The following is a 50,952-nucleotide window of genomic DNA, read 5'->3' on the forward strand; positions in this document are numbered from 1 at the left end:
AGGATGGGCGTCCTCAACGCCGGGATCGCGGGGAACCGCATCCTGCATTCCAACGTGGGTCCGAGCGGCCTCGGCCGGTTCTACCGGGACGCGCTCTCCCAGCCGGGCGTGCGGACGGTCGTCATCTACGAGGGCATCAACGACATCTCCCGGGGCTACTACACCTCGGCCAAGCCGCTGATCTACGCGTACCGAAAGATGATCAAGCTGGCGCACTCCAGGAAGCTGCGGGTCATCGGCGGCACACTCACGCCGTTCTACGGCTTCGGCACCTGGACGGAGGAGCGGGAGGAGATCCGCCAGCAGGTCAACAGGTGGATCCGGACGAGCGGAGCCTTCGACGGGGTCGCCGACTTCGACAAGGCCCTCCGCGACCCCGAGATCCCCGAACAGCTCGCCCCGGCGTACGACCACGGAGACCACCTGCACATGAGCGACGCCGGACGCCGGCAGCTGGCCTACGCCATCGATCTCCGGCAGCTCTGAGCCGCACCCGACGGCGGCTTCGGGAGCCCTGAGCCATATCCGACGGCGCTCGGCGGCTTCAGCCGTACCGGACGGCGGTCACGATCGCTACGGTATGACCCATGGTCGCCCCCCTGGACCCGGATGATCCCCGCGCGCTCGGCGAGTTCCGGCTGAGCGGACGGCTCGGCGAGGGTGGCCAGGGAGTCGTCTACCTGGGGCACACCCCCGACGGCGGGCCGGTCGCGGTGAAGATCCTCAAGACCGGGCTCGATCCCGCCGTGCGGGAGCGGCTCACCCGCGAGCTGGACGCGATGCGCAGCGTCGCCCCGTTCTGCACCGCCCGCGTGATCACCGCCGTCGTCGAGGGGCGCGAGCCGTACGTCGTGAGCGAGTTCATCGACGGGCCCTCCCTGCAGCAGCGGGTCTCCACGGGCGGTCCGTTGCGGGGCGGCGAGCTGGACAGGCTCGCGGTCGGTACGGCCACGGCCCTGGCCGCCATCCACGGGGCGGGGATCGTCCACCGCGACTTCAAGCCCGGCAACGTGCTGCTCGGGCCCGACGGCCCGCGCGTGGTGGACTTCGGCATCGCCCGGCAGGGCGAGAGCGACACGATCACGGCGGGGCCGATCGGCACCCCCGCCTACCTCGCTCCCGAGCAGATCGCCGGGCATCCGGCGTCCCCCGCGTCCGACGTGTTCGCGTGGGGCGCCACGATGGTCTTCGCCGCCACGGGACGCCCGGCGTTCGGGGCCGACAGCGTGGCCTCCGTCCTGCACCGGATCATGACGACCCACCCGGACGTGTCCGCCGTGCCGGCGTCCCTCCGCTCGGTGGTGGAGCGCTGCCTGGACAAGGATCCGGCGGCGCGGCCGACCGCCCGCGACCTGCTCCTTGAGCTCGTGGGCTCGGCCCGCGACCCGCTTGGCGCGGGCGCGGCGGCCGCCGTCTCTCCCGGCCCGGCCGGTCATCCGGGCGGCGAGCCCGGCGCACACCGGACGGGGCCGCCCGCGAGTCAGCTGACGGGCCATGGGGTGCTGGCGACCGAGCCGGGGCTGAGGCGGCGCAAATCGCGGGCAGGCGTCATCACCGGGATAGCCGCCGCCACGGCCGCTCTCGCGGTCACCGCCGCGCTGCTCGTGCCGCGCCTGCTGCCCTCGTCCGGTACGGCTGTCGCCAGTTCGCCGGACACGTCGGCCGCGTCCTCCGCCGCGGCGAAGACGTCCGGGGCGACCGGCACGGCGACCGGCACACCGGACGGCACTGCGACTCCGGCGAGCACACCAGGGCCCGGGGACACGACCACCGGAGACACGAGCGGGGACACCGGCGGCAACGGAGACGGAGGGAAGACCGGCGGCGGTGGCGGGAAGGGCGCGACCATTCCGGCGGCGTTCGCCGGCACCTGGCGGGGGCACATCACGCCGACCCCGGCGGGCTTGACCGACGAGTACGACATCGAGATCGTGCTGCGGCGCGGGCAGGACAAGGGAAGGTGGAAGGAGCCGGCCAACTCCTGCGACGGGACGTTGACGCTGATCGGCGCGACCAGCTCGGAGGCGACCTTCCTGCTCCGAAACGCGGGTGGCTGCGTCCCGGGCACGGTGAACCTCACGACGAAGGGCGAGACGCTCGCCTACGAGTGGACCGACGACCTGGGCGTCCTCAAGTACGACGGCCTACTCACCAAGGCCGGCTGACGCTGCCCGCTCGGACCTGCCGTCTGAATGCTGGGGTCCCTGTTGGACAGCGAGACTGGCGCGCGGTGTGAGCCGCCCCGAGCCGGGTAGTGCCGGGGTTCCACCCCGAGGAGGAACCATGGCAACGGACGTCATCAGTCTGATCACGGCCGATCACCGCGATGTCGAATCGCTCTTCGAGCGGCTCCAGAAGATGCCGGAGAACCGCCCGGCACTCCTGGCGGAGCTGGCCGCGAAGTTCATCGCGCACGCGCGGGCGGAGGAGGACAAGGTCTACTCCGCGCTCGCCAAGGCACGGCCGGAGGACAGGCAGGAAGTCCACCACGGCGAGGAGGAGCACCACGAGGCCGAGGAGATCCTCAGCGCCCTTCTCCAGGCGGACCCCGACGGGCCGGAGTTCGACACGCTGCTCCAGGAGATGGTCGAGGCGGTCTCGCACCACGTGCGGGAGGAGGAGACCGAGATTCTCCCCGACCTGGCGAAGGCACTTCCCCCCGAGAAGCTCGCGGAGCTGGGCCGTGCGTTCAGCCGGCGGAAGGCCGAGGAGCTTCAGACTCCGCCCAAGCCCCTGGTGCGGACCAAGGAGCAGCTTCTGGAGAAGGCCGAGGAGCTCGACATCCCCGGGCGCACGCAGATGACCAAGGAGGAGCTCCTTAAGGCCATCAAGGAGAAGAAGCAGCAGCAGTAGTCCCCCCCCCGGCCGGGCCCCGGCTGGTCGGGCTCCTGGGCTGCCGGGGCTGTGGACGCTTGGGTTGTCTGGGGCGCGGTCATAGGCATCCGTACAGCGCGCCGACGATGAGGGTCCATCGAGGGTCGGGGCCGGAGGGGCTGAAGACGAGACGGTTCGGCGTATAGCCGAAGGCGATCTCCGCGTCGGGGTCGGCGAAGCCGAGCGCTCCGCCCGACCCGCTGTGCCCGAACGCGCGTGGGCTGGGAGCGAAGGGACGCATCTCGTTGGGCAGCATGTACCCCAGGCCGAAGCGCGTCCGGCCCAGAAGGACTTCGTCGTCTCCCTCGCTCCACACCTCGGTGGCCCGGTCCAACGCCTCCCTCCCGACGATCTCACCGGACAGGAGCCCGCCGTACAACGTGGCGAGCGCTCTGGCGCTCGCATGGCCGTTGGCCGCCGGGATCTGGGCCGCCCGCCACCGGCTGGTGTTCGGCAGGCCGGGAGTGAGCTGCTCGGCGGGGTTGCAGAACGCCTTGGCGGTGAGCGATTCCGGGTCCCTCATGGCCTCGGCCAGCCGTGAAGGCGGCGGCGCGGCCCCCCGGTGAGGGACGTCAGCGGGCGGGACGTGCAGCACGAAGGCCGCTCGGCCCGCGTCCCGCTCGGGAAGCCCGATCGACAGGCCCGGGATGGCGAGCTCCTCGCGGACGAGGTCCCTGACCTCCCGCCCGCTGACGCGCCGCAGCAGTTCCCCGACCAGCCAGCCGAACGTCACGGCGTGGTAGCCGTGCCGCTCCCCCGGCGTCCACCAGGGGCTTTCGGCCGCGAGGGCGTCCGTCATGGCGACCCAGTCGAAGAGCGCCCCGGGCGGCAGGGCCGGGCGGACCGCGGGCAGGCCGGCGCGGTGCGCGAGCAGGTCGGCGACCGTTCCCGTGGAGGCGAACTCGGGCCAGTACGTGGAGACGGGCGCGCCGAGGTCGATCAGGCCGCGCTCGGCGAAACGATGCGCCAGCGTCGCGACGATCCCCTTCGACACGGAGAAGACGTTGACGACCGTGCCGCCCTCCCATGGCCGCGTGCCGTGCTCGTCGGCGGTGCCGTACCAGACGTCGACGACCGGACGGTTCCCCACCCGGATGGCGAGCGCCGCGCCGCCGCCGGTGCCTTCAACGGTCTCTCTCACAGCCTCCGCGACAGGGCGGAACACCGGATCACAGAACATCGTCGCCTCCTTTATGAAACCATAGTTGCGCAACCATGGTTGAGTATTGGACGATGCGGCGATGGCGTCAAGCGACCTCACACTTCTCCTCACGGCCCTGGCGGCGGCGTGCGACGCCGAGGTGCGCAGGCGGATGGCCGAGGCCGGCCATCCTGAGACGCGGAGTGTGCACGGATACGTCTTCCAGCACCTGCTGGCCGGCCCCGTGCGGGTGACGGACCTCGCGGGGCTGCTGGGAATGACCCCGCAGGGCGCCTCGAAGGTGGCGGCCGAGATGGAGCGAGCCGGCTACGTGGCCCGCCGAGTCGATTCAGACGACCAGCGGGCACGGGTCATCGAGCTGACGGCACGGGGAAGCGCCGCGATCGAGGCGGGGCGGGCGGCGCGAGCCGACGTCAGCGCCGAGTTGCTCGCCGTACTGGACGAGCCCGACGCGTTCCTGGCCTCGCTCAACCGGCTCTCCGACACGACCGGCGCCCTGCGGGAGCTCCTCGCCCGCCGCCTCCGGCCCCAGTAAGCCACGGCACAGTCCTCACCCTCACCCAGCCCTCGCCTCACCCGGCGAGCCCCGCGCAGCGAGCCCCGCGCCACGGTCAGGGCGCCACGGTCAGGGCGCCACGGTCAGGCGAGACGGGCGACGAGGTCGGCGAGGCCGTCCACGACGAGATCCGCCTCGGCGGCGTCGACCCGCTCGGCGTGGAGGAAGCCCCAGGGCCCTCGCCGAAGCAGGGCGGTCCTCATGCCGGCCCTCTTGGCGGGCAGCACGTCGTTGTCGAGCCGGTCGCCCACGTAGAGGATCTCCCCTGTGGCGCACCCGGCCACCGCCGCGACCTTGGCGAAGAACCCGGGGTCGGGCTTCTCCACCTCCCAGGCCGCCGATGTGTGTATGGCGTCCACGGGCAGGTCCATCGCGACGAGGGCGCTGTAGGCCTGCGGCGGCTGGTTGCCAGCGACGATGAGCTGATATCCGGCGTCGCGCAGGGCCTCGAGGCTGTGCCGTACGTCGGGATAGAGGTCTTCCGCGTCGAAGTTCTCGCGGAGGCCCTCCGGGTCCTCCTCCCGCCATGCCGCGATCTCGGCCTCCACGTCGATGCCCGGACGGATGAGCTCGAACGCGTCCCCGTGCGGCCGGTCGAGCGCGGCCATGCCTCCGAGCACGCCCATGAAGGTCAGCCGGGGCACCCCGAGCCGGTCCGCCCAGCGCCCCCAGATCCGCGTCTCGTCGATCAGCGTCTCGCCCACGTCGAACACCAGCGCCCGGACCACGGTGGTTCCTCCGCATTCGTCACTATTTCTCCTCGGGAGCAACTCTAGGGGCGGCCCAAGCGAGGCTTTCACCCCGTCGTAGAGTCGCCATCCATGAGCGAGACTCGGTTTTCCGTGAACGGGATGGTGTGCACCGTCGACCACCTGGCCTCCGCGGCGGGAGTCGCCATGCTGGACAGGGGAGGCAACGCCGTAGACGCCGCGATCGCGGCCAACGCCGTGCTCGCCGTCACCGCTCCGCACATGTGCGGGCTGGGCGGCGACCTGTTCGCCCTGGTCCACGACGGCTCGACGGCCGCGCTCAACGCGTCGGGCCGGTCCGGCTCGGGGGCCGACCCGGAGCGGCTCCGGGCCGAGGGCCGGGACCGGATGCCGCACCTGCAGGACATCCGGTCGGTGCCGGTGCCTGGGTGCGCCGACGGGTGGATCGCCCTGCACAAACGCTACGCGCGGCTGCCGCTCGCAGAGCTTCTCGCCCCGGCCGTACGGCACGCCAGGGGCGGCTTTCCGGCCTCGCCGTTCCTCGCTCCCGGCGGCGAGTTCATCGGCTCGCTCCCCGGAGCCGGGGACTTCGCCGCCGCCAGGCAGCCGGGTGACGTGATCCGCCGTCCCGGCGTCGCGCGGGCGCTGGAGGCGCTCGCCTCCGGCGGGCGGGCGGCCTTCTACGAGGGCGAGTTCGGCGAGGGCCTTCTCGCGCTCGGCGGCGGCGAGTACGTCCCGGAGGACCTGGCCCGGCCGAACGCCGACTGGGTCGAGCCCCTCCAGGTCGAGGCGTTCGGCCACCGGGTGTGGACGATCCCGCCGAACTCCCAGGGCTACCTGCTGCTGCTGTCCCTCGCGATCCTCGCCAAGCTCGACCTCCCGGACGACCCGGCCGACCCGCGCTGGGCGCACCTGCTCGTGGAGTCCGCGCGGGCCGCCGGGCACGACCGCCTCGACGTGCTGCACGAGGGCGCTGTCGCTCCACTCGACTCGGCCGACGATCGGCGGGCGCTCATCGACCCGGAGCGCCGAACGGCGTTCCACGACCACGGTGCGCGCGGCGACACGACGTATCTGTGCGTCGTCGACGGGGACGGCATGGGCGTGTCGCTCATCCAGTCGAACGCGGCCGGCTTCGGCAGCCTCCTCTTCGAGCCCAGCACCGGGATCAACCTGCACAACCGCGGCATCGGCTTCAGCCTCACACCAGGCCACCCCGCCGAGTACGGCCCGCGCAGACGGCCCCCGCACAACCGCGGCATCGGCTTCAGCCTCACACCAGGCCACCCCGCCGAGTACGGCCCGCGCAGACGGCCCCCGCACACCCTGGCACCGGCGCTGATCACCAGGCCCGACGGCTCGCTGCGGTCGGTCGTCGGCACGATGGGCGGCGACGCCCAGCCGCAGGTCCTGCTGCAGCTCGTCACCCGGCTCCTGGGGCACCACGAGAACCCCGGTCAGGTGATCAGCGCTCCGCGCTGGGCGCTCGCCACCGGCGACACGGGGTTCGGCACGTGGCCGGAGGCGGCCGTCGTCGAGGTCGAGGACGGCGCCCCCTGGGCCGGGGGCCTGCGGGAGCGCGGCCACACCGTGGCGGCCGTGCCGTACGGGTCGAACTTCGGGCACGCCCACCTCATCGACGTGCTGCCGTCCGGCGTGCTCGCGGGAGCCGCCGACCCCCGCGCCCTGATCGGCAGCGCGCTGGGACTCTAGCCTTGGCCTTTCCCGATTCACCTCGGCCGCTTAGACAGGCGCCTTGGTCTCCGCGGCGAAGTGGTCGCGAAGAAGCGGATGAATGAAGTGGTAGGAGTCACCTCGACGCTGAAGGAGGAGGATGCCGCTTCCCACGTCGAGGAAGCGGGTGTAGCGCCAGGGAGCGACCCCTTCGATGACCAGGAGCGCGCGAAGCAAGTAGTGCTGCAGGCACGCGCGCCAGCCGAACCGCACGCCGACCGCGATCAGTGCGCTGACGCCGAGCATGACGACCAGAATCGTCCGGGCGGCGGCGCTGGATATACCGCCGGCGTCGAGGACTCGGGCGAGGCTGTCCAGAAGGATCACGCCCTCGTGAGTGATGAGCGCCACGACGACCGCTATGCAGAACAGTGCCGCGCCGAGATATATCCCGTGAAACGCGGCCACAACGCTGGAAGGAAGGACGCCTTTCCATCGCGTGGCGGCGTAGGCGAAAAGCCGGGCTGTGAAGTCCGTGGCGTGTTCGAGCAGGCGGATGATGGTAACCCCCAGAAAGAGACCGATGAGCGCTCCCATCACCGCGTACCCGGCGGCGTCCGCGCCGTCGGAGCCGCTGGGGTAGGGGCCCGCGGCCCTCACTGAGATCGCCGTGACAACGATCATGATCAGACCCGCGGCCCCGCCGAGCACACCGGCCTGTCGCGCGGAGCGACGCAGCGCTTCACCCGGGCGCTGCCGGGTCGGGCCGAGCCCGGTGACCAGGGCGCATTCGAGGACGCAGATGAGCATGCCGGTGGCGCTCGCGCCGATCCCCGCGGCGATCCCGCCGGCAGATCCGGCGAACAGGGTAGTGCCAATCGCGGTGATCATAGCGATGACAAGCCCGGACGTGATCAACCTGGCACTGCTGCGGCGCAGCGCCGCCCACGACCAGTGCACCTGTTCGACGAGTACGATCTGGCCGCCGGTCGCGATCGTACGGATCACACCCGCGATCACTCCGCTGAGTTCTACGACGAAGGCGCCGAGCGCGTAACCCGGGCTGAGCCGTCCCATCGCGCCCAGGCAGGCCAGTATCAGCAGCGCGGCGACAGTTGATATGACGACCTCGGGCAGCACCGCGAGCAGCCGTCGCGAAACAGTCCGGTCGAGCCAGTCCGCCTGGAGCCATTCGACGCTGAAAGAAGCGAGCTGGCGGTCGCGTAACCGCCGGGCCAGCCACGAAAGCCAGGTCCGGGTCTTCTCTCCCGAATAGGGAATCGTCCGCCGGCGCATCATCGCGTCGGTGAACGCCGCGAACAACGCCTCGCGAAACTGCTCGGGGTGTCCTGTCATCGGGGGCACGTTCAACCCGCCGATAGTGGTGAGAGCCACGAGATTGAGGAACAACGGAGATCGGAAGACCGTCGCCACATCGTCGTCGCGTATGCCCGCGAGAAGGACGTCACCGCGGACGGATTCGGGCACTCCCGCCTGGTCGAGAAATTCTCTGGCCTGTTCCGGTGTCGGCGGTAGGAGCTCGACGGCCTCCTCGAGCTCCAGATGGTCGCCGAGGCCGGCGTAGTCGGCGCTCCGGCACGTGACCACCAGCCGGGTCAGCCCGTGCTCCCGGCGATAACCGTTGATCGCGCGGACACACGCTGCCCGCATGGCGGCGGGGACTTCGTCCAGCCCGTCCAGCAGCGGCAGGACCGCCTCGGCCTGCAGCCATATCTGCCCCGTCGCACGCGGCACCCGATAGCCGGTATGCAATTCCTCGACCAGCCACGGGATCAGCTCGGAACCCTTGCGCGCCGACGAAGCCCACGACGCCAGGCTGAACACCACCGGCACGGGTAGATCCGGTTCACTCCGCGCGCGCTCGACCAGCGCCCGGACCAGCTCCAGTATGGCGGTCGTCTTTCCGGAGCCGGGTGCTCCGAGCACCAGCAGACCGCCACCGATTCGATCGAACACGTCGGTGACCGTGGTCTGCGGAGGCAAGGGGGCACCGCGGCCGCCCGCGCGATGAAGCGCTAATCCGCCCAGGCGGCGCACCGCGTCTTGCCTGGCGGCCAGCCCCAGCTGAATTCGCACCACTGCGGCGAGCGAGTGTGACAGCACGTCGTCGATCCAGCCGTGGCTGACGCGCGCCAGCATGATTTCACGCTCCCGAGGCAGCATCGCGCCGACCCGCTCGGATGGTTCCGCTGCGTTGTCAAGACGAATCGTCAGCCATGCCACGCATATGACCAGGGCCGCCGTGAAGATCACAACTATTGGGCGATTGTAGGCGACCCAGGACGGCAACACGTTGCTGAGGACATTGGTCGCGATGCCCAAAAGCGCCGACAGAGTGGTAACCGCGATGATCATGACCCGGGCTCGACGCATGCCCGTCTCCCCATCAATCGAGGTCTAGATTGAATCCAGCCTAACCGTCCGCCTGCCAGTGATGACGAAACCCCGAATGACGGTCGGGCATTAGCCGGCTGGGCAACCGCGGCCCCGAAGAGGTCACGCCCGGACTCGACGACGTTCTTGCCTCTCGTTTGAATTGGGCCCGCCTAATCGCGACAGGGCGAAGATTGAACGCTAGATCGCGTCGATGGCCTTGCGGATGCGCTTCTCCGAGATGGGGGTCGGCGTGCCGAGCTGCTGGGCGAAGAAGCTCACGCGCAATTCCTCGATCATCCATCGGATGTCCTGTACGGCTTTCGCGTCCCGGTCGGCGGGCTTCAGCCGGTCGAGCAGGTCGCGGTAGTCGTCCTCGACGTCGTGGATCCGGTGCATCCACTCGCGGTCGCGGCGGGGGTCGTCGGGCAGCTTCTCCAGACGGCGCTCGACCGCCCGCAGGTAGCGGTGCAGATCGGGCAACCGGGCGTAGCCGGCGGCGGTGACGAAGCCGGGGTAGACGAGCGAGCCGAGCTGCTCCTTGATGTCGGAGCGGATGTCGGCGACGGCGTCCGCGAGGCCGTCGACGCCGTTCTGCGCGGTGTGCCAGGTCGCGAGGATCCGCTCGACCCTGGAGACGACCTCCTCGGTCGTGTCGAACAGCGACGCCCGCACGTGATCGCGGAGCCGCTCGAAGCTGGCCTCGTCCCATACCGGCCCTTCAGCCTCGGCGATCAGCTTGTCGGCGGCGCAGGCCGTGCAGTCGTCGAACAGCGCGGGGGCGCTCCCGTGCGGGCTGCGGCTGAGGGCGAGCTTCTGGGCGGTGGCGAGGCCGCGGAGGATGGCCTTGGCGGGGCTCACCACGTTGAGCAGCACCAGCCGCCGGGTGCCCGCCCACATGGCCCGCCGCTGCTCGGCCTCCGTCTCGAACATCCGTACGGCGACGCTGTCGGTCGTGTCGACCAGAGCCGGATAGGCCCGCATCCTGCCCTGCTCGAAGACCTTGGGCAGCGTGCCGATGGTCCAGCTCCGCAGACCGTCGCGCTCCAGGTCGTCGGCCGCCTTCGACAGGGTGGCGCGCAGTTTGGGGGCGAGGCGGCGCTTGAGGGCCTCCAGGTCCTTGTCCTCGGCGACCGTCCGTTTCCGGTCGTCGACCACCCGGTAGGTGATCCGCAGGTGCTCGGGCACCTGGTCGAGCGCCCATGCCTCGCGCGGCACGGTCACGCCGGTCATCCGGTGCAGTTCCCGCTCCAGCGCGCCGAGGATCGGCTCACCGCCGGGCTCCACGTGTTCCAGTACGGCTTTCGCGTAGTTGGGCGCTGGGACGAAGTTGCGCCGCAGCGGCTTGGGAAGCGACCTGATGAGCGCGGTGACCAGGTCTTCCCGCAGGCCGGGGATCTGCCAGTCGAAGCCCGCGGGGTCGACCTGGTTGAGCACGGCGAGCGGGATGTGCACGGTCACGCCGTCGGCGACGCCCCGCGCTCCCCCGTCAGCCGCCGCGTCGGCGCCTCGGCCGGCCACCCCGTCGGGGGCTCTCCCGGCGGCGCCCGGCTCGAACCGGTAGGTCAGCCGCATGCGGTGCCCGTTCTGCCGCCAGGCGTCGGGGTAGTCGCGGGCGCTGACCCCGGCGCTGGAGTTGACCAGCATCTCCGGGGTGAACGTCAGCAGGCCGGGCGTGGCGGCCGCGGTCTTCTTCCACCAGCTGTCGAAGTGGCGCCCGGAGACGACCTCGGCGGGGATCCGCTCGTCGTAGAAGTCGAAGAGGGTCTCGTCGTCCACGAGGATGTCCCGGCGCCGGGCCTTCTCCTCCAGCTGCTCGACCTCCTGCAGCAGCTTGCGGTTGTCGTGGAAGAACCCGTGGTGGGTCCGCCAGTCGCCGTCGACCAGGGCGTGGCGGATGAACAGCTCGCGGCTCAGCTCCGGGTCGATCCGGCCGTAGTTGACCTCGCGCTCGGTCACGATCGGCACGCCGTACAGGGTGACCTTCTCCAGGGCCATGACGGCGGCCTGGTCCTTCTCCCAGTGCGGCTCGCTGTAGGTGCGCTTCACGAGGTGTTGAGCGAGCGACTCGATCCACTGCGGTTCGATCTTGGCGTTGACCCGGGCCCAGAGCCGCGACGTCTCCACGAGCTCCGCCGACATGACCCACTGGGGCTGGGACCTGGCGAGCGCCGACCCCGGAAAGATCGCGAAGCGGGCGTTCCGGGCGCCGATGTACTCCGTCATGGGCCGCCGCTGGCCGTCCTGCCTGCGCTTGGCCTCGACGTCCTTGACGCCGATGTGCGACAGCAGGCCCGCCAGCAGCGACTGGTGGATCCGCTGGGGATCGGCGTCCACGCTGTTGGGCGTGATGCCGAGGGTCTTGGCGACCTGCCGGATCTGGCTGTCGATGTCCTGCCATTCCCGCACGCGCAGATAGTTGAGGAACTCCGACTTGCACAGCCGGCGGAACGCGCTGGAGGACAGCTCCCGCTGCTGCTCCCGAATGTAATTCCACAGGTTGAGATATGTCAGGAAGTCGGATTCCTTGTCGGCGAAGCGGCGGTGCTTCTCGTCGGCCGCCTGCTGCTTGTCCGCCGGCCGTTCTCGCGGGTCCTGGATCGACAGGGCCGCCGCGATGACCATGACCTCGCGGGCGCAGCCGTTCCTGTCGGCCTCCAGGACCATGCGGGCCAGCCGCGGGTCCACGGGGAGCTGCGCCAGCTTCCGCCCGAGCGGCGTGAGCTGGGCCCCCCTCTGCGCGCCCGCCCGGACATCCCGCTGCGCGGCCGCCTGCCCGTCGCCCGACGACGCGGCCGTCAGCGCGCCCAGCTCGTGCAGCAGGTTGACGCCGTCGCGGATCTGGCGGCTATCCGGCGGTTCGACGAACGGGAAGGCCGCGATGTCGCCCAGGCCCAGGGAGGTCATCTGCAGGATGACGCTCGCCAGGTTCGTACGGAGGATCTCCGGGTCGGTGAACTCCGGCCGGGAGGCGAAGTCCTCCTCCGAGTAGAGCCGGATGCAGATGCCGTCGGAGGTCCGGCCGCAACGGCCCTTCCGCTGGTTGGCCGACGCCTGCGAGATCGGCTCGATCGGGAGCCGCTGCACCTTGAGCCGGTGGCTGTACCGAGAGATCCGCGCCGCGCCGGGGTCGATGACGTACTTGATGCCCGGCACGGTCAGCGAGGTCTCGGCCACGTTGGTCGCCAGCACGATCCGGCGCCCCCGGTGGCTCTGGAAGACGCGGTGCTGCTCGGCCGCCGACAGGCGCGCGTACAGCGGGAGGACCTCCTCCTGGCGGCCCTTCAGCGCGTCGGCCGTGTCGCGGATCTCCCGCTCGCCGCTGAGGAACACCAGGATGTCGCCCGGCCCCTCGGCGCACAGCTCGTCCACCGCGTCGACGATGGCCTGCGTCTGGTCGTCGTCCTCCTCGATCGGCCGGTGTCGCACTTCGACGGGATAGGTCCGGCCGGAGACCTCGACGATCGGCGCGCCCTCCCCCGTGCCGGAGGCCGGGAAATGCCGGGAGAACCGCTCGGGGTCGATGGTCGCCGAGGTGATGATGACCTTGAGGTCGGGCCGCCTCGGCAGAAGCTGCTTGACGTAGCCCAGGATGAAGTCGATGTTGAGGCTGCGCTCGTGTGCCTCGTCGATGATCAGCGTGTCGTACTGCAGCAGGAGCGGGTCGGTCTGCATCTCCGCCAGGAGGATGCCGTCGGTCATCAGCTTGACCAGCGTCTCGTCGCTGGAGTGGTCGGTGAACCTGACCTTGTAGCCGACCGCCTCCCCCAGCGGGATCGACAGCTCCTCGGCGATGCGCTCGGCGACCGTGCGCGCCGCGATCCGGCGGGGCTGGGTGTGCCCGATGAGCCCGTGGACGCCCCGGCCCAGCTCCAGGCAGATCTTCGGAAGCTGGGTCGTCTTGCCCGAGCCGGTCTCGCCCGCCACGATGACGACCTGGTTGTCGCGGATCGCTTCGAGCAGGTCGTCCTTGCGCTGGCTGACCGGCAGGCCGGGCGGGTAGCTGAGGACCGGGACGGCCTCCCGGCGCGCCGCGACGCGCCGCTCGGCGGCCTCGATGTCCCCGGTGATTTCCCGGACGACGGCCTGGCGCGATTTACCGTCACGCACCTTGCGCATGCCGTCGATACGGCGGCGCAGCCTGCGCTCATCGCGCAGCATTAGGCCGGGCAGGCGGCTCTGGAGATCGGCGAGCATGTTCATTCCATGCTCAAGGATAGGCAACCGCCCCCACCGCTCCGCCAACCGTTTTCCAACATCAAGATCGTTTGGTGCGTACAGCCGGTGGGGACGGCCGGGGGCACGCCTCAGCCGCTCCCCCGGGCCCCCGCCCGTCAGTCACCACCCCGGCGGTTATCCGCGCGGCGGCTGGTACTTGTAGCCGACGTTCCGCACCGTCACGATCCGGTCGGCGTGGCGGCCCAGCTTGCGGCGCAGCCGGAGCACGTGGACGTCGACCGTCCGCGCGCCCTCGTCGCCGTACCGGTCCCACACCGCCGCCATGAGCTGGCGGCGATTGAAGACCCGGCCCGGAGCGGACGACAGGTAGTCGAGCAGCTCGAACTCCCTGAAGGTCAGATCGATCTCCTCCCCGTCCGCCCGCACCACGCGCGCCGCGCGGTCGATGACCACGTCCTCCACCGGCCCGGCCGGCCGGGCGTGCCGCAGGTGGACGCCTTGGCCGCGCTCGCCCTGCCGTACGGCCTGGGTGTTCGGAACGCTCCGGGAGGAGGACTCGGTGAACTGGGCGGATTGGGCGATCTGGGCCGCCTGCGAGAGCTGAACGGCGTCGAGCGCCTGCCGTCCGCCCTCCATCGGCACCATGTGCCCGACGATCACGAGCGCGGCGTCGACCCCGGGGATCGGCAGCACGCTGAGCACGGTCCCCTCCTCGATCGGCGGCAACTCGCCGCCCGGGCTGCGGCCCTTCTCGTGACCCTGCTCTCGCTGGCGTGCGGCGAAGTCGATGACATGGGACATTCGCGATTCTCCTTGCCTGATGACGGTCTGCCGGATTGGGGTGGAGCCGGCGATCAACAGGCGGCGCCGCAGACGCGGAGCAGATCGATGTGACGACGCTCGGTCAGTCCTCGCCATGAAGTCATGACGTCATCGTGACACGAATATTCCATGCTGTTCAAGTAGGAAAAAGGGGTTTACTGAAATTGGCCGAGATAAACCGGAGACCTGGTCGTCGACGCACTCGGCGCTGATGCCGTACGGCTGCCGCCGTTTCCTCCGACGGTCCGTTTTCGCGAGAGCTGGGCTCAGCTCGCCGGAGCCGTGTGCCCGGCCACCGCGGCCATGGCGGCGCCGATGATCCCGGCCTCGTTCCGCAGTACGGCCGGCACGACCGGGGTGTCGCCGAGATCGATCAGCGGCAGGAACTTGTCCGCCTTCTTGCTGACGCCGCCTCCGACGATGATGAGGGTGGGCCACAGCAGGTCGCGCATGTGGACGAGGTACTCCTCCACGTGGACGGCCCACTTCTCCCAGCTCAGGTCGTGGGCCTCCCGCGCGTGATCGGACGCCCGGTGCTCGGCCTCCTTGCCGCGGATCTCCACGTGGCCGAACTCGGTGTTGGGCACCAGCCTGCCGCCGGTGAACAGCGCGCTGCCGATGCCGGTGCCGAAGGTCAGCATCAGCACGACCCCCGCATGGCCGCGCCCGGCGCCGAAGGCGACCTCGGCGATGCCGGCCGCGTCGGCGTCGTTGAGCACTGCGACGTCCTCGCCGAACAGTTCGCTCGTCTTGACGCCGATCCAGGAGCGGTCCACGTTGGCGGCCGTCCGGATCACCCCGTCCCGGACCACCCCCGGGTAGGTCACGCCGACGGGACCACTCCACGAGAAGTGCTCGGTGATCAGCTTGACGGTCTCAGCGACGGCCGCGGGAGACGACGGGACGGGGGTGGGGATGCGGATCCGCTCTCGCGTGAGCCGGCCCGCGACGGTGTCCACCGTGGCGCCCTTGATCCCCGAGCCTCCGATGTCGATGCCCAGCGCTTCCATGAACTTCCTCGGCTTCCTCGACTTCTCCAGGGGTCCGGCGATCACGCTACCCCTCCACTCGGGATTATGCGCTTGATCATGCTGCTCCTCGGCGTGTTACGACATGGCCGCCGGGTATCGATAAAAAGGGAGAAATCACCACAAGGGGGACGAAATGATCAGCACCCTTCATCGGATGGGGCTACGCTCCAACATGATGTACATGGCCGGCATGGCCTCGATCGGCCTCTCGGTCGCTTCATGGTTCGTCTCCAAGGAGTACGAGTCGGCCGGGCTGGACCGGGCGGACCGCTGGGCCCTCTTCGTGGGCGAGTGGGCGCCGACGTTCTTCGCCATGGGCGTCGCCCTTCGCATCGAGGAGACCCACGTCGAGAAGGGGCGCGAGACCGCGGAGTGGGAGGAGCAGGCAGCCGAGCACGGCATCCGTCGTCCGTCCCGCGCGGGCGTCTAACGGCATCCCTTCACGTCGGCAGCCCGGGTGGGCGCTGGCCCCGATCCAGGGGCGTCCGGCTTGCGCCCACCCCGGGTGCTCTGTCGCGGTCCCCCTCGCAGCAGAACCGGCCGTCCGGGGCAACCTGGCGCACAGCCGGGGGCAGGCCGGTGATGCGGCGGGCGCGGCCACCGCATACGAAGTCCCCACCGACTGTCCGCGGGCGCTGGGACCTGACCGCCCCAAACCCTGAACACTCGGGGCGACCTGGCGGAAGCGTGCGTCTTGCATAAATGACGTGGTCAACGACGCCGCCAAGGTCGTACACGTCTACTCGATCATGTGGGGCGGGCCGTCCGCCGCCACCTCGGCCACGCTTCTGCCGAGACCACCCAGCCGTACGCGCTGCTGGACGACAAGGTCGCCGACGCCGAGATCCGCGCCGCCCGCCGACGCCGCGACCAAGCGTCCAACTGATTACCAGCTCGGCCGACCGGCCCGCTACTGCGGCACCCCCGTGCTGTTAGGCCGCCCACCGGGCCGCCGCGCCAGCGAGGCCGCCGGGCACCTCGTGTGGATCCGCCGACGCCTGGCCGCCGACCTCGCTCGTATCGACGAGCTGCGCGAAGAGCCCTGATGACTCCTAACTTGCCTAAGCATAGTTGACGCATCACTTAAGTGTCGTGTAATAATTGACACGTCAATTACAGGGCCGCGCCGCCGGGTGCCGCCCTTCCTCCCCCCCAGGAGTGCCACATGTTCTCCAAGAAGTCCCCCAAGGCCGCATTCGCCCCCGTGCCCAAGAGGCGCAGGGTGATCGGCGCCATGACCGGCCTCGCCGTCGCCGCCACCCTCGGCGCTGCCATAGCCATCCCAGCCGAGGCGCAGAGCCAGGGATCGCACGATGCCTCGTCCGGATACTCGTCCCACCACCACCCCAAGTCGCCAAGGCAGGTCGCCGCGGCGTTCTACGCCAGCTACAACGGGGACCTGGCTGCCGGCTTCGAACGCTATATCTCGAAGAAGCTGGTGCTCCACGGGTTTGACGGCCCCAACAGCCGCGATGCCTGGCTCCAGGGTGACCTCGAACTGAAGGCGTCGCTCACCGGTTACAAGCTGGAAGTGCTCGACCAGATCGCGGAAGGCGACAAGGTCGTCACACGCTGGGTCCTCGGGGGTGTCCACACAGGGACGATCTTGGGAATCCCTCCGTCCGGCCGCAAGGTCAGCCTCAGTGGCATCTCCATCGACCGCGTGGTAGGAGGCCAGTCCGTCGAACACTGGTCGGAAGGAAACTTCGGCAGGTTCCTGGACGAGCTCCGCGGTGAGACCCCCAGCGCCAAGTAGCGCTGCGCGGCGGCCCATGCCCCGGTCGGCGATGACCTGGGCATAGGCCGCCGTCCAGGGAGCAGCAACGTCGTATCGTTGTCCACGCCCGTGGCCCCATGATGATCAAGTGCGCCGAGACCGCAATGATCACTCATAGCCACGGGCGCTCTGCATCCAGGGCCGCAGTCAGTCGACCCTCACCCGTACTGCGCTGGCGCCGTGACCTGATCGCCGCACGTCACGCTCACAATTCCCAGCGCGTCGGCCACCCACGGTCCGGTCGATCCGCAGCCTGGCACTCCGCTCGGCGCGGGAGAACAATGGCTGGGGCTACCGGCGCATCCACGGTGAGCTACATGTCCTCGGCGTCAAGGTCGCCGCGTCCACTGTCTGGGAGATCCTCAATGCCGGCATCGACCCGGCGGGACGAATGAAGACGCGTGCGGAGCGTCGCGGCGATCTCGCCTGCCGCGAGGAGTTGGTCTGGTGTAAGCGCGTCGACGAAGAGTTCGCGGACGGCGCGCAGGTGCGGAACTGTGGCACGCCGGAATGTCTCGGCGCCGGTCGGGGTGAGCACGACCTCGGCTCCGCGGTTGTCGGTGGCGCACTCCTCGCGGCGGATGAGCCCGCGCCGCTCCATGCGGGCGAGGTGATGGGACAGGCGGCTGCGTTCCCAGCCGATGTGGGCCGCGAGCTCGGAGGAGCGCATCCGCTGCCCCTGCGACTCGCTGAGGGCGAGTAGTACTGCGTAGTCGCCCGGCGACAGCGAGGACTCGCTCTGCAGCCGCGACGAGAGTTCGGAGCGGAGTGCATCCGCCGTCTCGATGAAGTCCCGCCAGATCCGCCGCTCCTCTGCGCTCGGCAGGTGGCGTCCCCTCTGCCGCCGCGGTGTGTCCTCCGTCATGGGACCCTTTCTGATTGACGCATCAATTATATCTACGTTACGGGATATCGCCACCCATCGCCGGCTGACCGTCTCTCGTAGGTCCGTCTCGGAAACGGTCGTTTCCGGGACGGCTCCACGAGGACTCACGGCTGTTGATTCCGTAGTTGTGTGCACGGGCGACCTGGGGCTATGGGCCGATATGCAGGGCCGCAACCAATCCGGCCATGGACCCATCGACGGGGCAGCGGCTGTGCCCCTGCTCGGTTAGGACACCAGCTTCGCCATCACCGCGGGCGGCAGAGCCGGGTTGGCGGCCGCCGCCTCCATCACTTGCCCGTCGTCATCGGCGAGCAACTCGACGATGACCTGTGACGGCAGAGCCGGATGACCTGCGGCGATGCATCGGGCCTGCCGCTCTGACAAGCAAGCCAGCAGCGCCGGAGCCGTCACGTTGCGGTGCCGGGCGACCTCACGGAACGCCTTTGGCACCAGCGGCCGGTGCCGGGTCAGGTCCTCCAGCAACGCCGGTGAGGCGTCCGGGTTCTTCGCCACCTTGGCCACGACCCGCACCCCGTGCCGGTCCACCATGGCGCGTAGCCGAGCTTCAGACAAGCCCGGGTGCGGCGCGATGGACTTGACCACCTTGGCGTCGGAGTCGGCGGCCAGCACGCGGATCAGGCCGTCACCGATCGCGGGATTCTCGGCGAGAGCGGCACGGACACCGGGTTCCGGGCTGGTGGCGAGGCGTTCGTACATCTCCGGAGGCAGGTCGGTGCGAACGGCCAGCGGCCAGCGCAGCAGCATCGAGGGATGGTCGGCGAAGCCGATGACGGTCGCGGTGGGCGTGGCCGGGTTCCACAGCGCGCTCACGTGCATCTGGTGAACGGTGGACTCGTGGGAGCTGTCACATGAGGCACCGGGCGGCAGGTCACAGTCGAGCCTGGGGCAATGCGGATCGTGGGTGAACGGCGTTTCCGCGCGGTCGCAGACCAGGCACCGCCGCGCCGGGGGCAGCCCTTCGCCAGTGATCAGCGCGGCCAGCACCGCCGGCGGTGTCGCCTCGTTGCCCGCCACCGCACGGCGGACTTCGGCATGCGGATGCTCCGCGAGCCGGGCGGCCATGTCCGGCGTCGTCCACATCGCGAGTTCCACGACGACCGGTATGTCCGCGTCGGCTGCGAGGATCTTCCTCACATCGGAGGGGAGGCCAGCGCAACCGCCTGTGCGCGGGTGAGGTCCTCACGCTCGGTCAGATTCGCGGCGATGTCCTCGTCGGCAGTCGTGATCAGCCGATCGACCAGATCAGACGGCAGGGCCGGATTGCTGGCGAGGCCGCACAGGACATGGTTCACGGGAACATCCTGCCCAGGCCGTGATCACATGGCTCGCGATTATTCCGGCGGTGACGAGTTCCCGGCTGCTGGCCGGCCGCGTACCCTGGCCGGCCTGGCCGCCATCGCTGCGCACGGCCGAAGGGGGGACCGCCGCCCCCGCGGTGACTCCGACGTGTGTACGGCGCCCGGGCCCGCCGCGCCCATGGGAAGCGGGTCAGTACGATCGCCAAGCGCCTCGGCATCGGGTGCTCCACGCTGTACCGAGCCCTGGGAGCCGATAACCCCACCCCATCCACGTTTCGCTGTGACAAGGGAGAGCTCTGGACCCGCGGTTGGACAGCGGGGGAGACCCTACCGCCGAATACGTTTCGATGATGCAAGGCGCTTGCCCAGCCGTTGTGCCGGAGCTTCAACCAAACGCCATGTGAGCGCACTAAGCCCGAGTAGTAACCCCACCACGCAGGTTAGAGCGGTTAGTCGCAGGCTTAGGGGTACAGTCAGCGGCTGTTGCCAGAACCACTCGACGCTTTCCAATAGCAGCGGGTGCAGAAGATAAATGGAGTAGCTGACCAGACCCAGCCAGCGGAGCACCTGCGGCATCCTTCGGTGCCGCAGTGCCAGTCCGACGGCGAAGGTGATCCAAGCGGCGGCCATGGCCGTTTGAGAGCCGAAATCATCCCGTGCCAGCCAGATCCCAGCCAGCGGAATCAGAGCTACCCATCTCGCTTGCTTCCAGGAGATCTCGCGCCGCTCGGCCCGATACAGGGCCGTGCCGGCGAACATCGTGGCCATGATCAGCAAGCCCTGCCATGGGCCCGGATAGCTCTGGTTGACCGCCAGTAGCACCAGCACGGTGATCCCAATGACGATCGCGCCGGCTTGCCGGACCGGGTTTGAGCCTTTTAGCACGGCGGCCAGGCCCAGTGCCACCAGTGCGGTCACCACCAGGGTGACCGTCAGCATCCGGGGGGATCCGCCAGCCGATAACAATGTGACCGGCAGGGTGCCCGCGCCCAGCACCGCCACCGTAGCGAAGGCGAGTGCGCTCGTGGTGCTTCTTCGGTTGATGCCGAGGATGAACATCGCGGTAAGCAGAAGATAGAAGGCCATCTCATAAGACAGCGTCCACAGCACGTTGATCAGGTTCGGCATGTACAGCAGGTTCTGCAGCATGGTCAGGTGGCCAAGGACCAGGGGAACCGGCCGGGAGCTCCACCAGATGTGAGGGTCGACCCAGCCCAGCGTCATCAGCAGTACCATGCCGGCTACGCCCACTCCGAACAGCGGATATAGCCGGAAGAATCGAGAAACCCAAAAGGCCCGCAAGCTACCTCGCCGTTCAAGGGAGGCGGGGACGATGTATCCGCTGACCAAGAAGAACACCATCACCCCATACCAGCCGGGTTCGAAAGCAGCCTTGACAGGAAGTCGAGCCTCGGGCAATAGGGGCTTGAGTGAATGCTCAAAGACTACTGTCAAAGCGGCGATACCGCGCAGGGCGTCAAGCCATCCTAGGCGTTGCCGAATTTGCTGTGGTACTACCTGAGCTGTAAGCACCCGACTCATCCTAGCGATCAATGAACACCTGTGTGATTAACGCGGAATTGATAGCGGTCGAGAGCGCCCTGTGGTATGTGCCCCCTGCTGGGAGCGGCGCGTTCGCGAACACTGACCGGCGACCGTCAAGGACCGGAGTGGGCTCTCGCAGACGAGGGTGTTTTGCGGTTTCCCCCTGCGTGGACGCCATCATGAGATATCTGGAGTACCGATCTTGACTTGGCCGTTAGGTTCCGTTAAGCGGAAAGGTGACCATCCTGGCGCGATTCGTGATGTCCCCAGCTCGAAAGCGATAAGCAATTAGCGCCGCTGTAAATTTAGAAGGCTAAACGTGTGACAACGTTCACACTTTGCGGATCCATTCATGTCTCGTACTCGGGGGCCTTATGAAGACCTTTAAAGCCGTCCGCAATCTGGAAAATATGATCAACCACAAACCCGCCTGGACGGGCCTCGCCTCCCGCCTGCCGGACGCGGGCGGTTCCGTCGTGCAAGCCCCCCGGCCAACTTCGACGACTAACGCCTGCGATCCTCGGCCCCGGCAAGGCCCGCGCTCACCGCTCTGACCTGGTGAAGCTCCGGGCCGGATAGGACCTCGCTGACCGGGGGCCAGGAGCCCCACGGTCCTGGCCCGCCCCGCTGGATAGGGTTTCGTCACGCAATCCGTGACGAAACATGGAGGTGAGTGTGGCGCCCATCGGCTGGGATCTGATCGCGGCCGCGCTGCTACGCAGGATGCGACCGGACGTTCAGGCCGCGTCCTGGAGTCCCCCGAGTGGCAGGCGCTTGATCCCGAGGTGCGCGAGCGCCGACCCCGGCCCCCGAGCTCGACCACGCCCGGACGGTGCTTGCCACGCTCGCCGGGCTGGCCGGCTCCCCTGGACCCGATACGCCGCCGCCGCTGGTACACCGACGACGAACTCGCCGCCGTCCAGGTCGTCAAGAGCGGCGACGTGTACGGCTCCTACTGGGTCATCGCCGCTGGGGAGCTGCTCGGCACCGTCCGGCCGCACCTGCCCGCCCGGGGAACCCCGTTCCGTGACCCCGTCGTGAGCCGAAGTGGGACGTGCCGGTGGTGAGCGCGCGAGCCGCCGAGATCGCGGCGTGGCTCACGAGCCGTCCCGCTCACGCCGGGGACACCCGGATCCTCGCGATAGAGGGACGCTCGGGAGCCGGCAAATCGACCCTCGCCGCGGCCGTCGCCGCCGAGCTGCCCGCGCCGGTGATCCGGATGGACGATCTCTACGACGGTTGGGACGGCCTTCTTCCCGGAGTTAACGCCCTGCTGGAATGGGTGCTCCAGCCGCTCGCGCTGGGCAGGACGGCACGCTGGCGCCGCTACGACTGGGATCGGAGCCGGTACGCCGAATGGCACGAGCTGCCTCACACCGGCGCGCTCGTCATCGAGGGCGTCGGTTCCGGCGCTCGCCGGGCTTCACCGTACCTGAGCGGGCTTGTGTGGCTGGAAGCGGAAGGCGATGTGCGCAAGAAACGGGCGCTGGCGCGTGACGGCGATCTCTTCACGCCCCACTGGTCGCGCTGGGCGGCCCAGGAGGAGCGCTACTACGCCTCGGACGATGTCCGCTCACGCGCCGACCTCACCATCGTCACCGGCTGACCCAGCGGCCGTCGAACCATCTGAAGCTCTTCCCGATATGCTCGTCAGGTGACCGACCTCACGGACTTCGCCCGGCTGGTCCCTGGCGACCATGGCCTCTGCGTCGTCTCGACTTCACGGAGCGACGGAACCATCCGCTCCTCGGTGGTGAACGCGGGCGTGCTCGGCCATCCCACCACCGGGCAGCCGGTGGTCGGCTTCGTCGTACGGGGAACCGCCCGCAAGCTGGCGGACATGCGTGCCCGGCCGTACGCGACCGTCGTGGTGCGAAGCGGCTGGCAGTGGGCCGCCGCCGAAGGCCCGGTCGCCCTGTCCGGCCCCGGCGATCCGCCGCCTGGCGTCGACGCGGAGGGCCTCCGGCTTCTCCTCCGCGACATCTTCAAGGCGGCGGGCGGAACGCACGACGACTGGGACACATACGACCGGGTCATGGCCGAGGAACGCCGCACCGCCGTCCTCCTGACGCCGCGGCGCGTCTACTCCAACCCCGCCTGATTCACCGGACACGCGTTCCTGGCCGAAGTCTCCCCTTTGGTGACTATTCGAGGCTGGAGCGGTACTCCTCGTCCGACACGGGCCCGTGCCAGTGGGTCTTTCCGCTCGCCGTCACGGCGATGTGGACGAGGGTGTCGTCGGCGACGGCGCCGTGCCAGTGCTTCTCACCAGGCTGCACGTGGATCCAGTCCCCGGGGCCCACCTCGGTTCCCTTGCTTTCGCCCCATCGCGTGATGACGCCTCGTCCGGACAGCACGTAGAGCGCCTGCTCCCCGTCGTGGGTATGCCAGCCGGAGCGCGCCTCCGGGTCATAGGAGAAGCGCTGGGCCCGCAGGCCGTCCGGCTGAACCGCCTCGAGAGCGGAGGCCTCCCAGACACCGTCCGTGAACCTGTCCGGCCCTGGCCTGCTGACTTTGATCTCGTTCTCGCGCACGAACCTCATCGCGACCCTCCGCTACGACGAACCATCGGACTCGAACACCGTGGCGACACGATCCCCCGCCAGTCAACCCCTTCCCCATTGGCGAGTCGATAAGGCCCGGGCGCACACGCGGCGGCCGGGAGCCTTCGCACTCCTACCCGAGCTGGCCGGCGATGGACTTGGCCCAGGCCCGGACCTGCTCGGGGTTGCGGAAGTCGCCGGCCATCGTCCGTGCCATGGCGGAGGCGGGGAATCCTCGCGCGTCCGCCGCGAGGCGGCCTCCGAAGGTCATGTGGCCGATGGCGCCCAGACGGGCCATCCACTTGGCCGCCTTCCGCACCGGAGGGATGTCCTTCTCCTCGGCGGAACGGTCGAGGGGACCGCTGCTGAACATCCAGACCGACGACGACTGAAGCGTCTTCTCGTGGCGGCGGGCGAACCGCCGGGCGTCCCTGTGCCAGGAGCCCATGTAGACCGCGCCGCCGAGTATCACGGCGTCATAGCCGCGCGCGTCGACCGCCGCATGCGCCGGGAGCACGTCGGCCTGGTGGCCTTCCTCCCGTAACGCCGCGCCTATCCACTCGGCGATCTCCGCCGTCGAGCCTCTCTTCGAGCCGTACGCCACGAGCACTCGCGCCATGACACTCATCTCCTTCGGCAGGCTGGAGACCGGCTCCCGGAGCCCGCCAGACCGGTCATCGCTCTGTTTGGCCTGGCCGGACGATCGCGACGGGGCAGTGCGCCCGGTAGAGGACGCCGTGGCTGACCGAGCCGAGCAGCGCTCCGCCGAACCCGCCACGCCCCCTCGACCCCACGACGACCAGGTCGGCGGTCCGCGAGGCGTCCGCCAGGGCGGGGATCGGGTGCCCGCAGACGGCCGACTCGACCAGCGGGACGTCGGGATGCTTGTCGCGCCACGGAGCCAGCCGCTGCCCGGCCGCACTCGACTCCCGGTCGAAGATCTCCCCCATCTCCCGCGTGTAGCCGACGGCGAAGGGCGAGAACATGGGGATGTCCCAGGCGTACACAGCGCGCACGCGGGCCTGCCGCAGCCTGGCCTCCTCGAACGCGAAGTCCACGGCCGCCTCGGAATGGGGAGATCCGTCGAAGCCGACGACGACCTCGCCGTACACGGCCTGCTGGGTTCTCCGGACGACGACCAGGGGAGCGACCGCGTGCGTGGCGAGTCCCAGCCCGACGGATCCGAGGACCAGTCCGGCGAAGCCGCCCATGCCCCGGCTGCCGACGACCACGACGCCGGCCCGCGCGGACTCGGTCATGAGCCGTTCGATGACGGCTCCCGTGACGAGGCCCGTGGTCACGTCGAGGCCGGGCGCGTGCTGCCGGGCCCGGTCGGCGGCCAGGGCCAGGACGCCCTCGCAGTGCTCGGTCAGCGACTCGCCGAAGCCCTCGATGCCGTGGAAGGGGTACTCGTTGGCCCACGGCTCCCGCACGTGGACGATCCTGAGCCTGGCGCCTCTCCTGTGGGCGTCGTCGGCGGCCCAGTCGACTGCGGCCAGAGCGGGCCTGGATCCGTCTACGGCGGCCACAATGAGTCCGGCCATGATCGATCTCCTCCGGGTAGGTCTGCGAATTTCATGACATCCCGGCGGAGCGGGCCCGCACAGTGGCCGAACGGCCCTGACACAAGGGACCTCCGACTCCTGTGTCTCATCCCGTATGGCGATGTGATGGAGGCGTAGGTCAAGAGAAGACGGAGGTAGGGCTAATGAGCGTACCGATGCGGCGGGAATCGAGAGGGCTCGTTCCCGAACTCTTCGACTGGCTGGAGGCACCGCTGGCCGCGCTGCGGCCGGTGACAGGGCAGCCGATCCGGTTCGAGGACTACGTCAAGGAGGGCCGGTACGTCCTGCGTGCCGAGCTCCCCGGGATCGACCCCGAGAAGGACCTTGAGATCACTGTGGCCAACGGCGTTCTGACCATCCACGCCGAACGGCGTCACGAGGAGCGGCACGCGTATCGGACCGAGTTCCGGTACGGCGCGTTCACCCGCTCCATCCCGCTGCCGCCCAACGCGGACGAGCGGAACATCAAGGCCACCTATGACCAGGGAATTCTCGAAGTCGTGGTGCAGCTCACCGCCGAGGAAGAAGAGGGCCGGCGGATCCGCGTCGAGAGGCCCGGCGGCCAGGCGCAGCTTGGCGAGCAGCAGGTCCGGCAGCCTGGGGAGATGGCTGAGGAGACGGCCGAGTTCGCCGAGCGGCCGGCGGAGGAGACCGAGTTCGCCGGGGGTCCGGCAGAGGAGTCAGCGGAGCTCGGCGAGGAGCCGGCCGAGGCGTCCGCGGAGTATGGCGAACGGCCCGCCGACCAGTCCGGCAGCCAGCCGGGCATGTCGAGCTGAGCTCCCCCCTTCAAGACGGGCCCGTCCGGCCGGGGCGGGCCCGGCTTGGGCTCCGAGGCGGCCGACCACGCCGACCACGCCGACCACACGGACGAAGACGCGGACGCGGAACGTCACGATCAGGGATGTCAAGCCGTTCGGCGACGGCACTCCCTTCACGAGCCGGGCCTTTACGAGCCGGGACTGCGGGGTCAGGACCGCGCCAGGAGCGTCAGGAGCGGACGACGGCGACCGGGCAGTGGGCGTGGTGCAGGACGGCGCGGCTGACGGATCCGAGCACGACCGACCCCAGGGCGCCGCGGCCATGGGACCCGACCACGAGCAGGTCGGCCTTGCTGGACGCGTCGGTGAGCGCGTCGACCGGGTGCGCGAAGAGGACGTCCTCCGTCACCGGCACGTCGGGGTATTCGCTCCGCCATACGTCGATCTTCTGGGTGGCGGCCCGTTGCTGGGCCTCCCGGACCTCGTCCATGTCATAGGTGATCTCGGTCGCGAAGGCGTGCACGGGGAACTGCCACGCGAAGACCGCGCGAAGCGCGCCGCCGCGGAGCCTGGCCTGCTCGAACGCGTACGCCACGGCGGGCTCGCATTCCTCGGAGTCGTCGATGCCCACGACGACCTCCCCGTGCTTGTCCTCCCATCCGGGGCGTACGACCACGACCGGGCCGTGGGCCTGGCCGGCCACGTGCGTGCTGACCGAGCCGACCACGATTCCGGCGAAGCCCCCCAGCCCCCTGCTGCCAAGGACGACCTCGGTCGCCTCCTTGGCCTTGTCACGCAGGACCTTGGCCGGCAGGCCCTCGATGATCTCCGTACTGACCGTCACACCGGGCTGGCGCCTGCGCGCGGCCTCGTCGGCCTGGGCCAGCGCGCGTTCGGCGTGCGTGGCCAGCGGATCACCTTCGTACGACGGGAACTTCGCGATGCCGTACGCCCACCGGTCGACGACGGAGACGAAGCGCAACGGGCAACCCCGGCGGGCGGCGTCGTCCGCGGCCCACTCGGCGGCGGCCAGCGCGTTGGGCGAGCCGTCCGTGCCCGCGATGATCGGATCGGTCATGGCTTCCTCCTTTTTCTCCATGGGACCTTGCCTGGGGAAAGGCTCCCCAGGGCCGGAGGTCCCGAGCTCCACGGCCGAAAGACGGCTCTTACCTACGGCAGGCCGTACCAGGTCGAAAGTCCCTTCCAGCGGCCCGTTCGCCGGAGGGATGCTGGATGCCGGGAGGTGTTCGTCATGAAGACCAAACGATGGACCGTGGAGATCTTCCTCAACGAGGACGACAACGACGACCTCACCACCGCGACCGCCGTGCTGTACACGGGAGCGGGCAGGAGGCACGAGAGCGTCGGCCACGCCCGCCGGAACCCGTCTGACCGGCCGGTCCCGGAGATCGGCGACGAACTGGCGGCGGGGCGCGCGCTTTCCGATCTGTCGGCCAAGCTGATCGGCGACGGCGCGGAGGACGTCGCCCAGATGGCCGGACCGGCGTACGAAACGCACTGACCACGCACCGACCACTGGGCATTGGGGCCACTGGGCCACTGGGCCACGATCGACGGCGGATGGCCCCGGTCGTGACGCCGGGACCGGTCGTGAGGCGGCGGACAAGTCGGCAGGCCGGGGGTCGTGAGACTCGGCCGTGAGACTCCGAGTGCGGTCGCCGGCCGGATTCGGTTGACCGCTGGGCGAGGCCCGGGAGCCCGCGCACGAGTCACGGGGAGTCACTCCTCACGGGTGACCTCCTCCGGGTCCTTGTCCTCGCGGATTCCCCGCCACGAGGGATGGCGGAGCCGGTGCTCGCCGGTCCACTCGGCGTACTGGACCTCGCCCACGAGGACGGGCTCCACCCAGTGCGCGCCCCTGGCCTCCTCTCGCGGGGGCCCCTCGTCGTAGGGCGGCGTGTCCCGCTCCAGCGGCGCGAGCCGTTCGGCCAGGTCGCGGAGCGTCGCCTGGGTGAATCCCGTCCCGACACTCCCGGCGTAGCGGAAGCGGCCCTGGTCATATACGCCCACGAGCAGCGACCCGATCACGCCGCGGCGACGGCCCTCCCCCGGTTTCCAGCCGCCCACGACGACCTCCTGCGTGCGGAAGTTCTTGACCTTCACCCAGTCCGGAGAGCGCCTGCCGGGCCGGTACGGCGAGGTCAGCCGCTTGGCGACCACTCCCTCGAAGCCCAGCCGGCGCGACTCGGCGAGGGCGTGGGCGCCGCCGTCCCGGTAGTACGGCGGGACGTCCCAGTGCGCTCCCCTCTCCACGAGCTGCTCCAGGAGGCCGCGGCGAGCGGTGTACGGCATGGCGATCGAGGACGCCGCGTTCACGTGCAGCACGTCGAACAGCAGGAAGGTAACCGGCACCGTCGTCATCAACTGAGCGATCTTCACCTCGTGCCGCTGGTGCATCCGCGGCTGCAACGCCTCGAACGACGGCCTGCCCCGCTCGTCGAACGCCACGATCTCCCCGTCGAGCACGAGATCGTGGCCGCCCACGGCTCTGGCGAGCCCGAGCGTCTCCGGGTACGCCGCGGTGATGTCCTTGGCGTTCCTGGAGATCAGCCGGAGCCTGCCGCCCTCGATGTAGGCCAGCGCCCTGACGCCGTCCCACTTCATCTCGTGGGCGTACCACTCGTCGGGCTCCGGCATCGTCCCGGGCTGCGCCAGCATCGGCGAGTACACCGGCAGTCCGCTGCCCATGGCGGACCTTCAGTCGATCAGGTCGGTGCCCTGTTGGTCGGTGAAGAGTCCGGCGGCGCGCATCTCCTCGGCGAGCCAGGCGAGCGGGGCTCCTGGCGGCACACCGTTCCCGGCCACCATGCCGCTCGGCTGCACCACTCCGTTCGGCGGCACCATGCCAATGCCCTGCCCGGCGGCCACGCCGTACCCGGAGACCACGCCCTGCCCGGCAGCCACGCCGTAACCCGAGACCACGCCCTGTCCGGGAACCACGCCGTTCGCCATCATCACGCCGTCGCCCATCACCATGCCGTGCCCGGCCACCACCCCATTTCCCGGAATCATGCCGTCGGGGGGCGCCATGCCGTTCCCGATCAGCATGCCGTTCCCGGCTCCGGCCACGCCGCTCCAGGACACGGGCTCGATCCCCGGAAGGGGCCCGGGAAGGGGCCCGTTTCCCAGCACCGGCCCATTCCCTGAGGCAGGCCCGTGCCCGAAGACAGGGCCAGTCCCAGAGGCGTATCCGTGTCCGGAGACGTAACCGTGTCCGGAGACAGGGCGGTTCCCGGGAACGTATCCGTGTCCGTTGATCGGGCCGTTGCCCGAGGGCGGCCCTCCTCCAGCGGCGGCCTGTCCCTGCGCCGGATGCGCGGCCGGAACGATCAGCCCGGCCCAGAGCATCTCGACGGTGAGCCGGTCGAGCAGAGGCCGCACCTCGCCGGCTTGCGGCGCGACGTGCGCGAGCGCCGGCCCGAGGGCGACCACCGCGTTCGGCAGGCCTGCTCCCGTGCGGTGCGGGTCACCCAGGTCCAGAGCGATGCAGCTCGACTTGATGATCTGGAACAGGCGGTCCACCCGGCGGGCGTCGCGCGCGCTGTAGCCGTTGCTGAAGTCGCCCCTGAAGTCGCCCCTGAAGTCGGCATGGTGCGCCAGCACGAGGGCCGCCAGGCCGGAGACGTGAGGCGCGGCCATGGACGTGCCGTCCAACGCGGCATAGGAGTCCGGCGGAACGGCGGACAACACGGCCACGCCGGGCGCGCAGACGTCGACCTCGGGCCCATGACAGCTGAACCGGGCCGAGAAGTATCCCTCGACGGTCCATTGCCCGAGGATCTCCGCGGCATGGGACGAGCCGACCGGAAACGCGTCGGCCCTGCCGATGGCCGCCACGGTGAGAACGCTCGGCAGGTTGCCGGGGAAGCCGACCGGACCGCCGTCGTTGCCCGCGGCGACGACGCACGCCACGCCCGCGTTGCGGGCCTGGTCGATCTTGGCGGCGACGAGCTGGGAGGGATGCCTGCTTCCCAGGCTCAGGTTCACGATGTCGATCCCCTGCTCGATGCAGTAATCGAGCGCCTCGATGAGATCGCTGAACCGGCCTCCAGGGAAGATCTTGCAGGCGTGGACCTCCGCCTCGACGGCGAAACCGACGATGCCCCGGCCGTTGTCCGCTCCGCTGATGATCCCGGCGCAGGGCGAGCCGTGGGAGGCCGCGTCCACCGTCCAGCCGTCAGGCTCGCGCCCCACCAGATCGACTCCGGCCGTCACCCGGTCGAGCAGATCGGGATGGTCCGTGGCCGTTCCCGAGTCGACGATGGCGATCTTGACTCCGGCGCCGCGGAATGTCGGGGGCAGCCGGTCGAGGCTCATCGCCTGCTGCCCCCAGCCGAACACCTGCCGGCCGGGAAACCCCTCGAACGTGTCCGACAGCTTCGTCAGCTCGATCAGGTTGTCCCTGGTCGTCGACAGGGCCGGCCGGTGGAGCCGGCGGCTCCAGTAGCCCGAGCGCGGTTTGACCACGACACCGGCGATGGAGTCCGGCGTCTCCCCCACCATCGTGATCGTCGCGCGGCCGTCGGCTCCCGTCACGGCCTGCGCCGGCCAGCCGTACCCGGTGACGAACACGGTCGCCGCCGGAACGGGCTTACCCTCGGCATCCCGGACCAGGAAGGTGAAGGTGCTCTCGAGTCCCGCGGGAAGAACGGCCGCCGCGGCCCGCCGCTTCCGGGGCGGCATGGGCACCTCGGTGCAGGTGAGCAGCCGATCACGTTCGATGTGCACCTGGGGCAGCCGTCGCCGCAGGTCGAGCGCGTGCTGGGCGGTCATGTCCACGACCACGACGGCGGGATACCCGTTCCCCGCCCGCGCCGGAATGAGGCGGTGCACGCGCACTTCGGGGTCGTCCTCCAGCAGCTTGTGCACGGCGCCCCCGTCGAGAGCCGGCCCACCCACACCGATGGCCGCGAGGTACGGCTCGGGCAGCGCCGCGACCATGTAGCGCCGAGGACGGGGCTCCACGACCTGCGGCCCCTGCCGCGGCGTCTGCCTCGCCCGGTTCGGGGCGGGCGTGCGGGGCTCCTCGGTTTCGTTCCTGGGCTTCTCGTTGCTGGTCACTACCGTCTCGACTCTCCCCAGCTCACGCTGGTCTCGCTGGCCGTGCCCGCAGGCTCGACGAGGAATCAGGCTCAATCGTCACTGGCGGCCCACAGCATCACCGGCGAGCGGCGGCAAGGGAGCGAGGGCCGAGCCGTCTTCCACTTCCGATCAGTTCCGATCAGTACGGCAGGGGCCCGGACCGGCCATCGACCGGTCCGGGCGCTCTGTGAGCGAGTCACAGTGGCGGGCTGCCGGGCCGCACGGCGGTGACGGCGCCGTTGCCGTCACCGCCGGCGCCCGTCCTGGCGTCGCCGCTCGTGCTGTCGCCGCCGCAGGCGCCGTCGACGATGCTCAAGACGGACTGGATCTGGGCCATGCACGCCTCGTGCCGGCCTATCCGGTACATCTGCACCGCCTGGACGAGCAGTGGGATGACCCCGGCGATCTGCGGCGCCTGCGGGAGCGACGCCTGCAGCCAGCCGTACAGCTGTTGCAGGGTCACCGCGCACTGCGCCTGCAGCGGGCCGAGCGGCCCGGGCTGCTCAGGGACCGGCCCCATTGCCGATCCCATCGCCGCTCCGATCGCCGGGCCGCCCGCCAGGCCAACCGCCGGACCCACCATCAGGCCGACCGCGTGGCCGGCCGCCGGACTCGTCACCGGTCCCATGGCGGGATTCGCTTCCACGCCGGCTCCGTCCGCTATGGCACCGGGTCCCGGTGGCCGCTCACCCGTCGGGTCCACCATGTGCCTCCGCTCAGAGCCCGGCACCGGCCGGCACCGGAGCCTGCTGATAGGCAGCCTGCTGATAAGGGGCCTGCTGGTGGGTCTGGCCGACCTGCTGGTGGGTCATCTGACCCTGGACGGCCGAGAACGGCTGCTGGCCGTGCTGCTGGCCGACCTGTCCGAGCTGGCCGAGCTGACCCAGGTGGTTGAGCTGCGGGCCGTACATCTGGCCGAGCTGGCCGTGCTGCTGGCCGACCTGACCGACCTGGCCAAGCTGGCCGGGGTAGGGCTGGGCAACCTGTGGGCCGTACATCTGGCCGACTTGCCCAAGGTGGCCGAGCTGACCGAGCTGACCGAGCTGGCCGAGCTGGCCGACCTGCTGGCCGTACTGCTGGCCGAGGTGGTTGAGCTGCCCGAGCTGGGCGCCGTGGGCCAGGTGATTGGGCTGCGGGCCATACTGCTGACCGAGCTGGCCGCCGTACTGCGGGATCTGCTGGGCGACCTGCTGCTGGATCTGGTGGACGTACTGGACGTTCTCCAAGATCTGGCGGGCGGCCGCAGCGCCGTACCGGACGCCAAGGCGGGCGATCTTGGCCCAGAACGTCAGCGGGCTCACCAGGTGCTCCTGCGGGAGGATCTGCTCCTCCTGCTGAACGTCGTTCACCGCAGTCGGGAACGCCGGCTGCGCGCCCATCGCCTGCTGACCCACCAACTGCGGAACCTGGATGCCCAACTGCTGCGCGAGGTGCTGCGGCAGCTGCATGGCGTACTGCTGAGCCTGCTGGAGCTGAAGCTGGTGCTGGAACTGGACGTTCTCCAGGATCTGGCGAGCGACCGCAGCGCCGTACCGGACGCCAACGCGGGCGACCTTGTTCCAGAAGCTCAGCGGGCTGAGCAGGTGCTCCTGCGGGAGGATCTGCTCCTCCTGCTGGATCGCCTGCCCGAACGGCGACACCTGGTGCTGACCCGGCACCTGGGAAATCTGCTGACCGGGCTGCTGCTGGCCGTATGACTGAGCGAACGGCTGGGCGTAGAGCGGGGGTTGGAGGGGCTGATGCTGGGGTGAGAACTGCTGGTGAGCGGCGTATCCGAGGGGGGCGGGCATGTAGGTGGGTTGCATGGCTGTGAACGTCATTGTCACTCCTTCGAGCCGGGGTAGGGTCTGGCTCAGTCGCCCTTGTGATTACATAGCGTGACAAGTCAGGCACACAATGCCATGGACGTAATGGTCTCCCCAAGCCGTTCTTGGTCAACTTGATAGGTTGTTGACGATCACCGGAAAACCACGTCAGGGGGAAAGACGCATGAACGACCTGCCCATCTGCGTGACATGCGGGGTCCAGTACGGCGCAAGCCGCGACAACTGCCCGATATGCGAGGATGAGCGGCAGTACGTCGGCTGGGACGGTCAGCGCTGGACGACCCTCAACGAGCTGCGCGAGGCCGGCCACCGAGCCAGGATCGAGGACGAGGGACCGGGAGTCGTCGGCGTCGGCACGGAGCCTCCGACCGCCATCGGCCAGCGGGCGCTGCTGGTGCGCACGCCGTCGGGCAACGTGCTGTGGGACATGGTCACCCACCTCGACGACGAATTGATCCGGCAGGTCAGGGAGCTCGGCGGGATCCAGGCCATCGCGATCAGCCACCCCCACTTCTACGGCAGCATGGTCGACTGGGCGCACGCGTTCGACGCGCCGATCTACATCCACGCCGCCGACCGGCAATGGGTGGCGCGGCATGACGATTCGGTCGTGTTCTGGGAGGGCGACACCCGGGAGATCGCCGACGGTCTCACCCTCATCAACGCCGGGGTGCACTTCGCGGGCGGACAGGTGATGCACTGGCGCGACGGCCGGGAAGGCGCCCTGTTCTCGGGGGATATCTTCCAGGTCGTGAAGGACCGCCGCTGGGTCGGTTTCATGTACAGCTATCCGAATCTCATTCCCGAGCGCCCGAGGACCATCCGGCGCGCCCTCTCGCTGCTGGAGCCGTACGCCTTCGGCCGTGTTTACGGAGCGTGGTGGCAGCACATCGTGGACACCGACGGCGCCGAAGCGGTCCGCCGCTCCGCCGACCGCTACCTGAGCTTCGCCCTGGACGACGCCAAGCCCGACCATCCGGCTGGGTGACGCCACCAGATCTCCATGAACGCCGCCAGACCAGACCTTCTCCGTAAGGGGCTCCGTACCGGATCAAAAGCCCAAACCCTGGTGACGATAGGGTCGGCGATGCAGCACCGTCGGCATCTCACACGGCATCTCACACGGCATCTCACACGGCATCTCACACGGCATCTCACACGGCATCTCACACGGCATCTCACAGGGGGATCTCATGAGCCTGCCCAACGTCGGCGCGCCGCCCGACCAGGCTCTGCAGGCCGTCGTCGCGCCGCTCAGCCGCAACGCGATCTTCATCATCGTGACCGTGAACCCCGGCGAGGACAGCCGCGCGACCGTGCGTGACCTGTGCGCCGACCTTCCCGGGCTCGTCCGGTCGGTGTCCTTCCGCGACATCGAAGCGCGGCTGTCGTGCGTCGTCGGCTTCGGGGCCGACGCCTGGGACCGGCTGTTCGCGCTCCCCCGCCCGGCCGAATTGCACCCGTTCCGGGAGATCCACGGCGTCCACCAAGCCCCGTCCACCCCCGGCGACCTGCTCTTCCACCTGCGCGCCAAGCGGATGGACCTCTGCTTCGAGCTCGCCTCCCAGCTCCTGAACCGGATCTCCGGCGCCGTGTCAGGCGTCGACGAGGTCCACGGCTTCCGCTACTTCGACGACCGCGACCTGCTCGGCTTCGTGGACGGTACGGAGAACCCGACCGGGGCGGACATCCCCGAGGCCGTGCTGATCGGAGGGGAAGATCCGGCGTTCGCGGGAAGCAGCTATGTCATCGTGCAGAAATACCTGCACGACATGACCGCGTGGAACTCCCTTTCCACGGAGGCGCAGGAGCACGTCATCGGACGGACCAAGCTGACCAACATCGAGCTGGACGACACGGTGAAGCCGACCTGGGCGCACAGCGCGCTCACGACGATCACCGAGGACGGCCGCGAGATGCGGATCCTCCGCGACAACATGCCTTTCGGCAACGTCACCCAGGGCGAGTTCGGCACCTACTTCATCGGCTACGCGAAGTCGCCGGCCACGATCGAGAAGATGCTCGACAACATGTTCGTCGGCCGGCCTCCGGGCAACTACGACCGGATCCTCGACTTCTCCCGGCCGGTCACCGGATCGCTGTTCTTCGTGCCCTCCGTCCCGCTGCTGGAGAGCCTCGCCGAGGGCATCTCAGAGGGCATCTCAGAGGGCACGGCCGAGGAGGGTGCGCCCGCGACGGCGGGGCTCGCCGGGAACACCACAAGCACCACTGCGGCGAACGACGGCTCGCTGGGTGTCGGAACTTTGAAGGGAGTCCCGCAGACATGAACAACCTGCACCGCGAACTGGCGCCGGTCTCGGACGCCGCCTGGGCCCAGATCGAGGAGGAGGCGAGCCGCACCTTCAAGCGTCATCTCGCCGGGCGGCGGGTGGTCGACGTCCTCGGCCCCTCGGGCCCGTCCCTGGCCGCCGTCGGGACCGGCCACCTGCGCCCGATCGACGCCCCCGCCGACGGCATCATCGCCCGGCAGCGTGACGCGGCCCACGTCGTCGAGCTGCGCCGCCCGTTCTCCTTGAGCCGCGACGCGATCGACGACGTCGAGCGCGGATCGGGCGACTCCGACTGGCAGCCGGTCAAGGACGCCGCCCGCGCGATGGCCCTCGCCGAGGACCAGGCCATCTTCGAGGGCTATCTCTCCGGCGGCATCGTCGGCATCAGGCAGAGCAGCGGCGACGAGGCCCTGTCCCTGCCCAGCGACATCACGAAGTACCCGGACGCCATCGCCCAGGCCGTCAGCCGGCTCCGGATGGCCGGCGTGGACGGTCCGTACAGCGTGCTGCTGAGCGCCGACGCGTACACCGGGGTCAGCGAGACGAGCGACCACGGCTACCCGGTGCTGGAGCACATCCGGCGGATCGTCAGCGGCGACATCATCTGGGCTCCGGCGATCAGCGGCGCCATCGTGCTGACCACCCGGGGCGGCGACTTCGCGCTCCACCTCGGGCAGGACATCTCCATCGGCTACGACAGCCACACCGAGACGGTCGTGCGGCTCTACCTGCAGGAAAGCTTCACCTTCCTGCCTCTCACAAGCGAGGCCGCCGTGGCGCTCCTCCCCCTCTGAGCGGCCTCTGAACGGAACGCGGGCCCGCGAGCCCTGATCGCGGCCCCGCATGGCGACATTCCGTCCGCTTTCAGCGCCCAACACAGTCGATCGACTGATCCCCGCCGACGCGTTCATGCCTATGGTCGGGTCATGACCTCGCCTGGATGGAGGAGCGATGAGGGATCTCGCACACAACCCCGCCCTGGACCGCGCTGCCGTACCGATGGTCATTCCCCTGGGCGCGCCGGAATCGCTTGACGCCGAGTTCGTCGGTGACGGCGCGGCGCTGCTGTCCAGGGCTCTGCGGCTGGGGCTTCCGGTGGCGTACGGCTTCGTGGTCCCGGCGGCGGCGATCAACGCGGAGGATTCCGGTATGCTCCCGGCGCTACGGCAGGCCTGGGCGCGGACCAAGGGGCCTGTGCGCATCGCCCTGTCGGTGAGCAGCCCATCCGGTGACGGCTTCGGCGCGGGCCCCCACTTCCACGACGGCAGCACCTGGAACGGCCTGCTCGACGGGCTGTGCGACGTTTTGCTGCACAACAACCTCGAGAACCCCTACACCCGGTGGCGGCCGTGGAGCATCGTGGTCCAGCGTGTGCCGGCCGTACACCGCTCGGTGCTGGCGATGAGCGGCCACCCGCTCAGGCGCCAACGCGGCACGAGCATCTGGACGAGCGTCCCGGAGACGGAGGACCCGGCCGAGGGTCTGGGCTGGATGGGGCGCAGGCGGCTCCGCGTGCTCGCGCGCCCGACGGCCCCGCACGCTGGGCCATCCGGTCGACATCGAGGTGGTGTACGACGCCCAGGGCATCGGAAGGATCGTCGACTGCCGCTCTTACGGCACCGCCCCCTGGGAGTAGTGCGGGAGTGGCGCAGGAGATCGCCGGGACCTGGGCGCCGGACTGATCCCCGACCGGCCGGGCCCGGCGACCGGCTCGCGCGCGCTGCTGAGCCCGCTCGGGCTGGCGTGGCGGTTGAACCGCGGCTCGACGCTCGGCTGGGTGATCGGCGGCGCGGCGTTCGGAGTGGGCGTCGGCTCGCTCGGCGACGCGGTGAACGACGCCATGAGCGGCAACACGGGCGCCACCCAGCTGATCGGCCAGCTCGCCGGCACGGCCGCCCCCAACCTGGTGGACGTGTACTTCGCGGCGATGGTGAACGTGTTCGGCGCGCTTGCGGCGGGCTTCGCCGTACAGGCGCGTGCTGCGGCTGCGCTCCGAGGAGGCCGGCGGGCGGGGCGGAGGCCGTGCTGGCCACGGCGGTGGGCCGGGTCCGGTGGGTAGTTTCGCACATGGCCTGCGCGGCCGGCGGCGCGACCTGGCCCCCTGACCTCGCCAGGCGTGACCGGCTCGCCGCGGGCAGCCTCACCTTCCGCGGGGCGATGTAAGAATCTGGCGGCGGGACGGATCCGGCTGGCACCGGAAGACCTGGCCGCGCTCGAAGCTTGAGCATCCGAAGTGGCGCTCTGCTGTCGACCGTCTTGGCTCTACCGCAGCCACTCAAGGACGAAGCCTTGCTCGCCATCGTCCTGGAGCCGAGGCCTCCGCCGGAGGCGGAAGAACCGACGCGTCAGGGCGTACAGGACGACGAGGAGCGCGCCGGTGACGCCGACGCTGAAGACGACCACGCCAACGCCAACGGCTAGAGGCCAGATGACCTCGTAGGCGAGGCCGAAGAGGATGGCCAAGTTATTGAAGGACAAGGCGCCTCCTCATCACGCAAGCGATACGGCGAGGGTACAGCGCTGGGGCGCGCGCGGCGTGCACCGGCGCCAATCCCCGGGTGCAGGCTTGCTGCTGGGCCATTCACGGTTTTGCACGACGCCGGCGATGACCGTGGTCACGACCTTGTGAACGGCTCCAGACTCCGGCGGGGTGCCTTTCCGGTCGGCGAACAGCAGATGCCCGGGCGATCCTTCGCGATCTCATGGAGCGGATGGGACACGACTCCGTACACGCCCCTCTGATCTATCAGCACAGCACCGCCGAGGCCGGCCGCAAGATTGCCAATGCCATGAACGGCAAGATCACACGGGTGATTCCGCGCGAGGCGAGTGGTCACTGACCAAGATCGTCCACGTCGGCTAATGGCACGTTAATGGCACGAGACCCGTTTTCCCAGGTGGGAGACGGGGCTCTCTTTGGCTGGTGGGCGGTACTGGGTTCGAACCAGTGACCCCTCGCTTGTAAGTCAACCCAGGAAGGGGCAGGACCAGCACCGGCACCCGCCCTGACCTGGGCATACAGTCCGGGGTCGTCCACTGCTGTCCGGGCTCGTCCACGGCGATTGTCACCCAGATAGTCACTCAGTACGGGCAGTGCCTGCGATCAGCCGGGCAGCAGAGTGAAGGCCTCGACGTGGCGCGGGCGCACGACTCGGAAGTGCCGGTGGTCGACGGTCGCGACCTCCCTCAACCGCAGACGCTCGGCGATCGCGATGACGGCGGCGTCCACCAGTCCGAGAGGGAGATCGACGTACCTCTCGACGAGTTCCGCCATGCGAGGGAGGTCTTCGTCCTCCAGCTCGGCTACGTGAAACCCACTGCCACCGAACGACTTCAGGAACGTGACTTCCGCGTGTGGGCCGACACGCGACTCCAGAAGATAGCCGACCTCGCCCATCACCGGGGACGGCACGAGCAACGGTCCCTCCGCCTGGCGGAGCAGCTTGAGACATGCCTGGTGGTGCTTGTCCTTGGCATTGCCCGCAGCGAGAAGGACGCCGGTGTCGCACAGGAGCACGTCAGCGGCCCATCTCGGAGCGCAGGATCTCCTCATGGCGTTCAGCGAGGTCCGGCTCAGCCTCAAACGACGCAAAGAAGGGAAGATCACGCTCCACCGGGACGGGCTCGTCCAGCCGCCCGCGGATCAACTCCAGAGCGGGCCGTAGCTCCGACTCCGGCAACTGGTCCACGAGATAGTGCAGTTCCTCGCGCATGGCGCTCATGCCCCTAGTTTAGGTCCGAGGCACGGCCATCAACGGGTGTACCGCGCAGTGCAGACCTGCACGCTTCTCCCCTGCCTGATCTTCCCCGGCTCCCAATCCCCGTGTCCCCACAACGTCGGACACGCAACCACGCAGTTCACCATAGGTGAACTCTCGGTTATCCCTCCTGACGGGACCATCCGTTGTGGATCACCATTCGTCCACGATCGTTAACTCTGATCACGCCGGAGCCCGAGATGCCCCTACCCAGCGATACGCCCGAGACATCATCAAGGGAATTATAGGTAGGCGGCGCACGCTCACGGGCGAAATGCACGACCTCGCAGATTTCGTGCGGCTCGAATACTGAGTTGTGGCACCGCTCGTGTCACTTCTGTTTTGCAGGCATCGTAAAGTGACACGAAATCCCACTTCCGTGCTGTTGTGCCCGGTCATAGCGTTACAGCATGCATTCGGCCATGACGGGATTCCGTCCCATAAGCGCAAGAAGAAAAACGCCCACAACGCCAACACGAGCCGCTGAACAATTGAGCGATGAATTGGCGGCTCTCGGCATACGGACTGATATCCACGAGGGACATGGCCTCGCGCTGCTATCCGTCTGGGTCGAACTGGTCGTCTGGACAGACGGCCGATGCTACCGCCGGTGGTCCGGGCGTAAATCCCCACGGACTCAACGATGGGTCTACGCGTTCGGTCCAGTCGACGACCCAGGGACCACCGCGCGCCGGATCGCTCTCCGTTACAAGGACCTCCGCCAGAATCACCCGCTGTCCGTCCTGCTGACAGCCAGGAATGGTTCCCTCGCGAATTGCGGCACAGCTTCGTCTCTCGCTGCTGTCCGACTCGGGCGTCCCGATCGAGGATACCTCCCGCCTCGTCGGCCACCGGGAACACCGCCGAAAGGCTTGCTCTTGGGAGATAGCGAGATGACAATCCCCTGCATGGTGATCAGGGTTGTCCTCATGGTGGTTAGCGTTCAACAGCTCGTGTTGGGCGTTGGACTGTTCCTGTTGTGGAGTGTGAAGGACGGAACGGGAATTGTGACGCTTCCCGACCCGACGCTTCAGACTGCTTCGACGGTGGTCGGGGCGGGGTGGGTTCTCGGGTCGCTTGGAATGGCGCTCGGCTATATCGGGGTCTTGACGAAGGACGGGAGCGGAGCGGCTGGGACCACTCGTCCGAGCGACCGAGTGTGAGGGCGGCGTGGCGCTTCAGTCGGCTTGGGGCGTTGAGTAGGGCGTGGTGGCGCACGGCGGGGCGGCATCCTGCGGCGGAGCAACTTCCGCCGGGCTCCCAAGTGGGACGAGAACACCAAGAAGATCGGCTTCCCCGGCCTGGACTTTCATGTCTGAGGCACACCGGGAACACGATCGCAGCCAACTCGGGCGCGACCCTTCGCGATCTCATGGAGCGGATGGGACACGACTCCGTGCGCGCCGCACTGATCTATCAGCACAGCACCGCCGAGGCCGGCCGCAAGATTGCCAATGCCATGAACGGCAAGATCACACGGGTGATTCCGCGCGAGGCGAGTGGTCACTGACCAAGATCGTCCACGTCGGCTAATGGCACGTTAATGACACGAGCCCCGTTTTCCCAGGTGGGAGACGGGGCTCTTTTCGCAGGTGGGCGGTACTGGGTTCGAACCAGTGACCCCTCGCTTGTAAGGCGAGTGCTCTACCGCTGAGCTAACCGCCCGGACGGGACTACACCTTACGACACCAGGCCGCCTCTCAGCACATCGAGCGACCAGTCCCGGCCCATGTCGGGCTCTCCGGCGGCCCGCCAGCCGAGGAGGGCGGCCCCGAACATCCCGGCGTGCATTCCCAGCGCGGCCGGTCGCAGCGGAGGCGGCTCCCGGAAGGCCAGGCGGGCGGCCAGCCGTTCCCGGAGAGGGTCGGACAGCGCCCGGCCCGCTTCGGAGAGGCCGCCGCCCAGAACGATCACGCACGGGTCGAGCAGCAGGACGTACGACGCCAGCGAGATCGCGAGAGTCTCCACGGCCTCGTCGAAGACCTCGCCGGCTGCCGGATCGCCTTCCAGCGCGAGCGCCACGACCTCCTTGGCGGTGGCCGTACGGCCCGAGCGGGTCGTGAAGCGGCGGGCGACGGCGGACGCGGAGGCGTAGGTCTCCAGGCAGCCGATCTGGCCGCACGCGCACTGCTCTCCCGACGGCCACACGGGCGTGTGGCCGATCTCCCCTCCCCAGCCGTTGGCTCCGCCGTACGGCTCGCCTCTGATGACCACAGCCCCGGCGATACCGGTCCCTATGGGGAGGAACAGGAAGTCGTCGACGTCACGCCCCGCGCCGAACACGCTCTCCGCCAGGCCGCCGGTCTGCACGTCATGACCGAGCCGCGCCGGCACGCCCGGGGGCACCAAGGCCGTCGCGGGGACGTCCCGCCAGCCGATGTTGGCCGAGTACAGGGCCGTGGTGGACGTCACGATGCCTGGTACGGCGAGGCCGACGCCGGCGGGCTCGGAGCCGAACCGGGACACGCCCAGCTCGACCAGCTCGTCCACGTAGGCGCGGATGGCCAGGACCACGGCCGCCGGGCCGTTCTCCCGGCCGGTGGCACGCCCTTCCAGAGCCGTGACCTCGCCCCGCCGCGTGACCAGGCCGCCCTTCATGGCGGTTCCGCCCACGTCGAGTGCGACCACGTACTCCGAGGCCGCCGTCACGAGCGCCCGAGCACGCGGTTGAGGGCGGCCTCGACCTCCGCCGAAAGGTCCGGCGCCCCGGTGGACCGGCTCGTCTCACTGGACGGCAGGCCGGCCGCCACCAGGTCGTCCGCCGGCCTGGCCTGCCGTACGGAACCGCAGGAGCGGCATTCGACCTCGCCGAGGCGGCAGATCAGTGCGGAGGACCCGCACGAGGCGCACGTTTCGAGATCGAGATCGTGCGCGCGCTGGCAGTCCGGGCAGACCAGGATCTGCGCCTCGTGGCGCACCCCGCGCTTCCACGGGCTCGCGCCGCGGACGGGGTCGGTCTGCCGGGCCCCGCACCGATAGCAGGGCATGTTCGCCTCCAATAAGGCTGTCCGGATAAAACGGGGTAAATCGGGCCGGATAGGGCAGGTCGGGATAGCTCAGATCGGATAGGCCGGAGTGGGATACAGGATCAGAGTTCTTCGAGCACCTTGCGATACTCGGCGACGTCCCGTGGGGAGCCGATCTCATTGACGATCTTCCAGCGGACGACGCCCTCGCCGTCGAGGATGAAGGTGCCCCGGACGGCCTGGCCCTTCACGTCGTCGAACACACCGTACGCCTGCGCCACCCCGCCGTGCGGCCAGAAGTCCGACAGCAGCGGGAATGTGAAACCCTCCGCGTCCGCCCAGATGCGGTGGCTGAACATCGAGTCGACCGAGACGGTCAGCACCCGGACGCCGGCGGGCGCCGACGGGACGAGCTCGTCCCGGATCGCGCCCAGCTCGCCGTGGCACACCGGGCTGAACGCCAAGGGATAGAAGACCAGCACGACCTCGCTGCCCCGCAGGTCGGAAAGCCTGACGGGGACGCCGTGCTGGTCCTGGAGCTCGAAGTCCGGAGCCCTGTCCCCGACCTCTACCGCCATGAGCAGTCCTTCCGGCTGTGATCCGCACGTCATCCTGCCGTACGGCATGTCGGGACCGTACGGCAGGGGATGATCAGCTCAGCGGCGAGCCTTGGGGGCGACGAGCCGCGTCCCCGACCAGTCCCTGGCGGCGCTCACGCTGCTCGTCTGGGACAGTCCCGCGGTTGTCGCGTCCTCGCCGATGTCGCTGGGCTCGACGTGGCCGTCTCGGCCCGCCTTCGGGGTCAGCAGCCAGATCTGGCCTCCGTCGGCGAGTGCGGTCATCGCGTCGCTGAGTGCGTCGAACAGATCACCGTCCCCGTCGCGCCACCACAACAGCACCACGTCGACGACGTCTTCGTACTCCTCGTCGACAATCTCGTTGCCAGTCAGCTCCTCAATGGACTGGCGCAGCGCCTCGTCGCTGTCCTCGTCCCAGCCGACTTCCTGCACCACCTGACCGGCCTTGAGGCCGAGTCGTTCGGCCAGGCCGCGCTCGCCCTGCGCCTGACCCGCGGTCGCGCTCACGTTCATCCCTCCTGCTTGGTGGCCCCGCCTGTATATGCGGTTGTCCGGCTCTCTGAGAGCCATGCTTCGGCACAGTCCACACGCTGTGACCCACCGTCGTCAACGGTCGCCACGTCCGGTGACCCGCACCGTTATCTGCTAATCGGACAAAAATGACAAACGAACACGCCTGTCCGGGTTGTCGACGTTGAGATCGACGAGTGCGACCGACTGCCACGTCCCCAGGGCGAGCCTGCCACCCAGCACGGGAACCGTCGCGTACGGCGGAATGAACGCGGGCATGACATGCGATCTCCCATGCCCCCGAGAACCGTGCGCATGCCTCCAGCGATCGTCCGCCGGAAGCAGATCTCCGAGGGCGGCCAGCAGATCGTCGTCGCTGCCGGAACCGAGCTCGATGATCGCGATACCCGCCGTCGCGTGCGGCACGAAGACGTGCAAAAGTCCGTCTCCTCCGCATTCGCGCGCGAAATCCGCACACTCCCGCGTCATGTCGTGCACCCGCTCTCGCGAGCCGGTGCGCACCTCGATCTCCCGCGATCTCACAGCGAGATACTACGACCCCCGCTGACCTGGGACGACGACGGCGTCCGGACCTGGAAAGATCAGGGCCTCGTGCCCATCCTCGAAGCGCACCAGGAACGGCGGCTCGCCTTCGGGGCCGCGGACCTCGATGATCTCTCCGTGCTTGTCGTGCTCGCCGACGATGCTCCCGTGCACCAGGAGCCGGTCGCCCACCGATGCATGCATATCCATCCCCCCTCTCTCCTGAGCCTGGTACGGCTATCGCCACCTGGAAAGAGGAGAAACCTCTCCCCCCACAGGGGGAGGGACAACTCATACCAAAACGTTACGCTGCCGAGATGGGCTCAGGGGCCGGATAGTCGCCCCCTACGTCATGGTCACGGCCGCCGCCGTGCTGATCGCCGAGGGCGTCCCGCCGCCTGGACGTCAGCGAGCCGTCATAGGTGAGTGCCGTTGACCTGATCACTCTGCGCGACGTCGGTACGGGGCGACCGGGGTGGTGCCGGCGGCCAGGGGCGGCGCGGCGGAGGCGTGGCCGCCGTCGTCCTTCACCGTCGTCCTTCATCCGCGGGGGCGGAGCCGTGCCTCTAGGCTTCCTCCCGGGCCTTTCCCGCACATCGCCCCCGCGCGGGGCGTGCGATCCCCTTTCGGGGGAGAGAAGGCTGGAGGGGAGACCCGCCGGTAAGTGAGTGTGGGCGGTTTGCAAAAATCGTCCTACCATCGGTGGTCTAGGCCATCAGTGACCTGCTGCCAGCCGGGACACCTTGGTTACCGGATAGTAGAGATGCGCTTTCCGAACCAAGGAGCCAGGATGGAAGGCGACCACAGGAGCGGCGATCCACGTAGGAACACCTCGCAGCAGGCAATAGATTCACAAGACCGTAACCAAGTTCATTCTCGGAAGGCGAGACCCAGTGGCTTCCGGACGCCAGCGTTTCTCGATCATCAGCGACGGCCTACCAAGCCAGTTGCCTGATGTCGATCCGAGCGAGACCCAGGAATGGCTCGAATCGCTCGACAACGTCATCAAGACCGAGGGCCGCACTCGTGCCCGCTACCTGATGCTCCGGCTGCTGGAGCGTGCCCGCGAGCATCAGGTCGGCGTGCCCGGCCTGCGCAGCACGGACTACATCAACACGATCCCGCCGGAGCGGGAGCCCTGGTTCCCCGGGGATGAGTACGTCGAGCGTCGCATCCGGGCCTACATCCGGTGGAACGCGGCGGTCATGGTGACCCGGGCCAACGCGCGGACCAATGTCGGCGGCCACATCGCGACGTACGCGTCGGCGGCCTCGCTGTACGAGGTCGGCTTCAACCACTTCTTCCGCGGCAAGGACCACGGGGAGTCGGGCGACCAGATCTTCATCCAGGGCCACGCGGCGCCGGGAATCTACGCCCGCGCCTTCCTGGAGGGCCGCCTGAACGAGTCGCAGCTCGACGCGTTCCGGCAGGAGCTGTCCCAGGGGTTCAAGGGCCTGCCGTCCTACCCGCACCCGCGTCTCATGCCGGACTTCTGGGAGTTCCCCACGGTCTCCATGGGGCTCGGGGCGATCGGCGCGATCTACCAGGCGCGGTTCAACCGCTACCTGCTGAGCCGCCAGATCAAGGACACCAGCCGCAGCCATGTGTGGTGCTTCCTGGGCGACGGCGAGATGGACGAGCCCGAGTCGCTCGGCGCGATCGGCGTCGCCGCCCGCGAGGAGCTCGACAACCTCACCTTCGTGATCAACTGCAACCTGCAGCGGCTCGACGGCCCGGTGCGCGGCAACGGCAAGATCATCCAGGAGCTGGAGTCGTACTTCCGCGGCGCCGGCTGGAACGTCATCAAGGTCGTCTGGGGCCGCGACTGGGACCCGCTGCTCGCGGCCGACGTCGACGGCGTGCTGGTCAACCAGATGAACACCACCCCCGACGGCCAGTTCCAGACCTACTCGGTCGAGTCGGGCGGCTACATCCGCGAGAACTTCTTCGGCGGCGATCCCCGGCTGCGCAAGATGGTCGAGCACATGTCGGACGACGAGATCCGCAAGCTGTCGCGCGGCGGCCACGACTACCGCAAGGTCTACGCCGCGTTCAAGGCGGCCCGTGAGCACGTCGGCCAGCCCACGGTGATCCTCGCCCAGACCATCAAGGGCTGGACGCTGGGCAAGGACTTCGAGGCGCGCAACGCCACGCACCAGATGAAGAAGATGAGCAAGGCCGAGCTCAAGGAGTTCCGCGACCGGCTCTACCTGCCGATCCCGGACAAGGACCTCGAGGGCGACCTCCCGCCGTACTTCCATCCGGGCGAGAACAACGACGAGATCGCCTACATGAACGAGCGCCGCGCCGCCCTCGGGGGCTACCTCCCGAAGCGGGTCATTCGGGCCAAGCCGCTCAAGCTTCCCGGCGACCCCGTCTACGCCGGCATGCGCAAGGGCTCGGGCAAGCAGAACGTCGCCACCACGATGGCCTTCGTCCGCCTGCTGAAGGACCTCATGCGGGACAAGGAGATCGGGGCGAGGTTCGTGCCGGTCATCCCGGACGAGGCGCGCACCTTCGGTGTGGACGCGATGTTCCCGACGGCCAAGATCTATTCGCCGCACGGCCAGACCTACGAGGCGGTCGACCGGGAGCTCCTGCTGTCCTACAAGGAGTCGACCGAGGGCCAGATCCTGCACGAGGGGATCAGCGAGTCCGGCTCGATGGGCTCGGTCATCGCGGCGGGCAGCTCCTACGCCACGCACGGCGAGCACATGATCCCGGTCTACATCTTCTATTCGATGTTCGGGTTCCAGCGCACCGGCGACCAGATGTGGCAGCTCGCCGACCAGATGGGCCGCGGCTTCCTGCTCGGCGCCACGGCGGGCCGCACGACGCTTAACGGCGAGGGCCTCCAGCACGAGGACGGCCACACCCCGCTCATCGCCTCGACCAACCCGGCGGCCGTGTCGTACGACCCGGCGTGGGCGTTCGAGATCGCGCACATCGTCAAGGACGGCCTGCGCAGGATGTACGGGGACGACCCGGAGAACGTCTTCTACTACCTGACCGTCTACAACGAGCCCTACCCGCAGCCCGCGGAGCCGGACGGGGTCGACGTCGAGGGCATCCTCAAGGGGCTCTACCTCTACGCGCCCGCGACCGGGGACGGCCCGAAGGCCAACATCCTGGTCTCCGGCGTCGCCGGGCCGTGGGGCCTGGAGGCCCAGCGGATGCTCGCCGAGGACTGGGGCGTCTCCGCCTCGGTATGGTCGGCGACCTCCTGGTCGGAGCTGCGCAGGGACGCCCTCGCCGCCGAGGAGCACAACCTCCTCAACCCCGACGCCGAGCAGCGCGTGCCTTACGTCACGAGCACGCTGTCCGGGGTCCCCGGGCCGTTCGTCGGCGTGAGCGACTACATGCGGGCGGTCCAGGACCAGATCGCCCGGTGGGTGCCCGGCGAGTGGGCGTCGCTCGGCACCGACGGGTTCGGCCTGTCCGACACCCGTTCGGCGCTGCGCCGCCACTTCCACGTGGACGCGGCCTCGATCACCCTGGCCGTGCTGACCCAGCTCGTGAAGCGCGGCGAGGTCAAGCCGGAGGTGCTGAACGAGGCCATCGCCCGCTACCACCTCAAGAACGGCGTGACCGAGGTCATCAGCCAGCCCACCCCGGAGACCAACGACACCCAGTCCATGGGCGTCTAGTCTTCACGTTTCCGGAAAACGGCCCCGAGACGGCCTCCGCTCCGGCGGGGGCCGTCTTCGTTTCGTACGGCACGGCCCTGACCCCCGCGCAGGAAGCCCCAAGCCACCTACAAGCCACGGACAAGACCATCCGTTCACGATTGCCACCGTGAATGGAAATATCAGCACTTACATTGGCAGATTGAGCAGGGGGCTGGTCGCGGCGGCGGCGGTCGCCCTGGTGGCCGTGGTCGCCGTGGCGCCGTCCGCCTCGGCGGACAGCGGCGACGACGTCCCGGTCGGGACGCGGCTGGCCGCCCGCACGCACCCGGCCGTGCAGCTCACCAGCCTGACCTATTCGGGCGAGGTGGTCGTGCCGACGGGCACCATCAAGCAGGGCCCGTTCAACCAGCTCGTCAACCAGGCCACGGTGGCGGTGCTCGACGGCAAGATCTCCTCGGACGAGCGGAGCATCGCCAAGTATCTCTTCCAGCAGATGGCGGCCGACGTCAACCGCTACCTCAAGCCCACGTCGCCGGAGCGCACGGTCAAGGCCCAGGTCGGCGGGCTGTGCACAGGCTGGTGGGTCACGCCCGACGGCTACATGGTCACCGGCGCGCACTGCGTCGAGATGAGCGACCAGGAGCTGTCCGACGTCTTCGCCGCGCAGGCGCTGGAGAAGTTCAACAAGCAGGACGCCAAGTCCATCCTGAAGGACCTGCGCGGCATCTCGGCCGACGCGGAGATGGTCCAGCTCGCCCAGCAGATCTACGTGACCTTCAACAGCAGCCACCTCAAGATCCGCGGGCTGCGGAAGAGCCTGTCGGTGCTGCAGAGCCTGCCGGGCGGCGGGGTGGACAAGACGGCCAAGGCGGTCCCCGCCGAGCTGGTCTCCGTGGGCGAGAGCTACCCGGGCAAGGATTTCGCGCTGCTCAAGGTGAACGGCCAGCAGAACCTGCCGACCCTGCCTCTGGGTGACGACGGCGACGTCCAGACCGGCAACACGCTCTACATCAGCGGTTTCCCCGGCCTGGTCACCAACACCCCGTTCTTCAGCCTGGAGTCGAAGCTGGAGCCCGCGCTGACCGAGGGTCCGTACAACGCGAAGCGGACCACCCAGGAGGGCGTGCCGTACATCCAGACACAGGCCCCCTCCTACCACGGCAACTCGGGCGGCCCGGTCTTCAGCAAGGACGGCAAGGTGATCGGCATGCTGATCGCCGGGACCGTCAGCGACACGGGCGAGTCCTCGGAGAACGAGAGCTTCGTGCTGCCGGTGTCGATCATCAAGGAGAAGCTCAACGAGAAGAACATCAAGCCCGCCGAGTCGCTGACGACCCGCAGGTACAACGAGGCGCTCGACGACTTCTTCAAGCGCCACTACAAGGACGCGCTGCCCAAGTTCCGAGAGGTGCAGGCGCTCCACCCGATCCACCCGTACGTCGCCAAGTACATCAGCGACTCCCAGCAGGCCATCTCGTCGGGCAAGGACGAGACGCCGCAGCCCATGTGGCTGTGGATCGTGATCGGCGCGGGCGTGCTGCTCGCGATCCTCGGCGGTCTCGCCCTGCTGTCGGTGATCCTGCGCCGCCGGAAGCGCGCTGCCACTCCCGCGCCGTACGGCGGCGGCTACGCGGGCAGCGTGGCGGCTCCGCCCTGGCAGCAGAGCCTGCCGCCAGGGCCCCAGTCTCGTCAGATGGCGCAGCACCAGTCTCGTCAGCAGGTCGAGTACGACGTACAGGCCCACGTCCAAGGCGGCGTCCGGGGCGGTATCAGGGACGATGTCCGGGGGAACGCGCCGCACGACGCTCAGGCGCCCGTTCAGGCCCCCTTTGAGGCACCGGCCGGGACGTACGGCCAGCGGCCCGACGGCCCGACGCAGTACGTGCGGCCCATGCCGTCACCGTACGGCAGGCCGGCTGAGCCGGTGGCAGACCAGCCGAGCGCCGCGCAGGTGGCGGAGCTGGAGCGGGAGCTCGCCGAGCTGCGCCGCCGGCTGGAGCAGCGCCCGCCCGGTGCGTGACCTCCGCGCGGGACCGGGAAGCAGGCCCGGAAAGCAGGCCCGCGGGAAGCGGGTCCGCGGGAAGCGGGTCCGCGGCAGAAGCGGGTCCGCGGCAGAAGCAGGCCCCGTCGAGAAGGGGCCGTCCGATCGCCCTCTCGGCCCGGAGGGGAAGCGCCCGGGGAAGTGCCTCGGGGGAAGCACGGGACCGCGGCGGTCCCGGCGGGCGATCGGACGGCCTGGGGAGGCTCCGGCAGGTCAGGCGCCTGCCTCGGCGAAGATCCCGAAGACGTTGCCGGAGGTGTCGAGGAGGTAGGCGAAGTCGGGGCCGCTGGTATTGCCCAGCACCTTGTGGAGCACCTTGCCGCCGAGTGCCTCGACCTTCTCGCAGGCGACGGCCACGTCCTCCACGAGAACGGTGAAGACGGCGTGGTTGGGGAACTGACCACGCGTGCCGAAGACGCCGCCGCGGGCCTGCTCGTCACCCGGATAGCTGAGGATCCGGTAGTCGATGCCCCCCGCCGCCGACTCCTCGTCCACCCGGAAGCGCCAGCCGAACAGCTCGCCGTAAAAGCGCTGAACACCGTCCGGGTCGTCGCTCGCGACCTCGAACCATGCCACGGTGTTGACGGCCGGGGTGGTCATCACTCGTCTCCCTCGCTATCTGAGAGCGCCGCCCAACATCGTGAGCGGCGCCGGTCATTCGCACGGACCGAGCTTCGCGGCCACCGGCGACAACCCCCTGTCGGAGTTTCCGAGCGGCTTGGGAACGGGCTCCGCGTCCTCAGTCGAGGGCCGGACATCGGGTGATCATGTGCGGCACATCGGAGCCGAAGTCCTCCAGGGGACGGCCCGGCACCGGCTCACCGGTCAGCTCGGCGGCCGCGATCCGGTCCAGCCGGAACAGGCGGACGGCGTCCCTCAGGCGGCACCACGCCACCAGATACCACGAGCCGCTGCGCCCGCCGATGAACATCCCCGGCTCGACCTCCCGAGTGGTCAGGGAGCCGTTGGCGTCGCCGTACCGCATCCGCAGGACGACGCCCTTGAGCAGCGCGTCCTCGATGACACGGCCGATCGATCCGGTGTACCGGCGCTCGGGCGTCCCGGGTTTGTCCATGAGGATCTGCACGCGGGTCGCGAGCTGCCGCGCCCGCTCCGTCTCCTGGCCCGGCATCGCGGCGACGAGCTTGCGCAGGGCGCTGCGGGCGTCGTCCTCGAACGGCTGCTGGTCGGTGCGGCTCAGCGCGATGGCGACCGCCACCGCCTCGGCGGGGGTGAAGTTGAGCGGGGGAAGGGACATGCTCTTTTCGAGGGCGTAGCCGCCCCGGCGGCCGGCCTCGGCATAGATGGGGACTCCAGCCTGCTGCAGCGCCCCGATGTCCCGCTCGATGGTCCGCGAGCTCACCTCGAAACGCTCGGCGAGGGCGCGCGCGGACCGGCAGCGCGGGGCGATCGCCCGCAGGTCCTCAACGATCGCGTAGAGCCGGTCGGTACGGTTCATTCACACGCGAGACGGTAGGACACGCCACCGACATTTACGGCCGGCCCAGACGGCGAACCCGCACCGGGCTGGCGGCCGGTGCGGGTTCCGTGGCGAGACCGGCTATGGCCGGTCCCGCCATCTCATCGCGGCATCACTGCTGGACGTCGATGTAGTCGACGTTGGGGCCGCCGTTGACCGTGGTCCCGGTGGCCTTGATGACGTTGGCCCCGGCGTTCAGGTTGACGTTCACCGTCTTGGTCTGCCAGGTGTCCCACGAGCCCGTACCAGCGAAGGCCAGCCCGCTCGACACGACCGTGCCGTTGACCGCGATGTCCATCGGCCGGTTGGTCGTCGTGCCGTTCGCGAAGCGAAGGTTCACCGTCGCCGGACCCGCCGACGCCGCGTTCACCGTCCACTGCACATAACTACCGGTCACGTTGTCATAGTTCACGTAACCCGTGCCCGAGAACC

Annotated in this window: 53 protein-coding genes and 1 tRNA gene (1 of these 54 cut by a window edge); 23 read left to right on the forward strand and 31 right to left on the reverse strand. The window is 69.2% G+C overall.

From position 1 onward, the window contains the following. The 3 genes from ABH927_RS27400 to ABH927_RS27410 form a co-directional block, all read left to right on the forward strand. Positions 1–486 carry the 3' portion of an SGNH/GDSL hydrolase family protein gene (locus tag ABH927_RS27400; protein WP_370026189.1) on the forward strand. It extends 729 nt beyond the left edge of the window, so only the last 486 of its 1,215 coding nucleotides appear in the window; its start codon lies off the left edge, out of view; its stop codon occupies positions 484–486. A 101-nt stretch (positions 487–587) separates the two neighbouring features. Next, positions 588–2,165: a serine/threonine-protein kinase gene (locus ABH927_RS27405; RefSeq protein ID WP_370026190.1), complete on the forward strand. Its 1,578-nt coding sequence runs from the start codon at positions 588–590 to the stop codon at positions 2,163–2,165. 118 nt (positions 2,166–2,283) lie between these two features. Next, complete coding sequence (locus ABH927_RS27410; protein ID WP_370026192.1) at positions 2,284–2,853, forward strand: hemerythrin domain-containing protein; 570 nt, start codon at positions 2,284–2,286, stop codon at positions 2,851–2,853. Positions 2,854–2,932: 79 nt separating this feature from the next. Here ABH927_RS27410 and ABH927_RS27415 read toward each other — a convergent pair whose 3' ends face one another. Then, positions 2,933–4,054, reverse strand: a complete 1,122-nt coding sequence (locus ABH927_RS27415; RefSeq protein ID WP_370026194.1) for a serine hydrolase domain-containing protein — start codon at positions 4,052–4,054, stop codon at positions 2,933–2,935. Between the two features lie 61 nt (positions 4,055–4,115). Here ABH927_RS27415 and ABH927_RS27420 point away from each other — a divergent pair, with 61 nt between their 5' ends. Beyond that, positions 4,116–4,571: a MarR family winged helix-turn-helix transcriptional regulator gene (locus tag ABH927_RS27420; protein ID WP_370026196.1), complete on the forward strand. Its 456-nt coding sequence runs from the start codon at positions 4,116–4,118 to the stop codon at positions 4,569–4,571. Between the two features lie 104 nt (positions 4,572–4,675). On the opposite strand, the gene ABH927_RS27425 is transcribed toward ABH927_RS27420, so the two are convergent. Further along, a complete protein-coding gene (locus ABH927_RS27425) occupies positions 4,676–5,320 on the reverse strand; it encodes an HAD family hydrolase (protein WP_370026198.1) in 645 nt (214 codons plus the stop codon). Between the two features lie 93 nt (positions 5,321–5,413). Between ABH927_RS27425 and ABH927_RS27430 the strand changes: the two genes are divergently transcribed. Next, positions 5,414–7,015, forward strand: a complete 1,602-nt coding sequence (locus ABH927_RS27430; protein WP_370026200.1) for a gamma-glutamyltransferase family protein — start codon at positions 5,414–5,416, stop codon at positions 7,013–7,015. A 30-nt stretch (positions 7,016–7,045) separates the two neighbouring features. On the opposite strand, the gene ABH927_RS27435 is transcribed toward ABH927_RS27430, so the two are convergent. The 5 genes from ABH927_RS27435 to ppgK form a co-directional block, all read right to left on the reverse strand. After that, positions 7,046–9,352, reverse strand: coding sequence for an NACHT domain-containing protein (locus tag ABH927_RS27435; RefSeq protein WP_370026202.1), 2,307 nt, complete (start codon positions 9,350–9,352; stop codon positions 7,046–7,048). A 219-nt stretch (positions 9,353–9,571) separates the two neighbouring features. Further along, complete coding sequence (gene hrpA / locus ABH927_RS27440) at positions 9,572–13,573, reverse strand: ATP-dependent RNA helicase HrpA (RefSeq protein ID WP_370026204.1); 4,002 nt, start codon at positions 13,571–13,573, stop codon at positions 9,572–9,574. A 150-nt stretch (positions 13,574–13,723) separates the two neighbouring features. Next, complete coding sequence (locus ABH927_RS27445; RefSeq protein ID WP_370026207.1) at positions 13,724–14,350, reverse strand: winged helix-turn-helix domain-containing protein; 627 nt, start codon at positions 14,348–14,350, stop codon at positions 13,724–13,726. Positions 14,351–14,403: 53 nt separating this feature from the next. After that, on the reverse strand, positions 14,404–14,502 hold the full coding sequence (locus ABH927_RS27450; RefSeq protein ID WP_370026209.1) for a putative leader peptide: 99 nt from the start codon (positions 14,500–14,502) through the stop codon (positions 14,404–14,406). A 135-nt stretch (positions 14,503–14,637) separates the two neighbouring features. Then, positions 14,638–15,381, reverse strand: coding sequence for a polyphosphate--glucose phosphotransferase (ppgK, locus tag ABH927_RS27455; RefSeq protein WP_370026285.1), 744 nt, complete (start codon positions 15,379–15,381; stop codon positions 14,638–14,640). A 154-nt stretch (positions 15,382–15,535) separates the two neighbouring features. Here ppgK and ABH927_RS27460 point away from each other — a divergent pair, with 154 nt between their 5' ends. From ABH927_RS27460 to ABH927_RS27470, 3 genes are all read left to right on the forward strand, one after another. Further along, complete coding sequence (locus tag ABH927_RS27460) at positions 15,536–15,832, forward strand: hypothetical protein (RefSeq protein WP_261583971.1); 297 nt, start codon at positions 15,536–15,538, stop codon at positions 15,830–15,832. Between the two features lie 277 nt (positions 15,833–16,109). Next, positions 16,110–16,448: a hypothetical protein gene (locus ABH927_RS27465; RefSeq protein WP_370026211.1), complete on the forward strand. Its 339-nt coding sequence runs from the start codon at positions 16,110–16,112 to the stop codon at positions 16,446–16,448. Positions 16,449–16,567: 119 nt separating this feature from the next. Beyond that, positions 16,568–17,158 (forward strand): ester cyclase, encoded by a 591-nt coding sequence (locus ABH927_RS27470; protein WP_370026213.1) that lies wholly within the window; start codon positions 16,568–16,570, stop codon positions 17,156–17,158. Positions 17,159–17,492: 334 nt separating this feature from the next. Here the strand turns inward: ABH927_RS27470 and ABH927_RS27475 are convergent, their stop codons facing one another. From ABH927_RS27475 to ABH927_RS27490, 4 genes are all read right to left on the reverse strand, one after another. Beyond that, positions 17,493–18,044 (reverse strand): MarR family winged helix-turn-helix transcriptional regulator, encoded by a 552-nt coding sequence (locus ABH927_RS27475; RefSeq protein ID WP_370026215.1) that lies wholly within the window; start codon positions 18,042–18,044, stop codon positions 17,493–17,495. A 246-nt stretch (positions 18,045–18,290) separates the two neighbouring features. Beyond that, positions 18,291–19,220 (reverse strand): hypothetical protein, encoded by a 930-nt coding sequence (locus ABH927_RS27480; RefSeq protein WP_370026217.1) that lies wholly within the window; start codon positions 19,218–19,220, stop codon positions 18,291–18,293. Further along, positions 19,217–19,378, reverse strand: a complete 162-nt coding sequence (locus tag ABH927_RS27485; RefSeq protein WP_370026218.1) for a hypothetical protein — start codon at positions 19,376–19,378, stop codon at positions 19,217–19,219. The genes ABH927_RS27480 and ABH927_RS27485 overlap by 4 nt, the downstream gene beginning before the upstream one ends. A 333-nt stretch (positions 19,379–19,711) precedes the next feature. Then, entirely contained in the window at positions 19,712–20,917 is a 1,206-nt protein-coding gene (locus ABH927_RS27490) for an acyltransferase family protein (RefSeq protein WP_370026220.1), read from the reverse strand. Between the two features lie 848 nt (positions 20,918–21,765). On the opposite strand from ABH927_RS27490, the gene ABH927_RS27495 reads away from it, so the two are divergent. Genes ABH927_RS27495 through ABH927_RS27505 form a run of 3 tightly spaced genes read left to right on the forward strand, consistent with a single transcriptional unit; the run spans position 21,766 to position 23,030 of the window. Beyond that, entirely contained in the window at positions 21,766–21,996 is a 231-nt protein-coding gene (locus ABH927_RS27495) for a hypothetical protein (RefSeq protein ID WP_370026222.1), read from the forward strand. Then, positions 21,993–22,535 carry a hypothetical protein gene (locus ABH927_RS27500; protein WP_370026223.1) on the forward strand — a complete coding sequence of 181 codons (543 nt, stop codon included), beginning with the start codon at positions 21,993–21,995 and terminating at the stop codon, positions 22,533–22,535. The genes ABH927_RS27495 and ABH927_RS27500 overlap by 4 nt, the downstream gene beginning before the upstream one ends. Before the next feature lie 48 nt (positions 22,536–22,583). Then, a complete protein-coding gene (locus ABH927_RS27505) occupies positions 22,584–23,030 on the forward strand; it encodes a pyridoxamine 5'-phosphate oxidase (protein WP_370026225.1) in 447 nt (148 codons plus the stop codon). 43 nt (positions 23,031–23,073) lie between these two features. On the opposite strand, the gene ABH927_RS27510 is transcribed toward ABH927_RS27505, so the two are convergent. The 3 genes from ABH927_RS27510 to ABH927_RS27520 all read right to left on the reverse strand — a co-directional run bounded on the left by ABH927_RS27510 (position 23,074) and on the right by ABH927_RS27520 (position 25,016). After that, positions 23,074–23,472 carry a cupin domain-containing protein gene (locus tag ABH927_RS27510; protein ID WP_370026227.1) on the reverse strand — a complete coding sequence of 133 codons (399 nt, stop codon included), beginning with the start codon at positions 23,470–23,472 and terminating at the stop codon, positions 23,074–23,076. A 133-nt stretch (positions 23,473–23,605) separates the two neighbouring features. After that, a complete protein-coding gene (locus tag ABH927_RS27515; protein WP_370026229.1) occupies positions 23,606–24,091 on the reverse strand; it encodes a flavodoxin domain-containing protein in 486 nt (161 codons plus the stop codon). Between the two features lie 55 nt (positions 24,092–24,146). Then, positions 24,147–25,016, reverse strand: a complete 870-nt coding sequence (locus tag ABH927_RS27520) for a universal stress protein (protein ID WP_370026231.1) — start codon at positions 25,014–25,016, stop codon at positions 24,147–24,149. 176 nt (positions 25,017–25,192) lie between these two features. Between ABH927_RS27520 and ABH927_RS27525 the strand changes: the two genes are divergently transcribed. Next, positions 25,193–25,813 carry an Hsp20/alpha crystallin family protein gene (locus ABH927_RS27525; RefSeq protein ID WP_370026233.1) on the forward strand — a complete coding sequence of 207 codons (621 nt, stop codon included), beginning with the start codon at positions 25,193–25,195 and terminating at the stop codon, positions 25,811–25,813. A 211-nt stretch (positions 25,814–26,024) separates the two neighbouring features. Here the strand turns inward: ABH927_RS27525 and ABH927_RS27530 are convergent, their stop codons facing one another. Further along, on the reverse strand, positions 26,025–26,873 hold the full coding sequence (locus ABH927_RS27530; protein ID WP_370026235.1) for a universal stress protein: 849 nt from the start codon (positions 26,871–26,873) through the stop codon (positions 26,025–26,027). Positions 26,874–27,047: 174 nt separating this feature from the next. On the opposite strand from ABH927_RS27530, the gene ABH927_RS27535 reads away from it, so the two are divergent. Further along, complete coding sequence (locus ABH927_RS27535; RefSeq protein WP_370026236.1) at positions 27,048–27,317, forward strand: DUF1876 domain-containing protein; 270 nt, start codon at positions 27,048–27,050, stop codon at positions 27,315–27,317. 218 nt (positions 27,318–27,535) lie between these two features. Here ABH927_RS27535 and ligD read toward each other — a convergent pair whose 3' ends face one another. The 3 genes from ligD to ABH927_RS27550 all read right to left on the reverse strand — a co-directional run bounded on the left by ligD (position 27,536) and on the right by ABH927_RS27550 (position 31,544). Further along, a complete protein-coding gene (gene ligD / locus ABH927_RS27540; RefSeq protein WP_370026238.1) occupies positions 27,536–28,504 on the reverse strand; it encodes a non-homologous end-joining DNA ligase in 969 nt (322 codons plus the stop codon). A 9-nt stretch (positions 28,505–28,513) separates the two neighbouring features. Beyond that, positions 28,514–30,877: a S8 family serine peptidase gene (locus ABH927_RS27545; protein WP_370026240.1), complete on the reverse strand. Its 2,364-nt coding sequence runs from the start codon at positions 30,875–30,877 to the stop codon at positions 28,514–28,516. A gap of 217 nt (positions 30,878–31,094) precedes the next feature. Further along, the gene (locus tag ABH927_RS27550; RefSeq protein WP_370026242.1) at positions 31,095–31,544 is read right to left on the reverse strand and encodes a hypothetical protein; all 450 of its coding nucleotides are present in this window, start codon (positions 31,542–31,544) and stop codon (positions 31,095–31,097) included. 58 nt (positions 31,545–31,602) lie between these two features. Here ABH927_RS27550 and ABH927_RS27555 point away from each other — a divergent pair, with 58 nt between their 5' ends. From ABH927_RS27555 to ABH927_RS27575, 5 genes are all read left to right on the forward strand, one after another. Beyond that, a complete protein-coding gene (locus ABH927_RS27555) occupies positions 31,603–32,595 on the forward strand; it encodes a hypothetical protein (protein ID WP_370026244.1) in 993 nt (330 codons plus the stop codon). 292 nt (positions 32,596–32,887) lie between these two features. Then, on the forward strand, positions 32,888–33,712 hold the full coding sequence (locus ABH927_RS27560) for an MBL fold metallo-hydrolase (protein ID WP_370026246.1): 825 nt from the start codon (positions 32,888–32,890) through the stop codon (positions 33,710–33,712). Between the two features lie 205 nt (positions 33,713–33,917). Next, a complete protein-coding gene (locus tag ABH927_RS27565) occupies positions 33,918–35,012 on the forward strand; it encodes a Dyp-type peroxidase (RefSeq protein ID WP_370026247.1) in 1,095 nt (364 codons plus the stop codon). Then, the gene (locus tag ABH927_RS27570; protein ID WP_370026249.1) at positions 35,009–35,809 is read left to right on the forward strand and encodes a family 1 encapsulin nanocompartment shell protein; all 801 of its coding nucleotides are present in this window, start codon (positions 35,009–35,011) and stop codon (positions 35,807–35,809) included. The genes ABH927_RS27565 and ABH927_RS27570 overlap by 4 nt, the downstream gene beginning before the upstream one ends. Positions 35,810–36,765: 956 nt before the next feature. Continuing rightward, entirely contained in the window at positions 36,766–37,074 is a 309-nt protein-coding gene (locus tag ABH927_RS27575; RefSeq protein ID WP_370026251.1) for a hypothetical protein, read from the forward strand. Positions 37,075–37,277: 203 nt separating this feature from the next. Here the strand turns inward: ABH927_RS27575 and ABH927_RS27580 are convergent, their stop codons facing one another. Then, positions 37,278–37,493, reverse strand: a complete 216-nt coding sequence (locus ABH927_RS27580; protein ID WP_370026253.1) for a hypothetical protein — start codon at positions 37,491–37,493, stop codon at positions 37,278–37,280. A 233-nt stretch (positions 37,494–37,726) separates the two neighbouring features. On the opposite strand from ABH927_RS27580, the gene ABH927_RS27585 reads away from it, so the two are divergent. Further along, positions 37,727–37,855, forward strand: a complete 129-nt coding sequence (locus ABH927_RS27585; protein ID WP_370026255.1) for a hypothetical protein — start codon at positions 37,727–37,729, stop codon at positions 37,853–37,855. 263 nt (positions 37,856–38,118) lie between these two features. Here ABH927_RS27585 and ABH927_RS27590 read toward each other — a convergent pair whose 3' ends face one another. Together ABH927_RS27590 and ABH927_RS27595 are read right to left on the reverse strand one after the other, a co-directional pair. After that, positions 38,119–38,532: a type II toxin-antitoxin system VapC family toxin gene (locus ABH927_RS27590; protein WP_370026256.1), complete on the reverse strand. Its 414-nt coding sequence runs from the start codon at positions 38,530–38,532 to the stop codon at positions 38,119–38,121. 1 nt (position 38,533) lies between these two features. Next, positions 38,534–38,737: a hypothetical protein gene (locus ABH927_RS27595; RefSeq protein ID WP_370026258.1), complete on the reverse strand. Its 204-nt coding sequence runs from the start codon at positions 38,735–38,737 to the stop codon at positions 38,534–38,536. A gap of 944 nt (positions 38,738–39,681) precedes the next feature. Here ABH927_RS27595 and ABH927_RS27600 point away from each other — a divergent pair. Beyond that, positions 39,682–39,936: a hypothetical protein gene (locus ABH927_RS27600; protein WP_370026260.1), complete on the forward strand. Its 255-nt coding sequence runs from the start codon at positions 39,682–39,684 to the stop codon at positions 39,934–39,936. Positions 39,937–40,154: 218 nt separating this feature from the next. Beyond that, positions 40,155–40,283, forward strand: coding sequence for a hypothetical protein (locus tag ABH927_RS27605; protein ID WP_370026262.1), 129 nt, complete (start codon positions 40,155–40,157; stop codon positions 40,281–40,283). Between the two features lie 83 nt (positions 40,284–40,366). Here ABH927_RS27605 and ABH927_RS27610 read toward each other — a convergent pair. The 7 genes from ABH927_RS27610 to ABH927_RS27640 form a co-directional block, all read right to left on the reverse strand. Beyond that, positions 40,367–40,438: transfer RNA gene (locus tag ABH927_RS27610), tRNA-Val, on the reverse strand. Positions 40,439–40,453: 15 nt separating this feature from the next. Further along, positions 40,454–41,422 carry an ROK family protein gene (locus ABH927_RS27615; RefSeq protein WP_370026264.1) on the reverse strand — a complete coding sequence of 323 codons (969 nt, stop codon included), beginning with the start codon at positions 41,420–41,422 and terminating at the stop codon, positions 40,454–40,456. Continuing rightward, a complete protein-coding gene (locus tag ABH927_RS27620; RefSeq protein ID WP_370026266.1) occupies positions 41,419–41,760 on the reverse strand; it encodes a hypothetical protein in 342 nt (113 codons plus the stop codon). Before ABH927_RS27620 ends, ABH927_RS27615 begins: the two co-directional genes overlap by 4 nt. Before the next feature lie 101 nt (positions 41,761–41,861). After that, entirely contained in the window at positions 41,862–42,317 is a 456-nt protein-coding gene (locus tag ABH927_RS27625; protein WP_370026268.1) for a peroxiredoxin, read from the reverse strand. Between the two features lie 78 nt (positions 42,318–42,395). Further along, positions 42,396–42,824, reverse strand: a complete 429-nt coding sequence (locus ABH927_RS27630) for a DUF3052 domain-containing protein (protein ID WP_370026270.1) — start codon at positions 42,822–42,824, stop codon at positions 42,396–42,398. A 138-nt stretch (positions 42,825–42,962) separates the two neighbouring features. Continuing rightward, positions 42,963–43,370, reverse strand: a complete 408-nt coding sequence (locus tag ABH927_RS27635) for a secondary thiamine-phosphate synthase enzyme YjbQ (RefSeq protein ID WP_370026271.1) — start codon at positions 43,368–43,370, stop codon at positions 42,963–42,965. Between the two features lie 9 nt (positions 43,371–43,379). Beyond that, on the reverse strand, positions 43,380–43,574 hold the full coding sequence (locus ABH927_RS27640) for a DUF1918 domain-containing protein (protein WP_370026287.1): 195 nt from the start codon (positions 43,572–43,574) through the stop codon (positions 43,380–43,382). A gap of 689 nt (positions 43,575–44,263) precedes the next feature. Here ABH927_RS27640 and aceE point away from each other — a divergent pair. Further along, positions 44,264–47,017, forward strand: coding sequence for a pyruvate dehydrogenase (acetyl-transferring), homodimeric type (gene aceE / locus ABH927_RS27645; protein WP_370026273.1), 2,754 nt, complete (start codon positions 44,264–44,266; stop codon positions 47,015–47,017). A gap of 181 nt (positions 47,018–47,198) precedes the next feature. After that, positions 47,199–49,019, forward strand: coding sequence for a trypsin-like peptidase domain-containing protein (locus ABH927_RS27650; protein ID WP_370026275.1), 1,821 nt, complete (start codon positions 47,199–47,201; stop codon positions 49,017–49,019). 234 nt (positions 49,020–49,253) lie between these two features. Here ABH927_RS27650 and ABH927_RS27655 read toward each other — a convergent pair whose 3' ends face one another. From ABH927_RS27655 to ABH927_RS27665, 3 genes are all read right to left on the reverse strand, one after another. Continuing rightward, entirely contained in the window at positions 49,254–49,640 is a 387-nt protein-coding gene (locus tag ABH927_RS27655) for a VOC family protein (RefSeq protein ID WP_370026277.1), read from the reverse strand. Positions 49,641–49,779: 139 nt separating this feature from the next. After that, positions 49,780–50,499: a helix-turn-helix transcriptional regulator gene (locus ABH927_RS27660; RefSeq protein ID WP_370026279.1), complete on the reverse strand. Its 720-nt coding sequence runs from the start codon at positions 50,497–50,499 to the stop codon at positions 49,780–49,782. Positions 50,500–50,632: 133 nt separating this feature from the next. Continuing rightward, positions 50,633–50,952: carbohydrate-binding protein (locus tag ABH927_RS27665; RefSeq protein WP_370026282.1), on the reverse strand; the 320-nt coding region annotated here is incomplete at its 5' end.

Origin of the sequence: Planotetraspora sp. GP83 (genome assembly GCF_041262585.1) — a bacterium.
In the GTDB taxonomy this organism is placed as follows: Bacteria; Actinomycetota; Actinomycetes; order Streptosporangiales; family Streptosporangiaceae; genus JAOEGB01.

Excerpts from the sequence above, each read along its gene's own strand:
- ABH927_RS27405 (WP_370026190.1), top strand. The coding sequence starts at position 588 with ATGGTCGCCCCCCTGGACCCGGATGATCCCCGCGCGCTCGGCGAGTTC.
- ABH927_RS27410 (WP_370026192.1), top strand. The coding sequence starts at position 2,284 with ATGGCAACGGACGTCATCAGTCTGATCACGGCCGATCACCGCGATGTC.
- ABH927_RS27415 (WP_370026194.1), bottom strand. The coding sequence starts at position 4,054 with ATGTTCTGTGATCCGGTGTTCCGCCCTGTCGCGGAGGCTGTGAGAGAG.
- ABH927_RS27420 (WP_370026196.1), top strand. The coding sequence starts at position 4,116 with ATGGCGTCAAGCGACCTCACACTTCTCCTCACGGCCCTGGCGGCGGCG.
- ABH927_RS27430 (WP_370026200.1), top strand. The coding sequence starts at position 5,414 with ATGAGCGAGACTCGGTTTTCCGTGAACGGGATGGTGTGCACCGTCGAC.
- ABH927_RS27435 (WP_370026202.1), bottom strand. The coding sequence starts at position 9,352 with ATGATCATCGCGGTTACCACTCTGTCGGCGCTTTTGGGCATCGCGACC.
- hrpA (WP_370026204.1), bottom strand. The coding sequence starts at position 13,573 with ATGAACATGCTCGCCGATCTCCAGAGCCGCCTGCCCGGCCTAATGCTG.
- ABH927_RS27445 (WP_370026207.1), bottom strand. The coding sequence starts at position 14,350 with ATGTCCCATGTCATCGACTTCGCCGCACGCCAGCGAGAGCAGGGTCAC.
- ABH927_RS27450 (WP_370026209.1), bottom strand. The coding sequence starts at position 14,502 with ATGGAATATTCGTGTCACGATGACGTCATGACTTCATGGCGAGGACTG.
- ppgK (WP_370026285.1), bottom strand. The coding sequence starts at position 15,381 with ATGGAAGCGCTGGGCATCGACATCGGAGGCTCGGGGATCAAGGGCGCC.
- ABH927_RS27460 (WP_261583971.1), top strand. The coding sequence starts at position 15,536 with ATGATCAGCACCCTTCATCGGATGGGGCTACGCTCCAACATGATGTAC.
- ABH927_RS27470 (WP_370026213.1), top strand. The coding sequence starts at position 16,568 with ATGTTCTCCAAGAAGTCCCCCAAGGCCGCATTCGCCCCCGTGCCCAAG.
- ABH927_RS27475 (WP_370026215.1), bottom strand. The coding sequence starts at position 18,044 with ATGACGGAGGACACACCGCGGCGGCAGAGGGGACGCCACCTGCCGAGC.
- ABH927_RS27510 (WP_370026227.1), bottom strand. The coding sequence starts at position 23,472 with ATGAGGTTCGTGCGCGAGAACGAGATCAAAGTCAGCAGGCCAGGGCCG.
- ABH927_RS27515 (WP_370026229.1), bottom strand. The coding sequence starts at position 24,091 with ATGGCGCGAGTGCTCGTGGCGTACGGCTCGAAGAGAGGCTCGACGGCG.
- ABH927_RS27520 (WP_370026231.1), bottom strand. The coding sequence starts at position 25,016 with ATGGCCGGACTCATTGTGGCCGCCGTAGACGGATCCAGGCCCGCTCTG.
- ABH927_RS27525 (WP_370026233.1), top strand. The coding sequence starts at position 25,193 with ATGCGGCGGGAATCGAGAGGGCTCGTTCCCGAACTCTTCGACTGGCTG.
- ABH927_RS27530 (WP_370026235.1), bottom strand. The coding sequence starts at position 26,873 with ATGACCGATCCGATCATCGCGGGCACGGACGGCTCGCCCAACGCGCTG.
- ABH927_RS27535 (WP_370026236.1), top strand. The coding sequence starts at position 27,048 with ATGAAGACCAAACGATGGACCGTGGAGATCTTCCTCAACGAGGACGAC.
- ligD (WP_370026238.1), bottom strand. The coding sequence starts at position 28,504 with ATGGGCAGCGGACTGCCGGTGTACTCGCCGATGCTGGCGCAGCCCGGG.
- ABH927_RS27555 (WP_370026244.1), top strand. The coding sequence starts at position 31,603 with ATGTGCCTCCGCTCAGAGCCCGGCACCGGCCGGCACCGGAGCCTGCTG.
- ABH927_RS27560 (WP_370026246.1), top strand. The coding sequence starts at position 32,888 with ATGAACGACCTGCCCATCTGCGTGACATGCGGGGTCCAGTACGGCGCA.
- ABH927_RS27565 (WP_370026247.1), top strand. The coding sequence starts at position 33,918 with ATGAGCCTGCCCAACGTCGGCGCGCCGCCCGACCAGGCTCTGCAGGCC.
- ABH927_RS27570 (WP_370026249.1), top strand. The coding sequence starts at position 35,009 with ATGAACAACCTGCACCGCGAACTGGCGCCGGTCTCGGACGCCGCCTGG.
- ABH927_RS27585 (WP_370026255.1), top strand. The coding sequence starts at position 37,727 with ATGGGACACGACTCCGTACACGCCCCTCTGATCTATCAGCACAGCACC.
- ABH927_RS27595 (WP_370026258.1), bottom strand. The coding sequence starts at position 38,737 with ATGAGCGCCATGCGCGAGGAACTGCACTATCTCGTGGACCAGTTGCCG.
- ABH927_RS27600 (WP_370026260.1), top strand. The coding sequence starts at position 39,682 with ATGGTGATCAGGGTTGTCCTCATGGTGGTTAGCGTTCAACAGCTCGTG.
- ABH927_RS27605 (WP_370026262.1), top strand. The coding sequence starts at position 40,155 with ATGGGACACGACTCCGTGCGCGCCGCACTGATCTATCAGCACAGCACC.
- ABH927_RS27620 (WP_370026266.1), bottom strand. The coding sequence starts at position 41,760 with ATGCCCTGCTATCGGTGCGGGGCCCGGCAGACCGACCCCGTCCGCGGC.
- ABH927_RS27625 (WP_370026268.1), bottom strand. The coding sequence starts at position 42,317 with ATGGCGGTAGAGGTCGGGGACAGGGCTCCGGACTTCGAGCTCCAGGAC.
- ABH927_RS27640 (WP_370026287.1), bottom strand. The coding sequence starts at position 43,574 with ATGCATGCATCGGTGGGCGACCGGCTCCTGGTGCACGGGAGCATCGTC.
- ABH927_RS27655 (WP_370026277.1), bottom strand. The coding sequence starts at position 49,640 with ATGACCACCCCGGCCGTCAACACCGTGGCATGGTTCGAGGTCGCGAGC.
- ABH927_RS27660 (WP_370026279.1), bottom strand. The coding sequence starts at position 50,499 with ATGAACCGTACCGACCGGCTCTACGCGATCGTTGAGGACCTGCGGGCG.